Genomic DNA, 46,338 nt, shown 5'->3' on the forward strand with positions numbered 1-46,338 from the left:
GTTCCTGCGCGAGCTTCTCGGCCGCTTCGTAGTCGATGTCTTCGTTTTCGTTCAGGCCGTAGCTCACCACGTTGAACCACTTGCCCGACATGTTCACGGGCGAGCCGTGCGTCAGGTGGCCGCCGTGTGCGAGGCTCATGCCCATGATCGTGTCGCCCGGCTTGAGCATCGCGAAGAACACGCCCTGGTTCGCCTGGGAACCCGAGTTCGGCTGCACGTTCGCCGCTTCCGCGCCGAACAGTTGCTTCACGCGGTCGATCGCCAGTTGCTCGACGACGTCCACGTATTCGCAACCGCCGTAGTAGCGCTTGCCCGGATAACCTTCCGCGTACTTGTTCGTGAGTTGCGAACCCTGCGCAGCCATCACGGCCGGGCTCGTGTAGTTTTCCGACGCGATCAGCTCGATGTGATCTTCCTGGCGGCGGTTTTCCTGCTCGATCGCGGCATAAAGTTCCGGATCGACGTTGGCAACGGTGCTGGTGGTGCGGTTGAACATGATGATTGACCAGTTGAGAGTGAATGACTGACCGCGGCTTGCCGGCTGCATGGTGTTTCGGCCTTCGCATTCCATCAGACGCGCCCTCGTTCAGCTAGAAGGATTCCGACATTCCGCTAGGACACCGCGCGCCGGGCGTGCAAAAAAAATCGAAGGGTCGCATCGCTGCGACACCTTCGACGGAACTTGCCTGCCGGGCGGGCGTGAGGCCTGCCCTTCAGCTTCTTGCGAGCAACAACAATCAGACGGCGGAGAAGCAGTTGTCGACGAACAGGTGCGTGCCGTTGACGAAACTCGACTCGTCGGAAGCGAGGAACAGTGCCGCCGCCGCGACTTCCGACGGCTCGCACAGGCGGCCTTGCTGAACCGCGATCGCCGCCTCGGTCGCGTCGACACCCATCGCCTGCAGGTCCCGGAGTTCGCGCATCCCGTGCGGCGTGCGGATGAACCCCGGCGCGAGCGCGTTGCACCGAATGCCGCGGTCGCGGTACTCGACCGCAATCGCCCGCGCGAACATGTGGCATGCGCCCTTGGTCGCGTCATACAGCACCTCGCCCGGCGTCGCGCACACCGCGGAAATCGACGACGTGCAGACGATGCTGCCGCGCCCCTTCTCCAGCATCTGCGGCAGCACCGCTTTCGTCATCAGGAACATGCTCTTCACGTTCACGCCCATCAGCCAATCCCATTCCGACTCCTCGATGTCGAGGAACGGTTTGACGATCAGCGTGCCGGCATGATTGAACAGGATGTCCGCGTTGCCGTACTGCTCCCGCGCGGCGTTCACGGCCTGCTGGACTTCGGCCTGTTTCGACACGTCGGCGCCGAAGCCGATCGCCTGCAGGCCCGCGTCGCGCAGCCGGGACGCGAGCGTTTCGGCGGCGTCACCGTCGCGGTCGATGATCGCGACCTTCGCGCCCTGTGCGGCGAACAGTTCGGACGCCGCGCCGCCACAGCCACCGGCGCCGCCGCTCACGATCGCGACCTTGCCGGCCAGGCGGCCGTCAATCTTGACATTCATGCTTCGTTCTCCAGTCTGGTTCGTTCGGTCTGCTCAACTGAACAGCGTCCGCAGGTGATCGTTGAGGAAATAGCCTTCGGGGTCCACGCTGCGGCGCAGCGCGCGGAACGCTTCGGCCTTCGGGAACCAGCGATCGACGTCCTCGCGGTTCGTGAAATGCAGCTTGCCCCAGTGCGGACGCGAGCCGTAATCGCGCAGGATCGTGTCGACGTCCTTCAGGAACGGCCAGTAGTCGACGCCGTTCGGGCCGCCCGAGCATGAAATGGTGACGCTGTCCTGGTGATTGAACGGGCTGATCCACGCCGGATCGCCCTTCGTGAAGCGGTACTCGACCGGGAAAATGCAGTCGCGGTGCTTCGTGAGGATGAGCTCGCGCACCCGGCGCAGCGCTTCCTTGCCGTGTTGCGCGGGCACCGCGTACTCGAGCTCGTGGAAGTTCGGCACGTAGTGGATCGCGTACACCTCGGAGCTGTAGGCGATCTTCTCGTGCTCGCCTTCGTGGAACGTGCGCGCGTCGGTGACATCCATCACCTTGATCTCGCACACGTCGTAGTCCTTCTTCGAATTCGACACCTTCGTGGTGTCGGGCAGGCAGTAGAGATCGCGGCTGGCGGACGTCGGGCACCAGAAGAAGCTGAAATGCCGGTGCTTCGCGGCCAGGTCGTCGTATTGCGCCATCAGCGCGTCGAAATCCTCGCGCCATACGCGATCGTGCAGCCAGAACGCGTCCGTCACCTGCAGCGTCAGCTCCGACACCACGCCGAACATCCCGATGTTGACCTGCGTCGCATGCAGCAGGTCGAGGTCCTGCCGGTCGCTCACGGTCATGATCGAGCCGTCCGGACGCACGATGCGCATCCCGACGACCTGTGACGACAGGTTGCTCAGCGTCGTCCCCGTGCCGTGCGTGCCGGTGGCCAACGCGCCGGCAATCGCCTGCGAATCGATGTCGCCCTGGTTGACGAGCGACAGGCCGAGTTCCTTCAGGTGCCGCGTCACCGCATTGATCTTGGTGCCGGCCTTCACGGTCACGCGCTTGCGCGCTTCATCGACCTCCACGATGCCCTGGTAATCCTGCAGCGACAGCAGCAGGCCGCTGGTGGCCACGACGGGCGTGAACGAGTGCCCCGACCCGGCGCAGCGCACGTGCTTGCCTTGCCGCGTCGCGGTGTGCACCAGCTCCGCGATCTCGGCCTCGCGGGTCGGCGACGCCAGGTGCGCGGCCACGCACGACTGATTGCCGACCCAGTTTCTCCAGAATCCGCCACGGGGAAGTTCCATCACCGTCTCTCCAGCGTCGTATTGGTGCCAAAGGTAAGGTGCCGAAAGGTTTTCCACTATCGGATTTCGGCAAGTTAGGGTTTTGACGAGGCGCCCCCCGTCCGGCGCTTTTTGACCGGCGCGGCGAGCGGCTACAATGAATCGATCCGGCCCGCCCCTTCCCGCCCTCGATGACGCCGTCTGCCCAACCGAGCGATTTCTCCGGCAACCCGCTGTTCGCGCGAACGGTCGCGTTCTGCGCGTTCACCGACGTGGAGGAACAGGCGCGCTCGTTCGACGGCTGGAACATGAACTACACGCAGATCTCGGGCGGGCTGTTTCATGGCTCGTCGTCGATCATGTCGCTGGGCGGCATCAAGCTGCTGGTCGAGGATCTCGACAAGGTCATCCTGCAGCAAGGCGCGGTGCCACTGGAGCGAATCGCCGTGGCCGTGCCGCTGGAACTGGAAGGCCACGCGCGCCTGTGCGGCGAGAAGAGCGGGCGTGACAGCCTGCACGTGTTTTCGAGCCAGCCGGAATTCGAGTTCTATTCGCCCGACCGCCATTTGCTGGTGAACGTCGAAATCGAGCCGGAGAAGCTGTCGACGCAGGCGCTGCGTACGGTTGCCGAATCTCTGCGCGCTCGCACCCATGCACCGGTGATCCCGATGGCGACCGGTGTGGCCGACCATCTGCGCGACCTGCTGCGCCAGACGCTCGCCGCCGCGGCAAAAACCACACACATCGGCGATGCAACGACGCAGGACAGGATCGAACTGCTCGAACGCACCGTGCTGTACGCGATCTCGGAAGTGATGACGGCCGCCACGCCGGATGCCGGCGCGCAGATCGTGCGCCCGACGAAATACTGGTCGCTGGTCAATGCGGTGCGGGAACGGCTGCAGGATGCATCGACCTGCCCGCTGTCGATCGCCGAGCTGTGCGTGGAACTCGGCGTCAGCCGGCGCACCGCGCAATACGCGTTCCAGGACACGTTGAACCTGAACCCGATCGCGTACCTGCGGGCCGTGCGGCTGAATCACGTGCGCCGCGAGCTGCGGCTCGGCGACTCCGTGACGTCCGCGGCCACCAAATGGGGCTTCTGGCACCTGAGCAGTTTTGCGCAGGACTATCGCGCGATGTTCGGCGAACTGCCGTCGGCCACCGCGAAGCGCTACGCGCGCCAGGCCACCTAGCACCTTTCGTTCACTTTCCGGCGGCCAGTTACGAAGGAGTCCGCACCGGCCGCCGCCCTGCCTGCTACGTCACTCGTCCTGCTGTTCCTGCTGCGCCTGCACCTGCCGCTGCTGGATGAACTGCCGCACATCGCTCATCGTCACGCGGCCGGTGTGCTTCGCATCGATCTCGTCGAAGTGCTTCGACACGAAACCCAGGCCATTGCTCTGCGCCTGCGCTTTCGTCACGGCCGCGCCGTTGCTCAGCACCGTATTGGCGCCGAGCCGCGCGTCGACACGCTGCTGCGCCTGCTGCTGCAGCGTCGAGCCGGTCGACGGCAACACCGGCGCCGCTTTCGTGGCAGGAAAGAACGGACCGTCGACACCGTGCCCGCCGTGCGGCAACTTCACCGGCGCCACCGCCTGCGGCGGCAACGCATAGGCACTGCTCATCACGGCACCGAGGACGATCAACGGAGACATACGCCGCATCAAATTGATTAGGGACATGATCACTCGCATTCAATGGATGAATAGAGGGTTCCTTTGACAAGGAGTCCGTCGCTCAGGGCGCTCAAGGAGCCGCCGCCAGCGTCGTCGCGGCGGTTGCGCCGGGGACGCTGCCGGTCGGGACGCTCGGCGGGTTTTCATCCGGCCACGGCGGCGGCAGCGTATGCAGCGTCAGTGCCGTCGGAATCCGCGCGCCCTTGTAGAACGTCTTCAGGTCCCGCTTCATCTGCGGACGGGCGACGTCGTCCAGGTAGATCATGTGGCCACCCTGGAAGAAGTTCACCTGCAGCTTCGGATTGAAGCCCTTCACCGTCTGCAGCCGCGCGAGTTGCTTCTCGGTGTTGAAGAACGGCGTCGCGAGATCGTGGAAGCCGTTCTCCGACAGCACGCGAAGCTTCGGGTTGAGCTGCAGCGCACCGAGCAGATCGGGGATCGTGTCGGGCATCGGCTGGCCGTCGTGCGTGAAGTCCCAGACGCCGATGATGTTGTCGTTCAGCGGCAGGTACGTCGCGTTCGGGGCGGTGTAGCCGAGGTAATCCGGCATCTGCGTCGCGAGCGCGTTCGTGAACGGCTGCGAAATCAGGATGTCGGACGGATCGCCGTCGTTCTGCAGCCGCGGATCGGAGTTCGGCAACGACACGCGTCCGTCATACCGGCCGATCGTCGTCCCGGGCAGCAGGCTCGTGCCGAACGGATTCGCGTTGAAGTAGCCGCGCAGCGCCTGTTGCGTGAGGCTCGACGGGATCGACCACAGCTTGAGCGTCGCATCGCTCGGGAACACCGGCGTGCCGAGCGCATCCGGAATGCCGAGCTGGCTCAACACCCAAGACTGCGAATACTTCTGCAGCTGGTTGTAGATCAGCGTCGTGAACAGTTCCGTCTGCAGTGCGTACAGATCCTGGTTCACCGGGGCCGGCGAAACCTGGTTGAAGTACGCCGCGACCGCCGCATAGCCCGGCAGGTAGCCGGCCACGGTATCGGTATCGAGCAGCAGCCCTTCCGTCGACTGCGTGATCGCCACCGCTTCCGTCGCATCCGCGAAGTAGTTCAGGATCGCCGACTGCAGCACGATGCCCGTCAGGTGCACGCCGGCCGATTCGAGCGCCAGCGCGAGCATGTCGGTGCGCGGCGTGCCGTACGATTCGCCGTACAGGTAGATCGGCGACGTGCTGCGGCTGTTGACGTTCAGGTAGCGCTGGATGAAGTCGCGCATGATGTTCACGTCCGCATCGGAACCCCAGTACTTCTGGTTGGTGTTCGGCAACACGGCTTCCGACAGCCCCGTTCCGGGCGGGTCGATGAACACGAGGTCGGTGGTGTCGATCAGGCTTTCGGCGTTGTCGACGAGCGGATAGTTCGGCCAGTTGGCGCCGAACAGCGGATCGGGCGTGGCCACGCGGGTCGGCGCGAACGAGCCGAGCCGCAGCCAGATCGACGACGAGCCGGGGCCGCCGTTATAGACGAACGTGACGGGGCGGGGCTTGCCGTTCGTGCTCGGCGCGGTGTACGCGACATACGACATCGACGCTTCCGCATTGCCGCTCGCGTCCTGCGCGGTCAGGTGGCCGGTGGTCGTCGTGTAGTTGACGGTCGTGCCGCCGTTCTTCCACTGGTAATGCATGACGGCCGTTTTCTCGGACACCTGCGCGGGGGCAAGGCCGTCGGTCGCATTCATCGAATACGCGACCAGGTCGACGTACGGCTGGTTGGCCGGCGTTTGCCCGGCTGCTTGCGCGCTGGCCTGCTGGCTGGCGGTGGCCTGCGCGAGGCTCGACGCACCGACGGACGACGAATCGTCGCCGCCGCATGCCGCGAGCGCCAGAGTCATGACGGTCAATGCGCCTAGCCCGGCCAACCGGCCGTGACGGCCACGGCGGCTGCCGGTACAGCTCCTGTCTGGTTTCATCTCTTTCCTTGTGGCTGGTTCTGATACCACTTCACAAAGGCCGCCAACGCCTGCGAAACGCGCAGGCCTACCCGCCACTCGCGTTGCACGGTCGGCAGTCAGCGGTTGGGGATGGGACTTCTCAGAGACTGAACTTGATACAGACACAGCAAACTGCTGGCGAGAATGATGCTCGGACGCGCCCCCTGCAGTTTGGACAACTTTTATATGACCCAAATTTACGACAACACAAAAATAGGCGGTGCTGCGCCGCGTTGTCAAAGATCATTCGGATATTAAAAATCCCGCAATGATGCTAACGGCGGACAGTGTCTGGCAATTGAAAGAAAGCGGGATTATTCACGCATTGCGCGCTCCACTGACAATAATCCGCCGAATCCGCCGCTTTTATCGCACAACCGGCAATCCTTTACTGGCGCTGATGCTGCGCGTCGAAAGCCTTCAGATCACCAGAATTATTCTTTCATTTTAATTATCTGGGATCGATTAATTCGGCACGACATCGCGTATAGACCGTCACTCGATGATTCGAGTCACTTCAACCATTCTTCAATCGATGCGCTTATCCGCATCACGCCACCCATAAAATACCGATTTCGCTAATTCCTGAAAAATTCGGCGGAATTATTTACCCGCGATCCGGCCGGCGTGTGCGGTCGAAATGAAGCGCGGCGTGCAGCCTCGCCGCACGCCGCGCTTCATTCGCGTTCAAACCGCCATTACTTCCCGCCACCCGGCAGCGCGATATCGATCAGCACCGGATCGTGATCCGACGAGCGATACGCATCCGGCGCGTAGAACGTCTTCTGCTGCTCCGCCGACTTGTACGCGAGCGTGTACTGCAGCGCGAGCGGTTCATCCGCGTTGATGTGCCATTCGTGCACGGCCTTCACGTGCGACGCGAGCGGCAGCGTCGCGAGCGCGTGATCGAGATAGCCGGCTTCGCCGTTGTACACGTAGCTGTACGCATTCGCGCCGATCCAGCGCGCGACGAGGTTGCGGTAGCCGCGCGATTCGAGCGTGCGGATCGGGTCTTCGTATGTGTAGCTGTTGAAGTCGCCGATCAGCAGCACGCCCTGGCCGGCGACGCCCGTCGGGTTGCCGGCGAGCCAGTCGGCCACCTTCGCGGCCGCGCGCGTGCGCGTCGGGTTCCAGCAGCCCTGGCCGTCGCCCTGGTCGAGATCGTCGTTCGCGGCATCCGGGCAGTTCTTCGACTTCAGGTGGTTCACGGCCACCGTCAGCGACTGCTTGTTGCCGTTGATCAGCCGGAACGACTGCGCGAGCGGCTGGCGGTTCTTGTCGTCGATCGCGAGCGTGGCAGCGCGGCCGACCGGCTCGACCTTGCGGCTGTCGTAGATCATCGCGACCGTGATCGCATCGCCGCCGAGGCGCGACACGCCCGGATCGACGACGCGCCAGTTGTTGCCGAGCTTCGCCGCGAGCTGGCGCACCGCGCTCAGTTCGCCGTAGCCGTTGTTCTGGATTTCCATCAGGCCGATCACGTCGGCGTCGATCGCCTTCAGCGCGCTGACGATCTTCGCTTCCTGGCGCTGGAATTCCTGGAAGTTCTTCGCGCCGCGGTTGTTCGGATCGTCGAAGCCGCCCCCGAGACCGTTGCCGTTGAAGTAGTTCAGCACGTTGAACGATGCAACACGCAGGTTCGATTTCGGATCGCGCGCCGGTGCGTTGGTGCGCGGGTTCGTGCGCGCCTCGAATGCCGGCACGGCCGCGCCCGGCAGCGGCTGCACGCGCCATGCGCCGTAACGCACCTCGAGCACGCCTTCGATGTCGCGCACCGTGTAGCCCGCACGCAGCGTGTTCGCGGCCGACAGGCCCGGCGCCGGGTACGGCACCGTGGCGGGGTTCTGCTTGTTCGAGCCGTCGTCGAGAACCAGGCGGTTGCGTGCGTTCGCATCGATCTGCGTCTGCGCTTGCGCGGGCGGCACGACGCTCGTCGGCGTGCGCAGGCGGCCGTTGCTGAGCATCACGCTGCCGTAGCGGCCGAGCTCGTAGTTGTCGGTGACGTTCAGCGTCTGCGGCAGGCGCACGAGCATCCCTTCATACGCGGCGAATGCGTTCGGGCTGTCGACCGGCAGCGTGAGCGTCGCGGGCGTGACGGTCTGGTTGTTCGCGCACACCGCGATCGCGCCCGACTGCGTGAGCTGCGTCTGGCCGTATTTCTCCTCGACCTTGCCGGTCACGTGCACGAGGTCGCCCGCTTTGGCGCGCACTTTCGGCGCGTAGACGAACAGGCCTTCGGACACGCCCGGCTGGTTGCGGCGCTGCGCGTCGGCCTGCTGGACGAAGAAGCCGCCGAAGCCGTCCGTGCCGCCGAAATCGGCGGTGACGACGGCTTCGATCGACACGTTCTGGCCGGCGAGCGGCGACGGTGCGCCCGGCCCCTGGATATCGGCGATCGGCGTCGTGCTGCCGCCGCAGTTCGGGCTGACGGGCGCGGCAGTGGCGGCGAAAACCGGCGCGGCGAGCGTCGGGAGCAGCAATAGCGGGGTGATGAGGCGGATTGTCGAGCGCATGTCGGGGAATCCCGGTTGTGAGGGTGGCGAAAGCTTAGCGGCGCTCAATGACAGTTTTTGGTAATTGAAAGACAGGTAGATGTAACTATTTTTATCGTGGTGCGATCGCCATCAATCGCACGTTTGCCCCTGAAAAAGCGGGGAAATCGTCTGATGAAAAACTACCGCGCCCTTGACGATTACCCCGCGAGCCCTCGCTGCCGCAGCGTCGCGGCGCCGCGCTACACCGTGCCCGGCAACGCGCTCGACACGAGCACGGCCGCGATCATCAGCACGCCGCCGAGCACCACCGCCTCGATCCGCAACACCGTGCCGAACCGTTGCAACGAACCGGCCGGCATCGCGGCTGCCGGATCCTTCAGCGCGGCCAACAGATTCGGCATCCCGAAGAAGCGGTTATGCCCGCCGAGCGCCGCCGCGATCAGCACGAGTGCGAGCTTCAGCAGCAGGATCTGCCCGTACGCCGATGCGAGCAGGTTGGCGGGCGTATCGACGCCGCGCCAGCCGTTGTACGCGCCGGTCGCGAACAGCACGATCAATGCGAAGGTCGACGCATCGGACAGCGACTGCACGAACGATGCGCCGGTCGTGCGCTCGCTCGCGGGCATCGCGACAAGCCTCGGCATCACGCCGAATGCCGTCACGAGCACGAGCCCGACCCACGCGCTGATCGCCAGCAGATGCAGCCAGTCGATCCACACCGGCACGCTGAACAGCCCGGCATCCACCGGATGCCCGCCGTTGCTGCGCGCGAGCGCGACGCAGGCGAGCGCGGCCCACATCGCGAACGGCACGCGCTTATCGTTCGAACGCCTGACGAACGACAGCACCACGACGACGAGCATGAACACCGCACCGGCCAGCCACGCATGACCGAACCCGGTACCCGCGAGCATCGAGCAGACGGCCGGCCCCGCTTCGAGCAACGACACCTCGCTCATCAACGCGCAGTGCGCCCAGAACGCGGTGATGCTCGCGGCCAGCGAGCAGACGGACGCGATGCGCAGCGTCGCGACGAGCCGGCGGCCGATGCCGTGCTGCCACGCCGACGCGCCGCGCGCGAGCCAGTTGCTGCCGAGCAGCGCGCCGACGACGACGGCGAACCCGGCGTTCTGGATCGCCACCGACACGAGCCGCAGGAGACCGATGACGCCGTCGTTCACCCCTTCACCCGGAACGTATAGGTGCCCTTCGTGCGATGCGCGTCGGCCGTCATCGCCGCCCACTGCACCGTGTACGCGCCGGGCGCGAGCTTCGGCATCGCGAGCGTCATCACGCGCGGGCTCGCCGCATCGACCTTCGCCTTTTCCTGCGTGACCGCGTTGCCGTTCGCGTCCGACACCTTCACCGAGCTGAACGCCGGTTCGAGGTCTTCGTTGAAAGTGAGCCGCAACGTGTCGGGCGCCGTGTCGACCGTGCTGCCCGTCGCCGGTGCGGCGCTTTCCAGCTTGCCGTGCGCGGATGCGGCGACCGGCGCGGCGGCGAGCATCGCGCCGGTCGCGACGATCGCGGCCAGCCGCGTGAGGTTCGGGATCTTCATGTTCACGCTCCGCGTCACGGCTTCTTCAGCTCGACGACAGTCAGCGCGCCGTCCACGTCTTGCGCGACGAAGTCGATCTTGTCGCCGGCTTTCACCTGCGACAGCATCGCCGGGTCCTTCACCTTGAACACCATCGTCATCGCATCCATCCCGAGGTTTTCCAGCGGGCCGTGCTTGATCGTCAGCTTGCCGGCGGCCGTGTCGACCTTGCGAATCTCGCCGTGCGACATGCCCTCTTTCGCCGCGGCTGCCTGCTTCGCACCACCGCTCATGTCCATGCCCGCCATGTCGCCGGCCGCGTACGACGCGCCGGAAAACGCCAGCGCACACCCCATTGCCATCGAAACCAGTCCCTTCTTCATCGTGTCGACTCCCAGTGAATGAAATGAAACCGGCGGCCGCCCATGCGCGGCCGCCGCATGCTGCTGCTCAGCCGTCCGGCAGTTCGCCGGTGTACTCGTACGCGACGGTGCCCTTCGGATGCCTGAACCAGCCCGGATCGCGATAGTCGTTGCGGCCGAGCCCCTGCCGCACCTTGCAGACCGTGAACATGCCGCCCATCTCCAGCGGCCCGAACGGGCCCGTGCCCGTCATCATCGGCAGCGTGTTGTCGGGCAGCGGCATCTCCATGCCGCCCATCGCGCCGCCGGTGCTGCCCATCGCCATGTAGTCGGGCACGAGCTTGCCGATGCGCCGCGCGAGATCCTTCTGCGGCATGCCGATCAGGTTCGGCACCTGGTGGCCCATCGCATTCATCGTGTGATGCGACTTGTGGCAATGGAACGCCCAGTCGCCCGGACGATCGGCCGTGAACTCGATCGCACGCATCTGGCCCACCGCGACATCGGCCGTCACTTCCGGCCAGCGCGCGGCCGGCGGAATCCACCCGCCGTCGGTGCCCACGACTTCAAAGCTGTAGCCGTGCAGGTGGATCGGATGGTTCGTCATCGTCAGGTTGCCGAAGCGAATCCGCACACGGTCGCCTGCGCGCACCGGCAACGGATCGATGCCCGGGAACACGCGCGAATTGAAGGTCCACATGTTGAAGTCGGTCATCTCGTTCACGCGCGGCGTGTAGCTGCCCGGATCGATGTCGTACGCGGCGAGCAGGAACACGAAATCGCGATCGACCGGCATCGTGCCGCGATCCTTCGGATGCACGATGAACATGCCCATCATCCCCATCGCCATCTGCACCATCTCGTCGGCGTGCGGGTGGTACATGAACGTGCCGTGCGATTCGAGCTGGAACTCGTAGACGAAGGTCTTGCCCGGCGGGATATGCGGCTGCGTGAGGCCGCCGACACCGTCCATCCCGTTCGGCAGCCGCAGCCCGTGCCAGTGGATCGTCGTGTGCTCGGGCAGCCGGTTGGTCACGAAGATGCGCACCTTGTCGCCTTCGACCGCCTCGATCGTCGGGCCCGGCGACTGGCCGTTGTAGCCCCACAGGTTCGCGTTCATGCCGGGCGCCATCTCGCGCACGACGGGCTCGGCCGTCAGGTGGAACTCCTTCCAGCCGTTCTTCATTCGCCACGGCAGCGTCCAGCCGTTCAGCGTCGCGACGGGCGTGTACGGGCGGCCGTTCGGCGGCACGAGCGGCGGCTGCGTGGCGGTTTTCGCCATCGTGGGCGCTTCGGGCAGCGACGCGGCGCTGGCCTTGCTGACCATCGCGGCGCCCAGCAGCGCGGCGCCCGAGCCGCTGAGAAATTGTCGACGGGACACCATGTCAATGACCTTCCGGATGCGTTTGCGTCGCGGGCGCCGGTTGCGCCGCGGGGGTGGATGCCGGCTGCGGCGCAGCGTCGGCGTTGGGAGTGGCTTCGGGTGGGGCGGATTGCGTCGCGCGTGGCGTGGCGCCCGGCGACGGCAGCCGGCCCCCGACGGCCATCTGCAGATCGGTTTCGGCGAGCCAGTAGTCCGTCAGCGCATCGATGTAGCCGTTGACCGCGCCGACCTGTTCGCGCGCATCGGTCAGCAGCTCGAACACGCTCGCGAGCATCCCGTTGTAGCGCAGCAGCAGTTCGTCGGAGATCGTCTTGCGCAGGGGCACGACTTCGTCGCGATAGTGCGTCGCGGCGTCGTAGCTCGTCACGTATGCCGCATACGATTCGCGCACGTCGGAGCGCGCATCGATGGCCGTTTTCGCGAGCCGGTTCGCCGACTGCATGTAGATGGCCTCGGCCCGCGCGACCTTCGCGCCGCCCCAGTCGAACAGCGGAATCTCGACGCTGATCTCGTAGCCGTGCTCGTGCCCCTTGCCGGTCTCGTAGTTGTTCACGTAGCCGAGGTCGACCGCATTGACGAAGCGCGTGGCCTTGCTCAGGCCCAGCGACGACGCGACGCCCTGCGTCTGCAGCTTCGCGGCCTGGATGTCGAAACGGTTGCTCATCGCGAACCGCTCGAGATCGGGCAGGTTCGGCCGCGCCTTCGGCAGGTCGGGCAAGCGCTCGGGCAGCGTGTACTGCGTGCGCTCGCCCCACAGCCCCATCGCGCGCGTGAGCTTCTCGCGCGCGGCCACGGCCTGCTGGCGCGCCTTCGCGTGCTGCGCGACCGCATCGGCATGGAACGCCTGCTCGCGTGCGTAATCGAGCCGGCTGAAGTTGCCGGCCTGCCGCATGCGCAGCGCGAGTTCGGCAGCCGCGCTCCCGGCATCGCGCACCTGCTGCGCATAGTTCGCGGCCTGCTCGGCGGCGACGGCCTCGACGTATGCGCGGCGTGCGTCGGCGGCCACCTTCAGCATCGCGTCGGCCGTTTCGAGCTTGGTCTGCTCGAAGCGGCGGCGCTCGATGTTCGTCGCGAGCGGCATCGTCAGCAGCGCGAACACGTTCGCCGAGAACGTGCGGCCGAGCGTCAGCTCGCCGTCGCCGGCACGGGTGCGGCTGAACGCGAAGCGCGGGTTCGGCAGCCGGCCGGCCTGGACGAGATCGGCCTCCGACAACCCCAGTTCCGCGTACGACGCCTGCAGGCCACGGTTGTTCAGCAGCGCGACCTGCACCGCATCGTCGATCGACAGCGGCTTGGCCAGCAGTTCCTTCGTGCGCCTGTCGACGGCTTCGCGGTCGGCGTCGGTCTTGACCACCACCGCGTCTTTCCCGATGCGTTCCGACGCGGCGGACGACACCACGTCGAAACCGCCGTCCTTCGAAAACGTCGTGCAGCCCGCGAGGAACGCCAGCACGGCCGCCGCCGCGCCGATCCTCGGCGATATCGCAAGCATCGTCATCGCGCGGCTCCTTCGTGCTTCGAATGCGCGGCGCTGTTTCCAGCCGCGCCGCCGGTCGCACGTCCTTTCGCGGGCCGCTCCATCACGTCACGGTTCAGTTGTTTCCAGCCCGGGCCTTCGTCGTCCCGATACGGCCGGTAGCCGTCGAATACGGACGTCACGGTGACATCCGGAACGGCCACGGTGGCGTCCGCCGGATCGGGCAGCGGGGTTTGCGCAGGCGCGAGCGACGGCACGAAGGCCGCCGCGCCAAGCAGCGCCGCAGTAATCAATCGCATGAATGGGTCTCGTCGTGAGTCGTCCGGCGGCACGGATGCCGCCGCCGGAGCGGTTTGCAGAGCGCGGCCGGTCAAGGCCGCGGGCAGGGTCTAGACGAGAAGCCGGCGCGGCGGCCGGTCGATGCCGCCGGTCAGGAACGACACGACGACGGGCGTCAGCGCGAAAGAGACGAGCGCGATACCGATCCCCGACGCAACGGACATCGCAGAAAGATCCGCCATGCCGGTGCCCAGGCAGCAGGCCCCGCACGCGGAGCACGGCTGGGCATGTCGCGCATGATGGTCGTGCGTGTGCTGACGCTCATGCTGGCCACCGTGCGCGTTCGGCATTGCATGTGGCACTGCCTCGACAGCGCTTGCCCCGTCTTGCGCGTGCGGCACGGCAACGACCGCATCCGCGCCCGCACACGCCATCGACACGGTCGCGAACGACTGGATCGGCAGGCTCAGCGCCAGCAGCACGACGACGAGGAATTTGCGCCAGTACGACATGGATGCGGAATCAGGCAGGCAACGACCGGATCGGCCGGCGCGGCGCCGCGACGGCGCGCTCCGGGGACAAGACGGCCGCAGCTTATCGCCGCCGCGGTGACGACGACATGGCCGAAACATGACGGAATTTTCACGCAACGCGGGCAACGCGGCGCACACGCTTCATGACAATTCCGTCATCCCGCGATCATCCTTCGCGCACGCACGGCGCCGTAAGCTCACGCGTTACACTGACCGGCTGGAATCAAGGATGAATCACGGACGGCCTGCCTCACCATGCGGATACTGATAGTCGAAGACGAACCCAAGATGGCGTCGTACCTCCGGAAAGGGCTGATGGAGGCGAGCTACACGGTCGACGTCGCGGAAAACGGCAAGGACGGGCTGTTCCTCGCGCTGCACGAGGAATTCGATCTCGTCGTGCTCGATGTGATGCTGCCGGAAATGGACGGCTTCGAGGTGCTCAAGCGGCTGCGCACGCAGAAGCAGACGCCCGTGCTGCTGCTCACGGCGCGCGAGGCGATCGAGGACAAGGTCGCCGGGCTCGAACTGGGTGCCGACGACTACCTGCTCAAGCCGTTCGCGTATGCCGAGTTCCTCGCGCGCATCCGCTCGCTGCTGCGGCGCGCGCCGCGCAACGTACGCGACATCCTGCATGTCGCCGATCTCGAAGTCGACCTGATCCGCCGCCGCGTGCGGCGCGCCGACACCCGCATCGACCTGACCGCGCAGGAATTCGCGCTGTTGCAACTGCTCGCCGAGCGCGAGGGCGAAGTGCTGACGCGCACCTTCATCACGTCGCAGATCTGGGACATGAATTTCGACAGCGACACGAACGTCGTCGATGCGGCGATCAAGCGCCTGCGCGCGAAGATCGACAACGCCCATGAGAAGAAGCTGATCCACACGATCCGCGGCATGGGCTACGTGCTCGAGGATCGTTCGTGACGCGCAGCCCCGGCTCGTATTCGCTGCTGCGACGCCTGACGCTCGCGTTCGCCGTCGTCGCCGCGCTCGTGTTCGCGCTGACCGGCGCGTACCTGTACCGCTCGCTGTCCGCCGAACTCACGCGGCGCGACGACATCGAGATCTCCGGCAAGCTCAACCAGTTCCTGCAGCTCGCGCGCGCGAGCGGATCGATCGCCGCGCTGCGGGCCGATCCGGCCGTGTTTCACGAGGTGCTGCTGTCGCATCCGGGCGTGTATCTCGGCATCTACGATGCGCAGCACCGCCCGATCGTCGAGCATTCCGACGAGGCCGGCAACACGCTCGCATCGGTGATCTCGGCGCCGCATCCGGCCGGCAAAGCCAGCGGGCCGTTCACCTGCTCACCGCCCGGCATCGGCACGTCGCGTTGCGTGTACGCACGTGCCACGCTGCCGTCGGGCGACGCGATCCAGGTCGCGCTCGCGCGCACGGCGACCGATCGCCAGTCGCTGCTCGAAAGCTATCGCGTCGACATCTGGCTCGCGGCGGCCGTGGGCGCGCTGCTGGTCGGCGCGCTTGGTTACGCGGTCGCGTCGCGCGGCCTGCGCCCGGTCGAGAGCCTCGGCCGGCAGACGTCGCGCATCGAGGCGCACAACCTGAACGCGCGGCTCAACGCCCGTGGCGGCCCGGTCGAGCTGCGCGAGCTCGCGACGTCGGTCAACCGGATGCTCGACCGCCTCGAACGCGCGTTCGTGCGGCTGTCGCAATTCTCGTCCGATCTCGCGCACGACATGCGCACGCCGCTTGCCAACGTGATCAGCTCGTCGCAGGTCACGCTGTCGCGCGCGCGCACGACCGAGGAATACGAAGCGCTGATCGATTCGAACATCGAGGAATGCGAGCGGCTGCAGCGGATGATCGAGAACATGTTGTTTCTCGCGCGCACCGACAATGCACGGCAGCACCTGAAGACCGCCGAGCTCGACGCGGGCAGCGAGCTGCGCCGGCTCGCGTCGTATTTCCAGGCGCTGGCCGACGAAGCCGGCGTGCGCATCGACGTGCGCGGCGAAGCGCCGGTCACCGCCGATGCGACGCTGTTCCGGCGCGCCGTCAGCAACCTCGCGTCGAACGCGCTCGAACATGCGGAAGCTGCGTCGACGATCGAGCTGGCCGTTGCCGCGCAAGGCGGGTATGCGGTCGTCGAAGTCACGAATCGCGGCGCCGCGATTCCGCCCGAACAGGTCGACAAGATCTTCGAGCGCTTCTATCGCATCGATTCGTCGCGGCACGGCGCGGCGCGCAATGCGGGGCTCGGGCTCGCGATCGTGAAATCGATCATGGAGCTGCATCGCGGCAAGGTCGAGGTCGCGAGCCGTGACGGTCGCACGACGTTTGCGCTTTATTTTCCGCGCAACGCCGAAGGGTAAGCCGTTCGCCTGGCAACTTGCATCTGAGTGACGGCCGATGCAACACCAAACGAAGCACGACCACCACCGCCGCTGAACGCCTTCACTCCCCCGTCTCGCGCCGGACCTTCGCTTGCCGGCGCGTGCGGTCGTTCAGTATCTGGTGCCGGCGATGGTCGGTCATCTTCTTCCAGTCACGTGCCTCGTCGCGCGTCCTCAAGCAACCCACACAGAATCCGGTACGGCCATCGAACGCACACAGCTCGATACACGGCGATTTCACGGCCACGGTCAGGCCGCCTTCGCAGGCATCATCACTTCGACGGTCACGTGCGACACGCCGCCGAAGCCCTTGACCAGCGCATGGTAGAAGCGCGCGTCGCGCGCCGCATCGACAGTCTCGACCGACACGATCGCGCTCATGTGGCCGGGGCCGACGCGCCACACGTGCAGGTCGTTGACCTTGTCGCCCAGCGCCTCGATCGCGCGACGCACACGCTCCGTCAGCTTGCGATCGACGTTGACGTCGAGCAGGATGCCGCCCGTATCGCGCATCAGCCCGTACGACCAGTTCGCGATGACGAGTGCGCCGATGATGCCCGCGACGGGGTCCATCCAGACCCAGCCGAATGCCCGTGCGAGCAGCAGCCCGATGATCGCCAGCACCGACACCGCGGCATCGGCGATCACGTGAACGTAGGCCGACCGGATGTTGTGATCGCGGACCGCGGCAGCGTGCACGCCTTCATGATGATCGTGTTCGACGAACGTCAGCGCGTGCTCGTTGCCGTTCAGCATCACGATCGCGTCGAACGCATGGGGCTCGGGGATGGTCTCGCGCGATTCCAGGAAGCCGTCGCGCGCGACCATCGTGAAATGCTGTCGCGATTGGTCGGGACGGACGGTTGTGATCGAGACGGACACGCCGTCGAGGCTCGACCCGCCCGTGGCCGGCGCGATCCGGAACACCGGCGGCACACCATCCTCGAACACCGACACGTCGAACACGCCCGCTGTCGAGAAGACCTTCATGGCTTCGTCCGCGTGATCGTCGTGCTCATGCCCATGCCCATGCCCATGCCCATGCCCATGCCCATGCCCATGCCCATGCCCATGGCCGTGGCCATGTCCGTGACCGTGACCGTGCCCATGGCCATGGCCATGCGCATGGTGATGGTCGCCGCTCAGCAGCCACACGCTGGCGAGGTTCACCGCGAGCCCCAGCACGGCAATCGGAATCGCTTCGCCGAAGTGAATGGGAACGGGCGCCAGCAAACGCGCAATGGCCTCGTAGCCGATCAGGATCGCGATCATCGCGAGCACGATCGCGCTCGTGAACCCGGCCAGGTCGCCCAGCTTGCCGGTGCCGAACACGAAGCGCGGATCGTCGGCATGCCTGCGCGCATAGGTATAGGCCAGCGCGGCGATCAGCATCGCGCCTGCGTGCGTCGACATGTGCAGCCCGTCGGCGACGAGCGCCAGCGAACCGAACAGCGTACCGCCGACGATCTCGGCCACCATCATCGCCGAGCACAGTCCGATCACCATCCACGTCCGCCGCTCGTTCTGCTCGTGCGCCGCGCCGAGGAAAATGTGGTCGTGCCCCGCGCCGAACGCGTCATTCGTGAAATTGCCCATGTTCCGCCCCGATTACTTGAAATAGCTGTGCACCACGTCGATCAGCTGCTCGGTCGCGCTGCCTTCGTGCTCGTCCGGCCCATGCGCATCGACCATGTGCTCGCGAATGTGATCCTCCAGCACGACGGCCAGCAGCCCGTTCATCGCGCCGCGACAACTCGTGATCAATTGCAGCACCTCGTTGCAGCCACGCTCGTCCCCGAGCGCGCGCTCGATTGCCTCGACCTGGCCCTTGATACGGCGCACGCGGTTCAGCAGCTTCTGTTTTTCACGAACGGTATGGCTCATCGATGACGGACTCCAACATAGGGAGGGGGAGTATATATCCGGGAGGCTGCCCCTATAGGGGAGAGGGGTATATTTTTTGAGATGAAGGCTTGTCGAAAGCAATTCGCTCGGCTAGACTGCCCTTCGTCTTTGGGGAGTAGCCTGCTTTCCATCCCCGGAAAGCGAACGCGTCAACACACTCGGCCTGCGGCCGTGGCGCGTTCAGCCTGATCGGCTTGGCGAGACCATGGGCGCATCGCGTCGTTCCTGGTCGGACGTCGTCGGATGCGCCATGGTTCGTCAGCGTCCGACCACGGAGTCCCCATGTTCCCCACTCTCTCCCCGCGTTTCGCTGCCATCCGCGCGCATGCCTGCGGAGGTGCCGCATGACCTTCATGTTCCTCGAACTGGCGTTCATGCTGATCGTCATCCTCATCGCCGCCGAAGTCTTCACCAATGCGCTCGAACATCTCGGCGAGCGCCTGAAGATTTCCGAAGGCGTCACGGGTTCGCTGTTCGCGGCCGTCGGCACCGCGTTGCCCGAAACGATGGTGCCGCTGCTCGCGCTCGCCGGTGGCACGGCCAACCAGGCCGTGAACGAGGAGATCGGCGTCGGCGCGATTCTCGGCGCGCCGCTGATGCTCGCGACGCTCACCACCTTCCTGATGACGCTCGCGGTGATCCGCTCGCGCGGACTGCGCGGCACGATCGCGCCCGAACGCACGGGCTTCGTGCGCGACATGAACTACTTCCTCGCCGCGTTCTCGCTGGCCACCGCCGCGATGTTCGTCCCGCATCACAACTGGGCCGTGCGCGCGCTGCTCGCCGCGATGCTGGTCGGGATCTACGTGATGTATGTCGTGATGACGTTCCGCGCGTCGAACCAGCTCGTCGATGCCGGGCACGGCACCGAGGCGCCGCACACGATGTTCCTGTCACGCCTCGGTATGCCGACCAACCTCGCAACGATTGCGCTGCAACTGCTCATCGGCCTCGCGCTGCTGGTCGGCGGGGCGAAGGGCTTCATTCACGGCGTGGAAGGTGTATCGCAGGTGCTCGGTGTGTCGGCGCTGCTGCTGTCGCTGATCATCGTGCCGATCGCGACGGAGTTGCCGGAGAAGGTCAACAGCGTGCTGTGGATCCGCCGCAAGAAGGACACGCTCGCGTTCGGCAACATCACCGGCGCGATGGTGTTCCAGGGCACGCTGCTGCCGGCGATCGGCATCATGCTCACGCCGTGGGAGCCGCGCCCCGAAGTGCTGACCGGCGTAATCATCACGCTCGCAGCGGCGGCGTGGCTGCGCTTCAATGCCCGCACGCGCGGGCTGGCGATCTGGGCACTGCTGGCGAACGGCGCGGGGTATGCGGGGTATCTGTTCCTGACGCTGGCGCGCTGATCCTGCTCAACGGACGCGCCGGGCACGATTGTGCTGCCCGGCGCAAACGGAGCGTCATCGCGCCGCGCGCCGGAAAGCGGCTCAGATGCGCGCCTGGTTCACACGCTGCGACAGTTGCTCGGCGCTTTCCTTGCGCTCGCTGTACCGGTCCGTCAGATACGCGCCGACGTCGCGCGTCAGCAGCGTGAACTTGACCAGTTCCTCCATGACGTCGACGACCCGATCGAAATACGCGGACGGCTTCATCCTGTCGTCGTCGCCGAACTCCATGAACGCCTTCGCGACGGACGACTGGTTCGGGATGGTCAGCATGCGCATCCAGCGCCCGAGCACCCGCATCTGATTGACCGCGTTGAACGACTGCGATCCGCCGCTGACCTGCATGACCGCCAGCGTCTTGCCCTGCGTCGGACGTACCGCGCCGACCGACAACGGAATCCAGTCGATCTGCGCTTTCATCACGCCGGTCATCGCGCCGTGCCGCTCGGGGGAGCACCACACCATGCCCTCCGACCATTGCACGAGTTCGCGCAACTCGGCCACCTTCGGGTGATGCTCCGGCGCATCGTCAGGCAGCGGCAAGCCGGCCGGATTGAAGATCCGGACATCGGCGCCCATCGCCGTCAGCAACCGCGCCGCCTCCTCGACCAGCAGCCGGCTGAACGAGCGCGTGCGCAACGACCCATAGAGAAGCAGGATTCGTGGCGGATGCGTCGACGGCTGCGCGGGCTGCAGGCGGCTCGCGTCCGGCACGCGAAAGAGCGTGCCATCGAGTTGCGGCAGATCGTTCAGTCGCTCAGACACGCTTGCCCTCCGCATCGATCACGATTTCGCCGTCTTCCTTCGCAAACGGCCCTTGCTGCGGATCGGGCAGGATATCGAGCACCTGCTCGGACGGCCGGCACAGCCGTGTGCCGAGCGGCGTCACGACGATCGGGCGATTGATCAGGATCGGGTGAGCGACCATGAAGCCGAGCAGATCGTCGTCGCTCCATTTCGGATTGTCGAGATCGAGTGCTTCATACGGTGTCCCTTTGCGCCGCAGCACATCGCGCACGGGGATGCCCATCGCCGCGATCAGCGCGCGCAGTGCGTCCTGGCTCGGCGGCGTTGTTAGGTAAAGCACGACGCGAGGCTCGACGCCCGTGTTGCGAATCATCGCCAGCGTGTTGCGCGACGTGCCGCAATCGGGGTTGTGATAGATCGTGATGTCGGTCATTTCCGGATTCCTGAATGGTTTCACGCGCACTCGTACCAGCCCTTCGAACGGTTGACGACGCGCACGACGAGCAGCATCACCGGCACTTCGATGAGCACGCCGACGACGGTCGCGAGCGCTGCGCCGGAGTGGAAGCCGAACAGACTGATCGCGGCGGCCACCGCCAGCTCGAAGAAATTGGACGCGCCGATCAGCGCCGACGGACACGCAATGCTGTGTTGCTCGCCGACAAGGCGATTGAGCCCGTAGGCGAGCGCCGCGTTGAAGAACACCTGGATCAGGATCGGCACCGCGAGCAGCGCGATCACCAGCGGTTGCTTCAGGATCGCCTCGCCCTGGAACGCGAACAGCAGCACCAGCGTGGCCAGCAGCGCGGCGATGGACCACGGGCCGATCTTCGTCATCGCGCGGTCGAAAGCCGCCGGCCCCCTGGCGAGCAGCAGCCGGCGCCACACTTGCGCGACGATCACCGGGATGACGATGTAGAGCACGACCGACGTGAGCAGCGTCGCCCACGGCACCGTGATCGCGGACATCCCCAGCAACAGGCCGACCAGCGGCGCGAACGCGATCACCATGATGCTGTCGTTCAGCGCGACCTGCGACAGAGTGAACAGCGGATCGCCGCCCGTCAGCCGGCTCCACACGAACACCATCGCCGTGCACGGCGCGGCGGCCAGCAGGATCAGGCCGGCGATATAGCTGTCGATCTGGTCGGCCGGCAGCAGCGGCGCGAACAGCTGCCGGATGAACAGCCAGCCGAGCAACGCCATCGAAAACGGCTTGACGAGCCAGTTCACGACGAGCGTGACGCCGATCCCGCGCACGTGCTGCCGAACCTCATGCAACGCGCCGAAGTCGACCTTGACGAGCATCGGCACGATCATCACCCAGATCAACAGGCCGACGGGCAGGTTGACCTGCGCGTATTCCATGCGGCCGATGTGCTGGAAAAGCCCAGGCAGCGCCTGGCCCAGCGCGATGCCGAGCACGATGCACAGTGCCACCCAGGCGGTCAGGTAGCGCTCGAAGAAACCGATGGCGGGCTGTGCCGCCACGGCTTGCGGCCGTGCAACGTCCGAGCCGGTCATGCGTCGCCTCCGCAGCAATCGGGCGCCGCCGGTACACCGCAGGCCGCGCCGGCACAGCAGTTCTCGGTCAGGAACCCGATGAGCCCGCTCATCGATTCGAAATTCGCCGCGTAATAGATGAACCGGCCGTCCTGGCGCGCAGTGACCAGGTCGGCGTGCGACAGATCCTTCAGATGAAACGACAGGCTCGATGGCGACAGCCCGATTTGCTGGGCGATCGCACCAGCCGGCAGCCCTTCGGGCCCGGCCACGACCAGCGCGCGGAAGATGGCGAGGCGCGCTTCATGAGCAAGCGCGCCCAGGGCGCGCACGACGAGATTGGAGTCCATGCCGCGAAGGATAGCGTCATCATTTCGATATTTCAAGTATTGTTGAAATGATGGTGCCGATCCCGTGCGTGGTGACACTCAACCCGGCACTCAACCCCGTTGCGCACCGTCAACCGCAGCCGCACGCGCCGCTTCCGGCCCGATACGCACGGCGCCGGTGCGGCCGCCCGCCTTGCGGACGGGCGACGCACCGGCACGCCGTCAGGTCAGGACGCCTTCACCAGCTTGACGATCGTCAGCGTGCCGTCGACCTTCTCGATCCGCACCTTGACCTTGTCGCCCGCATGCGCGTGCTCGAGCATCGTCGCGTCCTTCGCCTTGAACGCCATCGTCATCGGCGGCATGCCGACGTTCTCGAGCGCGCCGTGCTTCAGCGTGATCTTGCCGGTCGCGGCATCGACCTTCTTCACTTCCGCGTCGGTCAGTGCGGCCTTCGACTCGGCCATGCCGTCCGACGACATCTTCATGCCGGACATGTCCATGCCTGCCATGTCGCCGGCAGCAAAGGCGGGGGTGACGATCGTGCCGGCAGCAAGAACGGCGGCGGCAGCAACGGTAACAGTGATCAACTTCTTCATCGGGATTCTCCGGTTGGGATGGATGGCACCTTCGTGCCGTGAGGAACTGCTTCGGAATGCCATGCATGACCCGCGCTTCGCGCACGACGGCGCTGCAGCAGGAGCCAGGCGGCGGGAATGACGAACATCGACAGCAGCGGCGCCGTGACCATGCCGCCGACCATCGGCGCGGCGATGCGCTGCATCACTTCGGAACCGGCGCCGTGCCCGACCATGATCGGCACTAGGCCGGCGAGCACGACGGCGACCGTCATCGCCTTGGGGCGCACGCGCAGCACCGCGCCTTCGCGGATCGCGTCGAGCAGCAGCGCATCGGTCAGCGGTTCGCCGGCATCGAGCCGGCGCTGCAACGCATCTTTCAGGTACAGCAGCATCACGACGCCGAATTCGGCGGCCACGCCCGCGAGCGCGATGAAGCCCACCGACGTCGCGACGGACACCGCATGGCCGAGCGCCCACACGAGCCAGAAGCCGCCGACCAGCGCGAACGGCACCGTCGACATCAGCAGCAGCGCATCGGCCGCCGAGCCGAACGTGAGGAACAGCAGCACGAAGATCACGACGAGCGTCACCGGCACGACGGTTCGCAGCTTGGCCGCCGCGCGTTCGAGATACTCGAACTGCCCCGACCACGCGATCGAATAGCCGGGCGGCAGCGCGACCTGTTGCGCGACGGCCTGCTGCATCGCGCGCACGGCGCTCTGCAGATCGGTGCCGCGGAGATCGACGTACACGTAGCCGGACAGTCGCGCGTTCTCGCTGCGGATCATCGGCGGGCCGTCGGCGATCGCGATGCGCGCGACGTCGCCCAGGCGGATCTGCGCGCCGCGCGCGGTGACGATCGGCAGTTGCCGCAGGTTCTCGACCGAATCGCGCACCTCGCGCGGGTAGCGGATGTTGATCGGGAAGCGTTCGCGCCCCGCGATCACTTCGCCGACGTCGTCGCCGCCGACCGCCGACGACACGACCGACTGGATATCCGCGATCGACAAGCCATAGCGCGCGGCCGCGAGCCTGTCGATGTCGACGTCGATGTAGCGCCCGCCGTTCAATCGCTCCGCAAGCGCGGACGTGACGCCCGGCACGGGCTTCACCGCGGCCTCGACCTGCTTCGCGATCGCGTCGATCCCGGCCAGGTCCGGCCCGGAAATCTTCACGCCGACCGGCGTCTTGATGCCGGTGGACAGCATGTCGAGCCGGTTGCGGATCGGCGGCACCCACACGTTCGACAGGCCGGGCACTTTCACCGTGCGGTCGAGTTCGTCGACGAGCTTCTCCGGCGTCATGCCGGGCCGCCATGCGCTGCGCGGCTTGAACCGGATCGTCGTCTCGAACATCTCGAGCGGCGCGGGATCGGTCGCGGTGTCGGCGCGGCCCGATTTGCCGAACACCGTGTCGACTTCGGGGACGGTCTTGATCAGCCGGTCGGTCTGCTGCAGCAGCTCGCTCGCCTTGTCGGCCGAGATGCCGGGCAACGCGGTCGGCATGTACAGCAGGTCGCCTTCGTCGAGCGGCGGCATGAATTCGCCGCCGAGCCGCGACACCGGCACGGCCGTCAACACGAGCGCGACGACCGCGATGCCGATCGCGACCCACGGGCGCCTGAGCGTCGCTTCGAGCAGCGGCCGGTACACGCGGATCAGCACGCGGTTGATCGGGTTCGCGTGCTCGTGCGGAATGCGGCCGCGCACGAGATAGCCCATCAGCACCGGCACCAGCGTCACCGACAGGCCGGCGGCGGCGGCGATCGTGTAGGTCTTCGTGAACGCCAGCGGCGCGAACAGCTTGCCTTCCTGCCCTTCCAGCGAAAACACCGGGATGAACGACAGCGTGATGATCAGCAGCGAGAAGAACAGCGCGGGCCCGACTTCCGCGGCGGACGTCGCGACCAGCTCCCAGCGTCGCGCGGCCGTGATCGGTTCGCCGGGATGCGCGTGGTCGTACGCTTCGAGATGCTTGTGCGCGTTCTCGATCATCACGATCGCCGCGTCGATCATCGCGCCGATCGCGATCGCGATCCCGCCGAGCGACATCAGGTTCGCGTTCACGCCCTGGTAGCGCATCACGATGAACGCGGCCAGCACGCCGAGCGGCAGCGACAGGATCGCGACGAACGCGCTGCGCAGATGAAACAGGAACACCGCGCAGACGATCCCGACGATCACGAACTCCTCGATCAGCTTGTCCTTCAGGTTGCCCACCGCGCGCTCGATCAGTTGCGAGCGGTCGTAGGTCGTGACGATCTCGACGCCGGGCGGCAGCGAACGCTTCAGGTCGGCCAGCTTCGCCTTCACCGCATCGATCGTGGTCAGCGCGTTCTTGCCCGAGCGCATCACGACGACACCGCCCGTCACCTCGCCCTGCCCGTCCAGCTCGGCGATCCCGCGTCGCATCGCGGGGCCGACCTGGATGCGCGCGACGTCGCCGAGCAGCACCGGCGTACCGGCGTCGTTCGTGCGCAGCACCACGTGCCGGAAATCGTCGAGCGTGCGCAGGTAGCCGGTCGAACGCACCATGTACTCCGATTCCGCCAGCTCGACGACCGAGCCGCCGGACGCCTGGTTCGCGTTGCCGAGCGCGGTCGCGACTTCCGCCTGCGTGATGCCGTACGCGCGCAGCTTGTCCGGATCGAGCACGACCTGGTACTGCTGCACCATGCCGCCGATGCTCGCGACTTCCGACACGTCCGGCACCGCCTTCAGCTCGAACTTCAGGAACCAGTCGTTGAGCGCGCGCAGTTGCCCGAGGTCGTGACGGCCGGTGCGATCGACGAGCGCATACTCGTACACCCAGCCGACACCGGTCGCATCCGGCCCGAGCGACACCGTCGCGCCGGCAGGCAGCCGGCTCTGCACCTGGCTCAGGTATTCGAGCACGCGCGAACGCGCCCAGTACGGATCGGTGCGGTCGTCGAACAGCACGTAGACGAATGCATCGCCGAACGACGAATACGCGCGGACGGTTTTCGCACCGGGCACGCCGAGCAGCGTGGTCGTCAACGGATAGGTCACCTGATCCTCGACGATCTGCGGCGCCTTGCCCGGATACGACGCCTTCACGATCACCTGCGTGTCCGACAGGTCGGGCAATGCATCGAGCGGCGTCTGCCGCAGCGAATGAACGCCCCATGCGGCGATCAGCACGGTGGCGAGCAGCACGAGGAAGCGGTTGTGGGCGGACCAGCGAATGATGTGCGCGATCATCGTTCGCCTCCCTGCGGTTCGACCTTCGTCAGCCGGTAGCCGTCGTCGCTCTGCGTGAACGCGAAGCGCACCGTCTGGCCCGGCTTCACGTCCGGGAACGCGGTGGCCGACGGCTTGCCGAACGCCATCGTCATCGCGCCCCAGCCGAGCGCCGGAACGGGCTGATGCGAGAACGTGATGTCGTCGGCCGTGACCTGTTCGACCTTGCCGGTGGTCTCGTAGACCGGTGCCGCCGCTGTCGGCGTCGACGCGGGCGTCGCCCCCGCGCCGCTTGCGCCGGCGCCGCTTTCCAGCCGCGGCAGCACGCTTTTCAGGCTCGCCTCGGAATCGATCAGGAACTGCCCCGATGCGACGACCGTGTCGCCTTCGTTCAGCCCGCCGAGCACTTCGGTGTCGCTGCCGACGTCATTGCCCGTCGTCACCGTCACCGGCTGAAGCCGGCCGTCGCGGTTCTTCACGATGACGATCGAGCGCTTGCCGGTCGCGATCACCGCTTCGGACGGCACGAGCAGGCGCGACACGGTCTGCCGCGCGGCGACCCGCACGCGCATCAGCATGCCGGGCGTGAGCTTCAGCGCCGCGTTGTCGATCTCCACGCGCGCCTGTAGCGTGCGGCTGCTCGTGCTGATGCCGGGCAGCACTTCGCGGATGCGTCCCGTGAAATGCTGCGCCGGGTCGCCCGCGAACGTCGCGTCGACCGCCATCCCCGGCTGCACGTTCAGCGCGAGCGCTTCCGGCACCTCGACGATGAGCCACAGCGTCGACAGCCCCGCGATCTTCGCGAGCGTCTGACCGGGCGCGACCATTGCGCCGTCGCGCACGTTCAACTCGCTGACGACGCCGGTTTCCGGTGCCGTGAGCACGACATGCGTTTGTGCCTTGCCGGTGCGATCGAGGCTCGCGATCATGCCGTCGGGAATCGACAGCGCCCGCATCCGCGCGCGCGATGCATCGAGCAGGCTGGCGTCCATCCCGCCGCGCTTGAGCGCGAGATATTCCTCCTGCGGCGCGAGCCAGTCCGGCACGAACAGCGACGCGACCGGCGCGCCTTTGGCGATGCGCTGCATCGGTGCGCGCGCATAGAGACGGTCGATGTAGCCGGTGACGCGCGACTGTACGACATCCGCGCGCGATTCGTCGAACTGCGTGGTGCCCACCGCATCGAATCCAGCGGCCGTCTGCTGCCGACGCACGGTCGCATAGCGGATGCCCAGGTTCTGCTGCAGGCCCGCATCGATCCGGATGCCGGACGCACTGCCGCCTTCGTCCGCGTAGACGGGTTGCAGCTGCATGTCCATGAACGGCGACTTGCCCGGCTTGTCGAAGTGCTGGTTCGGCACCATCGGGTCGTGCCAGTACAGCACCTTGCGGCCGGTCTTCGGGTCGGTGTTGCCGGGCGAAGGCGACGCCGATCCGGTGGTATCCGTTGCCGCTGCGGCCGTCGCCGCATGGCGCGCGCCCGCGAAATAACCCGCGCCGAGCAGCGCGGCACCGGCGAACGCCAGCCCGACCGCGCAGGCCAGTATTTGCTTCGTCATGTCGTTCTCCTTTATTGCGCGGCGGCCAGCGTCGACGGCACGACCTGGTATTCGAGCTGGGCCCAGGTCTGCGAGACCTCGCGCCGGAGATCGAGCACCTGCAGTTGCGCATCCAGTTGTGCGCGGCGGGCGGCGAACGTATCGGCGAGCGAGCCGGTGCCCGCGCGGTAGGCCGCGTTCGCCAGTTGCACGCGCTGGTCGGCGGCAGGCAGCAACGCGTCGCCGAGATTCGCGATGCGCGCCCGACCGCTCGCGAGCGTCGTGGACTGCGTGCGGATATCGGCCTGCACCTGGCGCAGCGTGTCCTCGTACATCAGGCGCGCCTTCGTCGCGAGCGCGGCCTTTTCGGCGACGTCGCGGTTCTGGCGGTTCTTGCGATTGAGCGGCAGCGGAATCGTCACGCCGACGGACACCATGTTCGAATACGCGCCGCCACGCTGCTGGTATGCGACTTCCCATGTCCAGTTCGGGCTGCGTTCGCTGTTCGCGACGGCGGTGTCCGCTTCGGCAACCGCGATATCGTCAGCGGCGGTGATCAGCGCGGGCTGCGCCAGCCGCAACTCGTCCGGCGGCAACGACGATACGAACGACTCCGGCGCGGGCGGCGTACCCGTGACGTCATCGGCCGGCACGGCGGTCCAGCGCGACAACGCAATGAGTGAAGTCTGGTAGACCTGCTGCGCCTTCAGCAGCTGATCCTGCGTCTGCGCGAGCATGGCCCGCGCCTGAACCACATCGGCCGCACTCGCCTTCGCACCGCGATACGACGCCTTCGTCGCTTCGAGTTCATGGTTCATGTGATCGAGCAGTGCCTGCTGGAGCGCGAGCGCCTGCTTCGCGTAGATGGCGTTCAGCCACGCCGTCGCGGTTTGCTGGCGCACGCTCGCGAGCTGCGCGAGATAGCCGGCACGCTCGCGCCCGACCTGCTCGTTGGCGAGCGCCGAGCGCAGGCGCCGCTTGTCGCCGGACACCCACTCCTGCTCGATGCCGATGCGACGCATCGTCATGAAGTCCTGGCCGACGGTGAAGCGTTGGCCGCCATTGACCGGCAGGTTGTCGATGCCGGCCTTGAGCATCGGGTCGGGCAGCTGGCCGGCCTTCACGGCCGCCTCCGAGCTGGCGCGCACCGACGCCTGCGCGGCCTGCATCGAAGCGGAATGATCGGTCGCGGACTGCAGCGCGGCGTCCAGCGTGACAGGCGGTTGCTGCGCGTGAACGGCGCCCGCAACCAGCAGCACCGCCCAAAGCACGGGCGCGCGCCGACGCGCACGCCGCGCAGGCGGCGTGCCGAAATGGAATGACATGGTTTAACCCCAACGGCGGAACCCCATCGGGATTCCACGTCCTGATACAGGACGAACCTCACCGCGAATGCGGCGAACCTATCGGATCGGGATCAGCTGATGCGTGGAGGGCGCCACAATCCGTTCGGATCGCGGACCGGGAGAATTTGCGCGTAGTGGAACGCGACGGTGCTGGCGTAGGCAGCGGGACGACTGACTTCGGCACGGGCGGCCGGATGATAGAGACTGCCGAACTGGCATTGCGCCGTCAGCTTGCAGGACGTGCCCTTCGCTTTCGCGTGGGCCTTGTCGGTGGACGACGACTTCATCGAATCGCAACCCGGCATGTCGGCTGACATGCCGGCGTCCATGTCCATCGACATGCCCGGCTGCATCATCGGACATTCCCCGGCCAGGCCGCTGGCTGCCAGCCCGCTGATGGGCAGCACCGCGCAGAGCAGCAGCAGGATGATGGTCCGGAGGAATTTCATGGCGGGGATTATAGCGCGGGGTTTTGCCGTGTGGCGTGGCGTCGATACGGCGAAACGACGCGCCGACTCCACCACCGCCACGGCCACCGCCGCAACACGCTACCGCGCCAGCCCGTCGGCCTCCAGTACCGCCTGCACCGCCGGCCGCGCCCGCACCCGCTCGTACCATGCACGCAGATGCGCATACCGGGTCAGGTCGATATCCGCGTGGTACACCGACCGCATCCACTCGGCCTTGCCCCACCCCGTCAGCGCGAACAGGTACGCATCGGCAACCGTGAATGCGTCTCCCGTCAGGAACGTATTGCCGGCGAGTTCGCGGTCGATCCACGCAAAACGGCTGTCGAGCTTCGCTCTCGCCGGGTCGACATATTTCCCCGCCTGCACCGCGTACAGCAGCGGAATGAACCCCTTGTGGATTTCCGTCGAGAGAAAGTTCAGCCACTCCATCAGCCGATAGCGGCCGAGCGTGCCGTATGCGGGCGCGAGTTCGGCTTGCGGACACCGATCCGCGAGATACTGCGCGATCACCGGCCCTTCGCGCAGCAGCGTGCCGTCGTCGAGTTCGAGCAGCGGCACGTAGCCGAGTTCGGTCACATCGTAGTAATTGCGCCCGTCTTCAATGATGTGCTTGCGCGCGTCGACCTTGATGACGTCCGCGTCGATGCCGCCTTCGCGCAGCACGATGCAGATGGCCTGGGAACAGCTTCCGGGAGCGTGGTAGAGCTTCATGCGTGTCCTTCGTGGGTTGTCCATGTATCGATTCGCCGCGACGCGGGCGCTAATATCTCGCATCGGCGCAGGGCTGAGAAGACGGCAGTCGTTTGTGCCGTAGTCACAAAAAATTTACCAACCAGGATTCAGCACGATGAAAACGAGTGCGACAGGATGTTCCGTTGAAGAAGCGATGCGCCTGCTCGGCGGCCGCTGGCGGCTGCTGCTGGTGTCGTATCTGCTCGACGGGCCGCGGCGCTTCAGCGACCTGCGGCGCGACATGCCCGGCATCTCGCAACGGATGCTCACGCTCGACCTGCGCGCACTCGAAGACGCAGGGCTCGTATTGCGCACCGTCTATCCGGAAGTGCCGGTGCGGGTCGAGTACGACCTGACCGCCGACGGCGACCGGCTGCGGCCCATTGTCGACGTCATGCGCGAATTCGGGCTGTGGCTGAAGGCGCGCGATGCCGATGCGTCGTGCGACACCGGTGTGACGCCCGGCGCGGCAGCCGCGATCGCCACTGCCCTTCATTCAACTCGATAACCTCTAATCCCTTACGCAGGAACCCACGTTCATGGAACTTCACGCCACCATCGGCGCGGCGACGTCCGATCTCGACGACGACGAAAGCTTCGCCAACATCTACTGTCACGACGCCGAGCAGGACTATTGCTTCGCGCTGTCGCGCTTCCCGGACGACGCGCTGATCGAAGTGATGGTGCGCGACCAGATCACCGTGCGCGTCAAGGATCTGTCGGTGCGCCTGACGGACGACACGATCGACGTCGAGATCGAACCGGCCCTCGCCGCGCGTCTCGACGGCCAGACGCGCTACGTGATCCATCTCGCGCCCGGCCAGTACGATCCGGCTACGCTGCGCGCCGCGCTGACGGAGATCTTCGTCGGCAAGAACGGGTATCAGGACGACAGTGCGCGTGGCTAGGCAGCATCCGGCCCGTTCGCCCTCGCCCCTCCGACGCCTGCTCATGACGCGCTCCCCGCGATTCCGCCCGCTTCCCCGCCTCGCCGCAGCCGCACTGCTGCTCGCCGCGTGCGCATCGATCACACCCGCCGCGCAGGCGGCCAAACCGCTGCTCACGTTCAAGGTCGACGACACCGTCACGGCCCGCGTCGAACGCGCGGATAGCGAGCACATCACCGTGCGCTTCCTGCCGAGCGGCAAGACGCAAACGCTCGACGTGACCGCCGCCGACGAGGAAGGCCACTATCACCTCTCGTCGGACGACTTCAACTTCGACGGCCACCGCGATCTCGCCATGCACGCGACGCTCGGCATGGTCAACGACAGCTACGGCATCTACCTGTACGACCCGGCACGCCAGCAGTTCGAGCCGCTGCGCATGCCGGCAAGCAACATGCCGCACGGCAACTGCGACGACCTGATCAATGTGCAAGCGAAGCCTAAAGAGCGCACGTTGTACAGCTCGTGCCGCGGCGGCCCGATCTGGTACACCGACGCGTACCGCTTCGACGCAAGCGGCAAGCTGTACTTGTACCAGTCCAGCGAAGCGATACCTGACGACCTGCGCGACCTGCTCGACACCGATTCCGGCCCGTCGTCGATGCTGCTGACCTTCGACGCGCAAGGCAAGCGCGTCTCGCGCCGCCCCGACGCGTACGGCGGCGGCACCGTCACGTTCAAGGTGCGCCCGGCACGTCTGCCGCTGCACGATGCGATGAATGACGCACCGACGCGCCGCTACGTCGTCGCGGGCGACACGGTCGAGCTGATCGACGCGAGCGCCGATTTCCAGTGGCTGAAGGTGCGGTATCGCAACCCGCACGCCGGCGCGGTGCAGGGCTGGGTCAGCGCGAAGGAAGCGATGGCCAACTGACACAAGCGGCGACGTGATCGCCGCCCTTTCCCACATATTGAGCGCGCCACGTCCCATTAATAGGGATACCTGCCCAAATGTTGACGCGCTTCCCGCCACGGCTCTAACGTTCGCCCCAACGCCATTCGATTCGGCCGCCCCGCTCGCGGGCGACGGCCGGGCACAGAACACAGGAGACAACCGTGGCCCATTCCGCGTCACGCACCCACGCCAACCCGCCGGAACAACTGTCCGCACACACCGGCGCCGCATCCGATTCCGCCGCCCGTGCAGCGGCCGCACAGGCGGCGCCACCCAGCCGCAAGCGGCTACTGATCCTCGCGTTGCTGTTCGTCACCGTCGTGATCAACTATCTCGACCGCAGCAATCTGTCGATCGCCGCGCCCGCACTGTTCAAGGAGCTGAACATCGATCCGGTGCGCGCGGGCCTCGTGTTCTCCGCGTTCGGCTGGACCTACGCGCTGATGCAAATCCCGGGCGGCTGGCTCGTCGACAAGGTGTCGCCGCGCGTGCTGTATGCCGGCGCGCTCGCGCTGTGGTCGGCCGCGACGCTGCTGCTCGGTTTCGCAGGCTCGTTCGTCGGGCTGATCGTGCTGCGCCTCGCGGTCGGTGCGCTCGAGGCCCCGGCCTATCCCATCAACAACCGCGTGGTGACGACCTGGTTCCCGACCCGCGAACGCGCGAGCGCGATCGGCGGCTACACGTCGGGCCAGTTCGTCGGCCTCGCGTTCCTCACGCCGGTGCTCGCGTGGCTGCAGGTGCATCTCGGCTGGCACATGGTGTTCGTCGCGACCGGCCTCGCAGGCATCGCGTGGGCCGCGATCTGGTATGCGGTGTATCGCGAACCGCGCGCGTTTCGCGGCGTCAACGCGGCCGAAATCGCGCTGATCCGCGACGGCGGCGGCCTCGTCGATCTCGAGGACCGCGTCGCGGCGCGCACCGAACGTGCACCGTCGACGTGGCGCGACCTCGGCGTCGTGCTCGGCCGGCGCAAGCTGTGGGGCATCTATCTCGGCCAGTTCGCGCTGAACTCGACGCTGTGGTTCTTCCTCACGTGGTTCCCGACCTACCTCGTCAAGTACCGCGGAATGGACTTCATCAAGTCCGGCTTCCTCGCATCGTTGCCGTTCCTCGCTGCGTTCGTCGGCGTGCTGTGCTCGGGCGTGCTGTCGGACTGGCTGATGCGCCGCGGCGCGTCGCAGGGTTTCGCGCGCAAACTGCCGATCATCTCGGGGCTGCTGATCTCGACCGCCATCATCGGCGCGAACTACGTGACGTCGACCGGCTGGGTGATCGCGTTCATGACGATCGCGTTCTTCGGCAACGGCTTCGCGTCGATCACGTGGTCGCTCGTGTCGGGGCTCGCGCCCGCGCGGCTGCTCGGCCTCACGGGCGGCGTGTTCAACCTGATCGGCAACCTGTCCGCGATCGCGACGCCGATCGTGATCGGGCTGCTGGTGAACGGTGCGGACTTCTCGCGCGCAATCACCTACATCGCCGCGATGGCACTCGCCGGCAGCCTGTCGTACGGGCTGCTCGTCGGCAAGGTCGAGCGCATCGACGCATAAGCGTCACGCGGGCGGCACGTGCGTGCAGCCCGGCTTTACCGCTACCGCTACCGCTAACCGCGCGGCGCACGTCGCGTCAGAACCGCTGAGCCCCGTCGCGCGCAAGAACGTGCGGATTGCCCGCCACGTAGTCGAGCGCGCACGCATCGGTGTCGATGCCGACGGTCAGCAGCGTTTCCCAGCGCTCGGTGTCGGGCATCGACAGGTCCGGATGGAAACACACGACGGCCTGGTCGCCCGCCGCCCCACACATCGCCGCCGCGCGCTCGCGCACGTCGGCGCTCGTCATCCCGTTCACGACGTCGTTCAGGTGCGCAAAGCGCTCGCGCGTGGTCGAACTGTCGGGCATGCACTCGCCGCCGCTCAGCGCGCGATCGAGGAAGTGGTTCGTATGCAGCAGCCAGCCATCCGGACGCGGCACCACCACGCCCACGCCCGACGGGCTCAGCTCGATGCTCGCCGCGCGCGGGTTCGCGTCGTGCCGCGTGAACACGGTCAGCACCGTCGATGCGCTCACGCGTGCGGTGCGGGCGAGTTCGATCGCCTCCTGCACCGTCGTCGCGTCTTCGAGCAGGCGCCGTGCGATCGCGTGCACGGGCACGCCGGCGCTGTCGTTGTCGCTCGCGTGATGCAGGATGTTGAAGTGCAGCCCGAGCCCCACGCTGTTCACGCCGAGCTTCGCCAGCATCCCGAATTCGGAGAACAGCTTGACGGTGCGGCCGTGCGGCGTCGCGAACTGCATCAGCAGCCCCTGCGGGGCGAGGCTGTCGTGCCAGTCCCATGTCTGCAATGTGCGCGGCGCATGCGGGCCGGCCGGCGCATGGACGGTCGTCGAGCACTCGCCTTCGGCCGATGCGGGCGCGGTGGCGAGAATCTCGGTGCGTGCGTTCAGGCACGCGAGCTGCCAGCGCGGCAGGTCGACGCCGTCCGCGATTGCCTCGACTTCGGCAGCGAGGCGCGGACACCACGCACCGAGCGCGGCCAGGCTCGCTTCGCCGATCTCCCGCGCACGCTGCGGCGCGATGCCGAGCTTCGGGAAGAACGCGAGATAGAGCGCGACCGTCTCGCGGATCTCCGGCGCGAAGCGCTCGCCGATCAGGCGTCCGCGCTCGCGCGGGTCGGTGATGTCGGTCACGAAGGTATGCAGCTTCAAGGTCAAATCTCCTGGGTTGAATGCGTTCCGGGCCTGTGCGGCCCGGAACCTGATGCATCGCGCAGCCGCCCGACCGGCACGCGCGCCGGTCGGTACGGCAAGCACGATCAGAACGAATAGATGAACTGCATCCCGGCCAGGTCGTTGCTGCGCGCGTACATGCCGTTGCTCTTCAGGAACACCGGATGGTTCGCCGCGTCGTGGCGGTATTCGAGCTTCACGGTGATCTGCTGCGTCGGATAGAACAGCAGGTCGGCCGTGATCGCGTAGCGCTGCGCGCCCTTGCACTCGGTGCCGTTCGTCGACGAGCCCTGGAAGCACGCCGGATCGATGCCGAAGCCGCTCGACCCGTTCACCGACGGATTGCCGCCCGCGAGCCCGTACTGGATGTTCGTGCCGCCGCCGCCGTTCGACGTGTTGTTCAGGTAGTCGAAGCGCAGCGTCGCGCCCATGCGGCCGACCCACGACGTCGTCCACTTCGTATGGCCGAGCAGCGACATCCCGTACCAGCGCGCGGTACCGCCATTCCACGCGCCCTTCTGCAGCTCGCCGTAGTCGACCTGCGCGTTGACCTGCGTCTTGTCGTGCGTATAGGTCACGTCGGCTTCCACGTACTTGTAGAGGCCGGTCGGCGACGAGCCGTTGCACTGGTAGCCGTAGCCGCCCGCCTGCGCGCACGGCGAGAACAGCGACTGCCGGCCGAGCATTCCGGAGATGCCGAAGTCGAACGCCGTCGACGTCGCGTTGTCGAAGCGCGCGGTGATCGTCGGCGTCCAGTTGGTCTTCGTCGTGTTGTTCGCCGCGTTCGCGATCGCGCCGGCGGTGCGCAGCACCTCGTTGCCGATCACGACCTGCCAGAAGCGCGTCATTGCCGCATTGGAGCCCTTCAGCCCGACGCCGATCAGGTTGCCCGGCTCGCTGAAGTCGTACAGCAGCCCGTGCGTGAGCGTCAGCATCTGGGTCGACGGCTGCACCTCGTAGCCGGCGAGGCTCGGCATCATCCCGACCTCGAAGGTACGGGTCGTGCTGAGCGGCACGGTGACCACCGCCTGCGTGACGATGTTGTTGCCGACGCCGCCGTGCGCATTGCTGAACACGTTGCCGAAGCCGCGGTTCGGCTGGATCACGACTTCCGCCGACGGCGCCATCGGGCCGACGCCGAAGGTCTTCTTGATGTCGAGGTAGACGTCGCCGATCGTGCTGTTGAAGTAGTCGTACGCGCCCGGATCGTGATTCAGGAACTGGAAGCCAGACGTGCGCTGCGCGCGGTTGAACAGGTACACGGGGTCGACGTAGCCGGTGATGCTCAGGCCCGCGAGCGGGCCGGTGGTCGCCGCCTCCTGCAGCGAGTCGACCTTCAGCGACGCGTTCGCGATCTGTTCGCGCATCTGCTGCAGGTCGTCGTTCGTGAACGACGATGCCGAATCGGCGGCCGGCGCGGCGGCGGCGGCCGCTGCCGTGTTGATCGAACCGATCTTCGCGCCGCCCGAGGCGGCAGTGGCGGTCGCTGCCGTGCCGGCAGGCTTCGCCGCCAGCATGCTCGCGCGCAGCTCGTTCACCTGCTGCTGCAGCGCGGTGACCTGCGCCTGCAGCGCCTTCATCCTGCTCGCGTCGGTCGCCTGCGGCGTGTGCGCGCATGCCGAGGCGGCTTCGAACGCCAGCAGGCACAGCGCCGTCATGTGTTTGATTGTCATGTTGTGGGTGGTCGTCGGGACGAGCGCGCCCCCGCCCGCCGCGATGAGCGGCGGGGCGCGCGAAAGGTGTGCGGGAGTGGGGAGAAGCGGCGGCCGGCTTACTCGGTCTTCAGCTTCGTCCAGAGACGGTTCTGCAGACGCATCAGCTCAGGCGGAACCGGCTTGCTGAGGCTCAGCTTGCGGATCACGTCGGCGGGCGGGAACACGGCCGGATCGCTCGTCACTTCGGCGCGCACCAGGTGCTTCGACGACGGCACGGCCGACGGGTACGACGTGTCGTTGGTCAGGTTCGCGCTCTCCTTCTCCGACAGCACGAAGTTGACGAACTTCAGCGCGGCGTCCGGATGCGGCGCGTCCTTCGGCACCGCCATCATGTCGAACCACATCGCGCTGCCCTCGGTCGGGATCACGTACTTGATGTGATACGGCTTCTTCGCGGAAGCGGCCGCGATCCGCGCGGAGTTCACGTCGCCCGACCAGCCGAGCGCGAGGCAGATGTCGCCGCCCGCGAGGTCGTTGATGTAGCTGCTCGAATTGAACTGCGTGATGTACGGCCGCACCGTCTTCAGCAGCTCGTACGCGGCCTGGTAGTCGGCCGGGTTCGTCGTGTTCGGATCCTTCTTCAGGTAGACGAACGCCATCCCGAACGCATCGACCGGCGAGTCGAGCACCGAAATACCGCAGTGCTTCAGCTTCTGCGCGTACTTCGGGTCGAACAGCAGCGCCCAGCTGTCGAGCGGCGCGTCGTTGCCGAGCGCGGCCTTCACCTTCTCGACGTTCATCCCGAGCCCGTCGGTGCCCCACGTCCACGGAATGCCGAACTGGTTGCCCGGATCGTCCTTCGCGAGCACCTTCATGATTTCCGGATCGAGCAGCCCGTAGTTCGGCACCTGGCTCTTGTCGATCTTGCGGTAGATGCCCGCCAACAGCTGCCGCGCCCAGAAGATGTCGGACGGCACGACCACGTCATAGCCCGACGTGCCCGACAGCAGCTTCGCCTGCAGCGTCTCGTTCGAATCGAACTCCTGGTAGACCACCTTGATCCCGGTCGCCTTCTCGAAGTTCGCGATCGTCGCCTTGCCGATCGAGTTGCCCCAGTTGTACACGTTGACGACGTCGGCCGCGTGCGCGACCGGCGCGCCGGCCCACAGCACGCCGCCCAGCGCGAGCGCCGCGCATGCCGTTTTCAGATGCTTGCTCCAATCCCCTGCCATGGTTTCCTCCGTCGATATCATGATCCGCTCGCGATGAACGGTGTGTGCTTCGGTCCGGAAAAATGTAGCCAGAGGAAATTGGCCGGTCTGCCCTGCCAATAGGGGGACACGCCGCACAATCGGGGCATCCGGTTCCGGACGGATGCCCCGATCGCCCCAACGCGGAAGCGATTTGAAAGCTTTCGCTGCCGCGTCGTCAGGTCGGCGTAAAACCGCTCAGGATGCCTGCACGCCCGTGCGCGCGCCGAAGTCCTCGCCCACGTGCGTGACACGGCCGTCCATCATCGTCAGCGCGACGTCGATGCGGCCGATGTCGTACTGGCCGACTTCGAACAGGTCGTTTTCCAGCACGACGAGGTCCGCGCGCTTGCCGGGCGTGAGCGAGCCGACCTCGTGCTCCATCCCGAGCTGGTACGCGCCGTGGATCGTGTACGCGGCGATCAGCTGCGGAATGCTCAAGCGCTCGGCGATGTCCGGGAACACCGGCGCATCGGGCTCGCCCGCGAGCTGGCGCGTATGGCCCGACTCGATGTGCTCGAGCGGCTTGTGCTGGCAGCGGCACTGGCATGCGAGGCCGTCCATGCCGATCGACACCGTCACGCCTTCGTCGAGGAACGTGCGGAACTTGTACATGTTGCTCCAGCGCTCGTGGCCGTAGTGGTCGCGCAACTGCTCGGTGTACGCGTCGACCACGCCCCACTGCAGCTGCGTGTTCGCCATCACGCCCGCGCGGCGGAAGCGCGGGATGTCGTCCGGATGCGTGAGGAACGCGTGTGTGATCACGTGGCGGCGGTCGCGCGGCGGGTTCGTGCGGTTGACCGCATCGAAGCCGTCGAGCGCCATCCGCACGGCCGCGTCGCCGACGCAGTGAACCATCACGTTCGCGTTCACGCGATCGGCTTCGACCAGGTAGTGGTTGAACGTGTCGGCCGGCATCGTCGGCGCGCCGCAGGTGTCGGGGCGGTCCGCGTACGGTTCGAGCAGGTACGCGGTGTGGTTCGCTTCCGTCCCGTCGAGGAACAGCTTCAGCGCACGCGCCTTCACGAGCGGCGAATCGTACTGCTCGCGATACTTGACGAGCGTGCCGACCGGATCGTCGATCTCGCCGATCACCGCGACGCTGCCCACCACGCGCAGCTTCAGGTCGCCCGCACGTTCCATCGTCTGCAGCGTCTCGTACAACAGCGACTGGTCGCCGCTCGGATCGAAGAAGCCCGCATCGAACACGGTCGTGACGCCGGCCGCGCACAGCTTCTTCTGCCACGGCGGGATCGACTTCAGGTACAGGTCGATGCCGGTCGGCAGCAGGCCGGCCGCGCTGATCCGCTGCATCAGCAACGAATACGCGGCGCCGTCGACGATCAGGCCGGTCGGCTCGCCCGTCACGGCATCCTTCTCGAACCAGCTCGCGCCTTCCTGCACGGGCGGCGTCGTTGCGTCGATGCCGGCGATCTCCAGCGCCTTCGAGTTCACCCACATCGAATGGAAATCGGTCGACAGCAGGCACACGGGGCGATCCGCGCAGATCGCGTCGAGCGTCTCCTTGCGCAGCAGCGCGGGCGGAATCGTCGCCTGCACCCAGCCCATCCCGGTGATCGCCGGCTCGTCCGGATGCGACTCGACGTACGCACGCAGCGCGCCGAGCACCTTCTGCGGATCCTCGTAGTTCACGAACGCCTGGAACGCGAACGCGGTCGTCTCGAAGTGCCAGTGCGATTCGACGAAGCCCGGCAGCACGAGCCGGCCGGCCGCGTCGACGACCTTCGTGTCTGCCCCGACGTACGCCTGCACGGCCGCCGTGTCGCCGACGTGAACGATCCGGCCGTCGCGCACGGCGACGGCCTGTGCCCACGGCTTGTGCGGATCGACGGTGTAGACCTTCGCGTTGGTCAGAACGAAATCCGCCGGTGTCGAATCCTTGGCGGCGGGCGTCGGTTGCATCTGCATGGCCTGTCCTTTCTGTTGATCAGGTTTTCGAAGTGCTTTCACTATAGGCAGACGATTCACGGCGGTATGCCCCCCCGCCGCGGGGGCTCGGGCGAATTCCGGCCGTTGCACGCGCGGTCTTGTCGTCGTTTTGGGGACAACGCATGAAATTGGTGGGGTCGATCCGGTGAATTCCCGGCTGACGCGTGTGCGGCGTTCGCGTAACGTCGCGCTGTCCCCTGACCGCCCACGCCCGACCATGCGACTTCTCCAGCCCGACCCGGCCGCCCGCGGCCACTACCTGATCGGCGTGCGCCCCGACACGCTCGGCGCGACGTTGCGCGCGGTCGGCACGCCGGATTTCGTCGGCGCGGTCACGGAGTTCGTCAACGACAGCATCGACGCCGACGCCGTGCACCTCGAACGCTGGCGCGCGGATACGGGCAGCACGTCGGGCTTCGTCGTCGAATGGCTCGGCAGCGGCAGCCTGCGCTTCGCGGCCGATACGCTGCGCGTGATGGATGTCTATTACCAGGACTACTGCCAGGTCGATCCGCTGGTCGCGCCGCTGCGCGGCAAGGCCGGCACGCTGCTGGTGCAGCGCCACGTGGAAGGGATCGCGCAAGGCGAGTTCCGCCGCCGGATCTTCGACGAGCCGGGCATCGCGCAGGAATGCATGCTCGTGCACGGCAACGCGCACCTGCAATACGCACTCGGGCTGGCGCGCACCGTCGGGCGGCCCGCGTTCACGATGGACGAACTGTTCCACTTCCGGCAGATGGTCGACCTGCTGTTCCCGATGTTCGAGCTGCATGCGCGTAGCTGCGCCGCGCGGCGCGTGGCGTCGGGGACGGTGAATACCGCGTCGCAGGCGAGCTTCGACGCGCGCCTCGAACGGCAGGACGTGCAGTTGTCGCGCCGCGAGCACGAAATCTGCCGGCTGATGCTGTGCGGGCGTTCGGTGCCCGAAGCCGCGCAGCAGCTCGACGTGAAGCTGTCGACGGCCGAGTCGTACGTGAAACGCGCGTTCGCGAAGCTCGGCGTGCGCACGCGCCGCGAGCTGTTCGACTGGGTGCTGGTCGACTGCTGAACGCGCGGCGTGCGCTTATGCGGCCAGTGCGGCCGCCTTGATGTTGAAGGCGCGCAGCAGGTCCTCGCAGAACGCGTCGACGATCGGCTTGTCGCTTGCGCTGCGCTTCATCGCGAGATGCAGCGGCACGTCGAAGCTGAACGTCGTGCGGCCGACGGCCTTCACGAGCCCGCGCTGTTCGAACGGCTCCGCGTAGTGCGCGGGCAGGTAGCCGAGATGGCCGCCCGACAGGATCAGGATCGTCGCGGCCTCGATGCTGTCCGCGCTCGCGGTCACGCGCCGCTCGGGCAGCGGATACTGCTCCTCCGGCACCGGATAGGTGCGCCAGACCCAGTCGTGAAGCTGCAGGTCGTCCGCCGTCACCGGCCGCGACGCATGGAACAGCGGATGCCCGCGCCCGCAGTAGATCACCTGCTGCTCGGTGAACAGCGGCGTATAGAGCAGCCCCGGCACGCGATGCCAGAAATAGCCGATCGCGAGATCGAGCTGGTTGTTGACGAGGCTTTCCTCGAGCTCCTGCGGCGACGCGACCTTCATCGCGAACGTGACGGCCTGGTCACGCTTGCGGAACGCGCCGATCGCATCGGCCACGCGCGCGTTCTCGACGAGCGGCGCCTGGCCGATCAGGCCGATCGACAGCGTGCCGACCAGCTTGCGGTCGATGTCGCGCACGCGTGCGACGAATTCGGAGGTTGCCGCGACGAGCGTGCGCGCGGTGGCCGCGAAGCGTTCGCCCTTCGACGTCAGGCGAAAGCCGCCGCGCCCGCGATCGCACAGCTTGAAGCCGACGCGCGCTTCGAGCGCCGACAGCTGCGTGCTGATCGTCGACTGCCGCACGCCGAGCGACGCCTCGGCGGCCGTGATGCCGCGTGCGTCGACGACGGCCAGAAAGACCCGGATGAGCCGGAGATCGAGATCGGAGGTATTCGAGAACATGCTTCCAGCCGCTGCGCGTGTGCGCGTTGCCCGGCCGGCACGACGCGCATCGCGCGCCACGCCGGCCGCCTTCGCCGATGAACCGAACCGGACGCGCGCCGCCATCGGCAGCAGCGCGCGTCGCAACCGTCATTCAGGTGCTACCGCAAGCGCGCGTTCCATGCCGAACACCGCCGGCCGCAGCCGCCGGTAACAGAGGAACGCCACCGCGCACAGCACGATCGCCGCGATCAGCGCCGACTGCGTGCCCGCGCTCTCGATCAATGAACCGCCCGCGACCGAGCCGACGCCATAGCCGAGCGCGACGCAGCCCGGCGATAGCGCGGCCGACTTGCCGACCAGGTCGTACTGCGGAATCGTCGCGTAGATCAGCAACGCGCCGCCGGTCCAGCAACCGATGAACACGATCGCACCGAGCGTGAACGTCGCGGCCGAGGCCGGCAGCGCGAGCAGCACGGCCGCGACCGCGCAGCCGCCGAGGTTCACGAGCGCCCAGCGGCGCAGGCCCGCGCCCGCGCCGAGCTTCGGCATCGCCGCGCAGATAACCAGGCTCGCGATGTTCGCGGCGCCGAGCACGAGCGACACCGACTTGCCGCTCAGGCCCGCCGCGGTGCCGATCTTCTCGAGGAAGGTCCACACGACGCCGACGCCGCCGTACAGCGCGAGCTGCGCGCACAGCACGAGCATCGCGCCCTTGCGGTCGATGCGGCCGGCCACGCCGTCCGGTGCCGGGGCGGCCAGCGTCTCGCCGCGGCGAAACAGCGGTGTCGCGAGCACGAACACGCCGAGCACGCACGCGACGAACCCGAACACGCCGTGCGCGCCCCATGCGTCGCTCAGCATCGGGAAGATGTACGCGAGCAGCACCATGCTCCACGTCACCTGCCCCATCAGCATGATCCCGAGATTGCGTTCCGGCGCGCGCGAATACGACAGGTAGCGCAGCGCGATGCCGTTCAGCCCGCCCGAGCCAACGCCCGCGATGAACTGCAACGCCGAATACGCGACGAGCCCGTGCGTCGCGAGCGTGCCGAGGTTCGCGCCGGCCGCGAGCGTCACCGCGCCCGCGAGCACCCACCGGACCGGCTGGCGGCCGAGCACGAACGCGACGAGCAGCGTGCCGGTCGATTCGCCGAGCACCTCGATGAAGCTCGACAGCCCGAGCGCGGCTTCGCCGAAGCCCCAATGACGCTCGACCTGCCCGACGATCGCGGGCAGGCCGAGGAAGACCGTCGGCCCGAGCATGCCGAGCAGCAGCATCACGACGACGAACAGCGCGCTTTCCTGTCGCGCTTCATCCTGCAGGTTGACTACATTCATCTGGTGTCTCTCTCCGTGTCCGCGGGGCGGACCGTGTCCTCTGGGGATCGTTTTTGGTATCGCCATGACGGGGCGGCCCGGCGCGGGGCCACCCCGTCGTCGCTTACATCGGGAAGCCCATCGCCTTGATGCCGCTGATCCACGCGCGCTTCCAGCCGCCTTCCGCATCCGCGCCGTCGAACGCATGGAACGTGATCTTCGCGGCCATCCAGCGCATCGGTTCGGGCGGAATGTAGCTCGGGCTCTGGTTCGCGATGTCGAGCTTGCGCTCGGGGCTGTCGCGATCGAACAGGATGTTCAGCCCCATGAACGCGCCGAACCGGCTCGCCGCGACGCCGAAGCCCGTATAGCCGGCGACGAACACGGCCTTGTCGCCGAGATAGCGCTTCGCGAACACCGAGCCGCGCGAGCAGTAGTCGATCGGGCCGCCCCACGCGTGCGAGAAGCGCACGTCGCTCAGCTGCGGGAACGTGCGATAAAACGCTTCCGCGAGCCGGTAATACGTTTCGCGCTGGCCGTCCTGGTGCGGCTCCGGATCGCCGTCGAAGTGATAGCTCACCAGCCCGCCGAAGATGATGTTGTTGTTCTTCGTCAGGCGGAAATAGTTGAGCTGCGTGCGCGTGTCGTACACGCCCTGGCGATTTTTCCAGCCGATCCGCGCGAGTTGCTCGTCGGTGAGCGGCTCGGTCGCGAGCACGTGGTCGCGCACCTGCATCACGCGGCGGTTGATGTCGGGAATCCCGACTTTCGCGGTGCCGCTGCCGAACACGACACGCGGCGCGCGCACGCTGCCCTTCGGCGTCGTCACGAAGACGGTGCTGCCTTCGTCGGTCACGGTCACGAGCGGCGTGTGCTCGTACAGCTTCACGCCGAGCTTCAGCGCCGCGCGCTTCAGCCCCCACGCGAGCTTCGCCGGGTGCACGATGCCGCTGCGGTTGCGCGACCACAGCGCGCCCGCGAACAGCGGCGAATTCAGTTGTTCGAGCGTTTCCTCGCGGTTCAGCAGCACGACGTTGTGGCCGTACTCGCGATGCAGGTCGTAGTCGCCCTTCAGGTGCGCGATGTGCTCGGGATCGACCGCGACCGTCATCTCGCCGTTCCACTCGATATCGGCGTCGATGTCGTAGCGCTTCAGCGTGTCCTCGAAGCCGTCGAGGTTGTGATGGCCGAATTCCTCGAGCTGCGCGATGTCGTTCGGGAACACGCGCACCGCGTTCGGCAGCCCGTGCATCACCGACGTCGAGATGATCCCGCCCGCGCGGCCCGATGCGCCGTGCGCCACCTTGCCGGCCTCGATCAGCACCACGTTCAGGTGCGGCATCTGCTCCTTCGCCTGCACGGCCGACCACAGCCCCGTGAAGCCGCCGCCGACGATCAGCAGGTCGGCCATCACGTCGCCGACGAGTTCCGGCTCGGTGGCCGGCGCCGCCGGGTTGTCGAGCCAGTACGGGAACAGCTTCGTATTCGCGAGCGCCGCCTCGACGCCCAGTGCGACCGGCGCGCCACGCATTGCGTGCGCCTGCTCCGGTGCAGTCTCTCTTGCTTTGACTTCCATTTCCATGATCCCAGCCATCACACGCGAAAAACGAAACCGCCGCCGGGCGCGCGTCACACGGACGACGACACCACGGCGGCGGTTTCGGGCATCACGACTTCTCGAGCAGCACGTAGAACTTCTTCGCGTCCTCGATCGTCTCCCAACTGCCCGCGAAGCCGGCCGGCAGCAGGTAGCCCTGGCCCGGCGTGAATTCCTTGCGGTTGCCTTCGACGTCGGTCAGCGCGATCCGGCCCTCGACGAGCCACACGGCTTCGTCAGCCGCGGTTTCCGGAAACTCCACCGAGCCGACTTTCCCTTCCCACCAGCCGATGATGTAGTTGCCGCTCTTGCCTTCCGCCGCGCGCCAGTCGCTCTCGTCCATCCCGAAGTCGAGCTTCGTGAATTCGCCGATGCCTGCGCCGAGCGGCAGGATGTCCTTGATCAGTTTGGTCATCTGAGTCTTTCGTCTCTTGATTGAAAAAAGCAGAGACAAAGTTACTCATTTACACTGCCCCGGTATGCCCCCCTCCGGGGGGGACAAGCGGTGTTTTCCGGTTTCCGACAGGTCGCAAGGACACCTGCCGGTATTTCCCCCTACTGACGTTTTTCGTTGCCGACGCTACAATCGCGCCGCCTTTCACCCGGGGAACCGCATGCTGCTCAACGTGAACCCCTTCCACCGCGACAACGACCGTTTCAACGTGTCGTTCAAGGCGCTGGGCGAGCTGATCGAGACGGTCGGCACGCCACACTTCGTGCCGCGCCTCACGCAACTGCTCAATGATGTGGTGCCGCTCGACGTCGCGCATGTCGAACGTTCACGCGTCGACGGCTCGATGCCCACCGGCTACCGATGCGAATGGATCGGCAGCAGCGGCATCGACACCGAATCCACCGAAATCTCCGACGTGATGACGCTCTACTACGAGCGCTTTCTCGACAGCGATCCGCTGTTCGCCGGCCTGCGCGGCAAGACGGGCACGATGCTGGTCGTGCGCGACATCGCGGCGATCCCGCCCGGCGAATTCCGCCAGCGGCTGTTCGACGACGTGCGTATCGGGCACGAATGCGTGCTCGCGCGAGGCACGCGCTATTCGCAGCATTCGATCGCGCTGGAGCGCGGCCGCGACCGGCCGCCGTTCACGCTCGCCGAGATGAACCGCTTTCGCAGCATCAGCGACGTGCTGTTTCCGCTGCTCGAACTGCATGCGTCCACCACGGCCGTGCGGCGCATCGCGCATCCCACACCCGAAGTCCATCCGCTCGCGCAGTTCGATGCGCGGATCGCGGCCGACAGCGTGAAGCTGTCGAAGCGCGAATACGAAACCTGCAAGCACCTGCTCTCCGGCAAGACCGTGCCGGAGACGGCCGAGATCCTCGGCGTGCGGGTCGCGTCGGCCGAGTCGTACGTGAAGCGTGCGTTCGCGAAGCTCGGCGTACGCACGAAGCGCGAACTCGCCGCGTGGGGTTCGGCCACCGCCGCGCTCCCTGCCGCCGGCTCGCACGACGGCGCCGCGCCGCCGG

The 46,338-nt window shown here is 66.7% G+C and carries 44 protein-coding genes, 1 pseudogene and 1 riboswitch; of the genes and pseudogenes, 11 read left to right on the top strand and 34 right to left on the bottom strand.

Annotation, left to right across the window (positions count from 1 at the left end; translation table 11 throughout):
- From glyA to G3O00_RS13060, 3 genes and pseudogenes are all read right to left on the bottom strand, one after another.
- Positions 1–496 (bottom strand): annotated as a pseudogene (gene glyA, locus G3O00_RS13050) (serine hydroxymethyltransferase); the annotation flags it as partial.
- 241 nt (positions 497–737) lie between these two features.
- Positions 738–1,517: an SDR family NAD(P)-dependent oxidoreductase gene (locus tag G3O00_RS13055; RefSeq protein WP_206143184.1), complete on the bottom strand. Its 780-nt coding sequence runs from the start codon at positions 1,515–1,517 to the stop codon at positions 738–740.
- 33 nt (positions 1,518–1,550) lie between these two features.
- Positions 1,551–2,798 (bottom strand): D-arabinono-1,4-lactone oxidase, encoded by a 1,248-nt coding sequence (locus G3O00_RS13060; protein WP_206143185.1) that lies wholly within the window; start codon positions 2,796–2,798, stop codon positions 1,551–1,553.
- 170 nt (positions 2,799–2,968) lie between these two features.
- Here G3O00_RS13060 and G3O00_RS13065 point away from each other — a divergent pair, with 170 nt between their 5' ends.
- Positions 2,969–3,973, top strand: a complete 1,005-nt coding sequence (locus G3O00_RS13065; RefSeq protein ID WP_206143186.1) for a helix-turn-helix domain-containing protein — start codon at positions 2,969–2,971, stop codon at positions 3,971–3,973.
- A gap of 69 nt (positions 3,974–4,042) precedes the next feature.
- On the opposite strand, the gene G3O00_RS13070 is transcribed toward G3O00_RS13065, so the two are convergent.
- Both G3O00_RS13070 and G3O00_RS13075 read right to left on the bottom strand, forming a co-directional pair.
- Positions 4,043–4,435 (bottom strand): 2-oxoglutarate dehydrogenase, encoded by a 393-nt coding sequence (locus tag G3O00_RS13070; protein WP_241025113.1) that lies wholly within the window; start codon positions 4,433–4,435, stop codon positions 4,043–4,045.
- 91 nt (positions 4,436–4,526) lie between these two features.
- Positions 4,527–6,368 carry a peptidase S10 gene (locus G3O00_RS13075; RefSeq protein ID WP_206143187.1) on the bottom strand — a complete coding sequence of 614 codons (1,842 nt, stop codon included), beginning with the start codon at positions 6,366–6,368 and terminating at the stop codon, positions 4,527–4,529.
- 241 nt (positions 6,369–6,609) lie between these two features.
- Here G3O00_RS13075 and G3O00_RS13080 point away from each other — a divergent pair, with 241 nt between their 5' ends.
- Positions 6,610–6,840 carry a hypothetical protein gene (locus G3O00_RS13080; protein WP_241025114.1) on the top strand — a complete coding sequence of 77 codons (231 nt, stop codon included), beginning with the start codon at positions 6,610–6,612 and terminating at the stop codon, positions 6,838–6,840.
- Between the two features lie 247 nt (positions 6,841–7,087).
- Here G3O00_RS13080 and G3O00_RS13085 read toward each other — a convergent pair whose 3' ends face one another.
- From G3O00_RS13085 to G3O00_RS13120, 8 genes are all read right to left on the bottom strand, one after another.
- Entirely contained in the window at positions 7,088–8,902 is a 1,815-nt protein-coding gene (locus tag G3O00_RS13085) for an ExeM/NucH family extracellular endonuclease (RefSeq protein WP_174932157.1), read from the bottom strand.
- Between the two features lie 221 nt (positions 8,903–9,123).
- Positions 9,124–10,065, bottom strand: a complete 942-nt coding sequence (locus G3O00_RS13090) for a CopD family protein (protein ID WP_206143188.1) — start codon at positions 10,063–10,065, stop codon at positions 9,124–9,126.
- Positions 10,062–10,442 carry a copper homeostasis periplasmic binding protein CopC gene (copC, locus tag G3O00_RS13095; RefSeq protein ID WP_206143189.1) on the bottom strand — a complete coding sequence of 127 codons (381 nt, stop codon included), beginning with the start codon at positions 10,440–10,442 and terminating at the stop codon, positions 10,062–10,064. The genes G3O00_RS13090 and copC overlap by 4 nt, the downstream gene beginning before the upstream one ends.
- 14 nt (positions 10,443–10,456) lie before the next feature.
- Positions 10,457–10,804, bottom strand: a complete 348-nt coding sequence (locus G3O00_RS13100) for a copper-binding protein (RefSeq protein ID WP_206143190.1) — start codon at positions 10,802–10,804, stop codon at positions 10,457–10,459.
- Positions 10,805–10,871: 67 nt separating this feature from the next.
- On the bottom strand, positions 10,872–12,167 hold the full coding sequence (locus G3O00_RS13105; protein ID WP_206143191.1) for a copper oxidase: 1,296 nt from the start codon (positions 12,165–12,167) through the stop codon (positions 10,872–10,874).
- Position 12,168: 1 nt separating this feature from the next.
- On the bottom strand, positions 12,169–13,665 hold the full coding sequence (locus G3O00_RS13110) for a TolC family protein (protein WP_206143192.1): 1,497 nt from the start codon (positions 13,663–13,665) through the stop codon (positions 12,169–12,171).
- Entirely contained in the window at positions 13,662–13,943 is a 282-nt protein-coding gene (locus G3O00_RS13115) for a hypothetical protein (protein WP_206143193.1), read from the bottom strand. Before G3O00_RS13115 ends, G3O00_RS13110 begins: the two co-directional genes overlap by 4 nt.
- Before the next feature lie 90 nt (positions 13,944–14,033).
- Positions 14,034–14,435, bottom strand: coding sequence for a hypothetical protein (locus G3O00_RS13120; protein ID WP_206143194.1), 402 nt, complete (start codon positions 14,433–14,435; stop codon positions 14,034–14,036).
- A gap of 276 nt (positions 14,436–14,711) precedes the next feature.
- On the opposite strand from G3O00_RS13120, the gene G3O00_RS13125 reads away from it, so the two are divergent.
- Together G3O00_RS13125 and G3O00_RS13130 are read left to right on the top strand one after the other, a co-directional pair.
- Positions 14,712–15,383 (top strand): heavy metal response regulator transcription factor, encoded by a 672-nt coding sequence (locus tag G3O00_RS13125; protein ID WP_206143195.1) that lies wholly within the window; start codon positions 14,712–14,714, stop codon positions 15,381–15,383.
- Entirely contained in the window at positions 15,380–16,789 is a 1,410-nt protein-coding gene (locus tag G3O00_RS13130) for a heavy metal sensor histidine kinase (protein WP_206143196.1), read from the top strand. The genes G3O00_RS13125 and G3O00_RS13130 overlap by 4 nt, the downstream gene beginning before the upstream one ends.
- Positions 16,790–16,871: 82 nt before the next feature.
- Here G3O00_RS13130 and G3O00_RS13135 read toward each other — a convergent pair whose 3' ends face one another.
- The 3 genes from G3O00_RS13135 to G3O00_RS13145 are packed head-to-tail and all read right to left on the bottom strand — an operon-like array spanning position 16,872 to position 18,694.
- Entirely contained in the window at positions 16,872–17,057 is a 186-nt protein-coding gene (locus tag G3O00_RS13135; RefSeq protein ID WP_206143197.1) for a DUF1289 domain-containing protein, read from the bottom strand.
- Between the two features lie 2 nt (positions 17,058–17,059).
- The gene (gene dmeF, locus G3O00_RS13140) at positions 17,060–18,406 is read right to left on the bottom strand and encodes a CDF family Co(II)/Ni(II) efflux transporter DmeF (protein ID WP_206143198.1); all 1,347 of its coding nucleotides are present in this window, start codon (positions 18,404–18,406) and stop codon (positions 17,060–17,062) included.
- 12 nt (positions 18,407–18,418) lie between these two features.
- Positions 18,419–18,694, bottom strand: coding sequence for a metal/formaldehyde-sensitive transcriptional repressor (locus G3O00_RS13145; RefSeq protein ID WP_089428418.1), 276 nt, complete (start codon positions 18,692–18,694; stop codon positions 18,419–18,421).
- A gap of 119 nt (positions 18,695–18,813) precedes the next feature.
- A riboswitch (yybP-ykoY riboswitch) is annotated at positions 18,814–18,981 on the top strand.
- A gap of 78 nt (positions 18,982–19,059) precedes the next feature.
- Between G3O00_RS13145 and G3O00_RS13150 the strand changes: the two genes are divergently transcribed.
- Complete coding sequence (locus G3O00_RS13150) at positions 19,060–20,070, top strand: sodium:calcium antiporter (protein WP_174932146.1); 1,011 nt, start codon at positions 19,060–19,062, stop codon at positions 20,068–20,070.
- Positions 20,071–20,151: 81 nt separating this feature from the next.
- Here G3O00_RS13150 and arsH read toward each other — a convergent pair whose 3' ends face one another.
- The 10 genes from arsH to gstA form a co-directional block, all read right to left on the bottom strand.
- Positions 20,152–20,889 carry an arsenical resistance protein ArsH gene (arsH, locus tag G3O00_RS13155; protein ID WP_206143199.1) on the bottom strand — a complete coding sequence of 246 codons (738 nt, stop codon included), beginning with the start codon at positions 20,887–20,889 and terminating at the stop codon, positions 20,152–20,154.
- A complete protein-coding gene (gene arsC, locus G3O00_RS13160) occupies positions 20,867–21,289 on the bottom strand; it encodes an arsenate reductase (glutaredoxin) (RefSeq protein ID WP_206143200.1) in 423 nt (140 codons plus the stop codon). The genes arsH and arsC overlap by 23 nt, the downstream gene beginning before the upstream one ends.
- A 20-nt stretch (positions 21,290–21,309) precedes the next feature.
- Complete coding sequence (arsB, locus tag G3O00_RS13165) at positions 21,310–22,380, bottom strand: ACR3 family arsenite efflux transporter (protein ID WP_206143201.1); 1,071 nt, start codon at positions 22,378–22,380, stop codon at positions 21,310–21,312.
- The gene (locus tag G3O00_RS13170; RefSeq protein ID WP_089463258.1) at positions 22,377–22,709 is read right to left on the bottom strand and encodes a metalloregulator ArsR/SmtB family transcription factor; all 333 of its coding nucleotides are present in this window, start codon (positions 22,707–22,709) and stop codon (positions 22,377–22,379) included. Before G3O00_RS13170 ends, arsB begins: the two co-directional genes overlap by 4 nt.
- Positions 22,710–22,915: 206 nt before the next feature.
- Positions 22,916–23,287 (bottom strand): copper-binding protein, encoded by a 372-nt coding sequence (locus tag G3O00_RS13175; protein WP_174932142.1) that lies wholly within the window; start codon positions 23,285–23,287, stop codon positions 22,916–22,918.
- Positions 23,284–26,490, bottom strand: coding sequence for an efflux RND transporter permease subunit (locus tag G3O00_RS13180; protein ID WP_206143202.1), 3,207 nt, complete (start codon positions 26,488–26,490; stop codon positions 23,284–23,286). The genes G3O00_RS13175 and G3O00_RS13180 overlap by 4 nt, the downstream gene beginning before the upstream one ends.
- Positions 26,487–28,028 (bottom strand): efflux RND transporter periplasmic adaptor subunit, encoded by a 1,542-nt coding sequence (locus tag G3O00_RS13185; protein ID WP_206143203.1) that lies wholly within the window; start codon positions 28,026–28,028, stop codon positions 26,487–26,489. Before G3O00_RS13185 ends, G3O00_RS13180 begins: the two co-directional genes overlap by 4 nt.
- A gap of 11 nt (positions 28,029–28,039) precedes the next feature.
- Positions 28,040–29,332, bottom strand: a complete 1,293-nt coding sequence (locus tag G3O00_RS13190) for a TolC family protein (RefSeq protein ID WP_206143204.1) — start codon at positions 29,330–29,332, stop codon at positions 28,040–28,042.
- A 92-nt stretch (positions 29,333–29,424) separates the two neighbouring features.
- On the bottom strand, positions 29,425–29,802 hold the full coding sequence (locus G3O00_RS13195; protein ID WP_174937947.1) for a hypothetical protein: 378 nt from the start codon (positions 29,800–29,802) through the stop codon (positions 29,425–29,427).
- Between the two features lie 99 nt (positions 29,803–29,901).
- Positions 29,902–30,534 (bottom strand): glutathione transferase GstA, encoded by a 633-nt coding sequence (gene gstA / locus G3O00_RS13200; protein WP_206143205.1) that lies wholly within the window; start codon positions 30,532–30,534, stop codon positions 29,902–29,904.
- Between the two features lie 136 nt (positions 30,535–30,670).
- Here gstA and G3O00_RS13205 point away from each other — a divergent pair, with 136 nt between their 5' ends.
- The 4 genes from G3O00_RS13205 (at position 30,671) to G3O00_RS13220 (ending at position 33,944) form a co-directional block, all read left to right on the top strand.
- Entirely contained in the window at positions 30,671–31,063 is a 393-nt protein-coding gene (locus G3O00_RS13205) for a helix-turn-helix domain-containing protein (protein ID WP_206143206.1), read from the top strand.
- Positions 31,064–31,094: 31 nt separating this feature from the next.
- Positions 31,095–31,463 (top strand): hypothetical protein, encoded by a 369-nt coding sequence (locus G3O00_RS13210; protein WP_206143207.1) that lies wholly within the window; start codon positions 31,095–31,097, stop codon positions 31,461–31,463.
- 43 nt (positions 31,464–31,506) lie between these two features.
- Complete coding sequence (locus G3O00_RS13215; protein ID WP_206143208.1) at positions 31,507–32,376, top strand: hypothetical protein; 870 nt, start codon at positions 31,507–31,509, stop codon at positions 32,374–32,376.
- A 182-nt stretch (positions 32,377–32,558) separates the two neighbouring features.
- The gene (locus G3O00_RS13220) at positions 32,559–33,944 is read left to right on the top strand and encodes an MFS transporter (RefSeq protein WP_206143209.1); all 1,386 of its coding nucleotides are present in this window, start codon (positions 32,559–32,561) and stop codon (positions 33,942–33,944) included.
- A gap of 76 nt (positions 33,945–34,020) precedes the next feature.
- Here G3O00_RS13220 and G3O00_RS13225 read toward each other — a convergent pair whose 3' ends face one another.
- The 4 genes from G3O00_RS13225 to G3O00_RS13240 form a co-directional block, all read right to left on the bottom strand.
- A complete protein-coding gene (locus G3O00_RS13225; RefSeq protein WP_206143210.1) occupies positions 34,021–35,097 on the bottom strand; it encodes a C45 family peptidase in 1,077 nt (358 codons plus the stop codon).
- A gap of 107 nt (positions 35,098–35,204) precedes the next feature.
- A complete protein-coding gene (locus G3O00_RS13230; RefSeq protein ID WP_241025119.1) occupies positions 35,205–36,776 on the bottom strand; it encodes a DUF3138 family protein in 1,572 nt (523 codons plus the stop codon).
- A gap of 113 nt (positions 36,777–36,889) precedes the next feature.
- A complete protein-coding gene (locus G3O00_RS13235; RefSeq protein WP_206143212.1) occupies positions 36,890–38,005 on the bottom strand; it encodes a polyamine ABC transporter substrate-binding protein in 1,116 nt (371 codons plus the stop codon).
- 216 nt (positions 38,006–38,221) lie between these two features.
- Entirely contained in the window at positions 38,222–39,952 is a 1,731-nt protein-coding gene (locus tag G3O00_RS13240) for an amidohydrolase (RefSeq protein ID WP_206143213.1), read from the bottom strand.
- Between the two features lie 238 nt (positions 39,953–40,190).
- On the opposite strand from G3O00_RS13240, the gene G3O00_RS13245 reads away from it, so the two are divergent.
- Positions 40,191–41,021 carry a helix-turn-helix transcriptional regulator gene (locus tag G3O00_RS13245; protein WP_174932128.1) on the top strand — a complete coding sequence of 277 codons (831 nt, stop codon included), beginning with the start codon at positions 40,191–40,193 and terminating at the stop codon, positions 41,019–41,021.
- Positions 41,022–41,036: 15 nt separating this feature from the next.
- Here the strand turns inward: G3O00_RS13245 and G3O00_RS13250 are convergent, their stop codons facing one another.
- The 4 genes from G3O00_RS13250 to G3O00_RS13265 all read right to left on the bottom strand — a co-directional run bounded on the left by G3O00_RS13250 (position 41,037) and on the right by G3O00_RS13265 (position 45,268).
- Positions 41,037–41,957 (bottom strand): LysR family transcriptional regulator, encoded by a 921-nt coding sequence (locus G3O00_RS13250; RefSeq protein WP_039353976.1) that lies wholly within the window; start codon positions 41,955–41,957, stop codon positions 41,037–41,039.
- Positions 41,958–42,086: 129 nt separating this feature from the next.
- Complete coding sequence (locus G3O00_RS13255; protein ID WP_011356374.1) at positions 42,087–43,277, bottom strand: MFS transporter; 1,191 nt, start codon at positions 43,275–43,277, stop codon at positions 42,087–42,089.
- A gap of 103 nt (positions 43,278–43,380) precedes the next feature.
- Entirely contained in the window at positions 43,381–44,838 is a 1,458-nt protein-coding gene (locus tag G3O00_RS13260) for an FAD-dependent oxidoreductase (RefSeq protein ID WP_206143214.1), read from the bottom strand.
- Positions 44,839–44,923: 85 nt separating this feature from the next.
- Complete coding sequence (locus tag G3O00_RS13265) at positions 44,924–45,268, bottom strand: cupin domain-containing protein (RefSeq protein WP_174932125.1); 345 nt, start codon at positions 45,266–45,268, stop codon at positions 44,924–44,926.
- Positions 45,269–45,467: 199 nt separating this feature from the next.
- Between G3O00_RS13265 and G3O00_RS13270 the strand changes: the two genes are divergently transcribed.
- The coding region (locus tag G3O00_RS13270) for a helix-turn-helix transcriptional regulator (RefSeq protein WP_206143215.1) at positions 45,468–46,338 on the top strand (871 nt) is incomplete at its 3' end.

This window comes from Burkholderia sp. Ac-20384 (genome assembly GCF_017104605.1).
Lineage (GTDB): Bacteria > Pseudomonadota > Gammaproteobacteria > Burkholderiales > Burkholderiaceae > Burkholderia > Burkholderia lata.

What these genes read in the sequence shown, in the direction of transcription:
- G3O00_RS13055 (WP_206143184.1), bottom strand. Translation starts at nt 1,517, where the DNA reads ATGAATGTCAAGATTGACGGCCGCCTGGCCGGCAAGGTCGCGATCGTG.
- G3O00_RS13060 (WP_206143185.1), bottom strand. Translation starts at nt 2,798, where the DNA reads ATGGAACTTCCCCGTGGCGGATTCTGGAGAAACTGGGTCGGCAATCAG.
- G3O00_RS13065 (WP_206143186.1), top strand. Translation starts at nt 2,969, where the DNA reads ATGACGCCGTCTGCCCAACCGAGCGATTTCTCCGGCAACCCGCTGTTC.
- G3O00_RS13070 (WP_241025113.1), bottom strand. Translation starts at nt 4,435, where the DNA reads ATGTCTCCGTTGATCGTCCTCGGTGCCGTGATGAGCAGTGCCTATGCG.
- G3O00_RS13075 (WP_206143187.1), bottom strand. Translation starts at nt 6,368, where the DNA reads ATGAAACCAGACAGGAGCTGTACCGGCAGCCGCCGTGGCCGTCACGGC.
- G3O00_RS13085 (WP_174932157.1), bottom strand. Translation starts at nt 8,902, where the DNA reads ATGCGCTCGACAATCCGCCTCATCACCCCGCTATTGCTGCTCCCGACG.
- copC (WP_206143189.1), bottom strand. Translation starts at nt 10,442, where the DNA reads ATGAAGATCCCGAACCTCACGCGGCTGGCCGCGATCGTCGCGACCGGC.
- G3O00_RS13100 (WP_206143190.1), bottom strand. Translation starts at nt 10,804, where the DNA reads ATGAAGAAGGGACTGGTTTCGATGGCAATGGGGTGTGCGCTGGCGTTT.
- G3O00_RS13105 (WP_206143191.1), bottom strand. Translation starts at nt 12,167, where the DNA reads ATGGTGTCCCGTCGACAATTTCTCAGCGGCTCGGGCGCCGCGCTGCTG.
- G3O00_RS13110 (WP_206143192.1), bottom strand. Translation starts at nt 13,665, where the DNA reads ATGACGATGCTTGCGATATCGCCGAGGATCGGCGCGGCGGCGGCCGTG.
- G3O00_RS13115 (WP_206143193.1), bottom strand. Translation starts at nt 13,943, where the DNA reads ATGCGATTGATTACTGCGGCGCTGCTTGGCGCGGCGGCCTTCGTGCCG.
- G3O00_RS13120 (WP_206143194.1), bottom strand. Translation starts at nt 14,435, where the DNA reads ATGTCGTACTGGCGCAAATTCCTCGTCGTCGTGCTGCTGGCGCTGAGC.
- G3O00_RS13125 (WP_206143195.1), top strand. Translation starts at nt 14,712, where the DNA reads ATGCGGATACTGATAGTCGAAGACGAACCCAAGATGGCGTCGTACCTC.
- dmeF (WP_206143198.1), bottom strand. Translation starts at nt 18,406, where the DNA reads ATGGGCAATTTCACGAATGACGCGTTCGGCGCGGGGCACGACCACATT.
- G3O00_RS13145 (WP_089428418.1), bottom strand. Translation starts at nt 18,694, where the DNA reads ATGAGCCATACCGTTCGTGAAAAACAGAAGCTGCTGAACCGCGTGCGC.
- G3O00_RS13150 (WP_174932146.1), top strand. Translation starts at nt 19,060, where the DNA reads ATGACCTTCATGTTCCTCGAACTGGCGTTCATGCTGATCGTCATCCTC.
- arsH (WP_206143199.1), bottom strand. Translation starts at nt 20,889, where the DNA reads ATGCGGAGGGCAAGCGTGTCTGAGCGACTGAACGATCTGCCGCAACTC.
- arsC (WP_206143200.1), bottom strand. Translation starts at nt 21,289, where the DNA reads ATGACCGACATCACGATCTATCACAACCCCGATTGCGGCACGTCGCGC.
- arsB (WP_206143201.1), bottom strand. Translation starts at nt 22,380, where the DNA reads ATGACCGGCTCGGACGTTGCACGGCCGCAAGCCGTGGCGGCACAGCCC.
- G3O00_RS13170 (WP_089463258.1), bottom strand. Translation starts at nt 22,709, where the DNA reads ATGGACTCCAATCTCGTCGTGCGCGCCCTGGGCGCGCTTGCTCATGAA.
- G3O00_RS13175 (WP_174932142.1), bottom strand. Translation starts at nt 23,287, where the DNA reads ATGAAGAAGTTGATCACTGTTACCGTTGCTGCCGCCGCCGTTCTTGCT.
- G3O00_RS13180 (WP_206143202.1), bottom strand. Translation starts at nt 26,490, where the DNA reads ATGATCGCGCACATCATTCGCTGGTCCGCCCACAACCGCTTCCTCGTG.
- G3O00_RS13185 (WP_206143203.1), bottom strand. Translation starts at nt 28,028, where the DNA reads ATGACGAAGCAAATACTGGCCTGCGCGGTCGGGCTGGCGTTCGCCGGT.
- G3O00_RS13190 (WP_206143204.1), bottom strand. Translation starts at nt 29,332, where the DNA reads ATGTCATTCCATTTCGGCACGCCGCCTGCGCGGCGTGCGCGTCGGCGC.
- G3O00_RS13195 (WP_174937947.1), bottom strand. Translation starts at nt 29,802, where the DNA reads ATGAAATTCCTCCGGACCATCATCCTGCTGCTGCTCTGCGCGGTGCTG.
- gstA (WP_206143205.1), bottom strand. Translation starts at nt 30,534, where the DNA reads ATGAAGCTCTACCACGCTCCCGGAAGCTGTTCCCAGGCCATCTGCATC.
- G3O00_RS13205 (WP_206143206.1), top strand. Translation starts at nt 30,671, where the DNA reads ATGAAAACGAGTGCGACAGGATGTTCCGTTGAAGAAGCGATGCGCCTG.
- G3O00_RS13210 (WP_206143207.1), top strand. Translation starts at nt 31,095, where the DNA reads ATGGAACTTCACGCCACCATCGGCGCGGCGACGTCCGATCTCGACGAC.
- G3O00_RS13215 (WP_206143208.1), top strand. Translation starts at nt 31,507, where the DNA reads ATGACGCGCTCCCCGCGATTCCGCCCGCTTCCCCGCCTCGCCGCAGCC.
- G3O00_RS13230 (WP_241025119.1), bottom strand. Translation starts at nt 36,776, where the DNA reads ATGACGGCGCTGTGCCTGCTGGCGTTCGAAGCCGCCTCGGCATGCGCG.
- G3O00_RS13235 (WP_206143212.1), bottom strand. Translation starts at nt 38,005, where the DNA reads ATGGCAGGGGATTGGAGCAAGCATCTGAAAACGGCATGCGCGGCGCTC.
- G3O00_RS13240 (WP_206143213.1), bottom strand. Translation starts at nt 39,952, where the DNA reads ATGCAGATGCAACCGACGCCCGCCGCCAAGGATTCGACACCGGCGGAT.
- G3O00_RS13245 (WP_174932128.1), top strand. Translation starts at nt 40,191, where the DNA reads ATGCGACTTCTCCAGCCCGACCCGGCCGCCCGCGGCCACTACCTGATC.
- G3O00_RS13250 (WP_039353976.1), bottom strand. Translation starts at nt 41,957, where the DNA reads ATGTTCTCGAATACCTCCGATCTCGATCTCCGGCTCATCCGGGTCTTT.
- G3O00_RS13255 (WP_011356374.1), bottom strand. Translation starts at nt 43,277, where the DNA reads ATGAATGTAGTCAACCTGCAGGATGAAGCGCGACAGGAAAGCGCGCTG.
- G3O00_RS13260 (WP_206143214.1), bottom strand. Translation starts at nt 44,838, where the DNA reads ATGGAAATGGAAGTCAAAGCAAGAGAGACTGCACCGGAGCAGGCGCAC.
- G3O00_RS13265 (WP_174932125.1), bottom strand. Translation starts at nt 45,268, where the DNA reads ATGACCAAACTGATCAAGGACATCCTGCCGCTCGGCGCAGGCATCGGC.